Origin of the sequence: Leptolyngbya sp. NK1-12 (assembly GCF_032598965.1) — a bacterium.
Classification (GTDB): domain Bacteria; phylum Cyanobacteriota; class Cyanobacteriia; order Elainellales; family Elainellaceae; genus Elainella.
Genome location: NZ_CP053586.1, coordinates 2,692,948 through 2,750,618 on the forward strand (window position 1 = coordinate 2,692,948; position 57,671 = coordinate 2,750,618).

The 57,671-nt window shown below is 52.0% G+C and carries 44 protein-coding genes (1 of these 44 running past the window's edge); 15 read left to right on the plus strand and 29 right to left on the minus strand.

Annotated elements, in window-relative coordinates:
- The first annotated feature begins 61 nt into the window (after positions 1–61).
- A complete protein-coding gene (locus tag HJG54_RS11325) occupies positions 62–1,789 on the plus strand; it encodes a SpoIID/LytB domain-containing protein (RefSeq protein WP_316435033.1) in 1,728 nt (575 codons plus the stop codon).
- A 264-nt stretch (positions 1,790–2,053) separates the two neighbouring features.
- On the opposite strand, the gene HJG54_RS11330 is transcribed toward HJG54_RS11325, so the two are convergent.
- The 3 genes from HJG54_RS11330 to HJG54_RS11340 all read right to left on the minus strand — a co-directional run bounded on the left by HJG54_RS11330 (position 2,054) and on the right by HJG54_RS11340 (position 5,078).
- On the minus strand, positions 2,054–2,353 hold the full coding sequence (locus HJG54_RS11330; RefSeq protein WP_036004796.1) for a ferredoxin: 300 nt from the start codon (positions 2,351–2,353) through the stop codon (positions 2,054–2,056).
- Positions 2,354–3,179: 826 nt separating this feature from the next.
- On the minus strand, positions 3,180–4,181 hold the full coding sequence (locus HJG54_RS11335; RefSeq protein WP_316435035.1) for a CHAD domain-containing protein: 1,002 nt from the start codon (positions 4,179–4,181) through the stop codon (positions 3,180–3,182).
- A 321-nt stretch (positions 4,182–4,502) separates the two neighbouring features.
- Complete coding sequence (locus HJG54_RS11340) at positions 4,503–5,078, minus strand: hypothetical protein (protein ID WP_316435036.1); 576 nt, start codon at positions 5,076–5,078, stop codon at positions 4,503–4,505.
- Positions 5,079–5,838: 760 nt separating this feature from the next.
- Between HJG54_RS11340 and HJG54_RS11345 the strand changes: the two genes are divergently transcribed.
- Complete coding sequence (locus HJG54_RS11345) at positions 5,839–7,452, plus strand: NAD(P)H-quinone oxidoreductase subunit 4 (RefSeq protein WP_316435037.1); 1,614 nt, start codon at positions 5,839–5,841, stop codon at positions 7,450–7,452.
- 136 nt (positions 7,453–7,588) lie between these two features.
- Here the strand turns inward: HJG54_RS11345 and HJG54_RS11350 are convergent, their stop codons facing one another.
- From HJG54_RS11350 to pds, 4 genes are all read right to left on the minus strand, one after another.
- Positions 7,589–9,679, minus strand: a complete 2,091-nt coding sequence (locus tag HJG54_RS11350; RefSeq protein WP_420717364.1) for a protein kinase domain-containing protein — start codon at positions 9,677–9,679, stop codon at positions 7,589–7,591.
- Between the two features lie 737 nt (positions 9,680–10,416).
- A complete protein-coding gene (locus HJG54_RS11355; RefSeq protein WP_316435040.1) occupies positions 10,417–11,310 on the minus strand; it encodes a S66 peptidase family protein in 894 nt (297 codons plus the stop codon).
- 23 nt (positions 11,311–11,333) lie between these two features.
- Positions 11,334–12,263, minus strand: a complete 930-nt coding sequence (gene crtB / locus HJG54_RS11360; protein ID WP_316435041.1) for a 15-cis-phytoene synthase CrtB — start codon at positions 12,261–12,263, stop codon at positions 11,334–11,336.
- A gap of 314 nt (positions 12,264–12,577) precedes the next feature.
- On the minus strand, positions 12,578–13,996 hold the full coding sequence (pds, locus tag HJG54_RS11365) for a 15-cis-phytoene desaturase (RefSeq protein WP_316435042.1): 1,419 nt from the start codon (positions 13,994–13,996) through the stop codon (positions 12,578–12,580).
- 274 nt (positions 13,997–14,270) lie between these two features.
- Here pds and HJG54_RS11370 point away from each other — a divergent pair, with 274 nt between their 5' ends.
- The gene (locus tag HJG54_RS11370) at positions 14,271–15,374 is read left to right on the plus strand and encodes a SpoIID/LytB domain-containing protein (RefSeq protein ID WP_316435043.1); all 1,104 of its coding nucleotides are present in this window, start codon (positions 14,271–14,273) and stop codon (positions 15,372–15,374) included.
- A 10-nt stretch (positions 15,375–15,384) separates the two neighbouring features.
- On the opposite strand, the gene rsgA is transcribed toward HJG54_RS11370, so the two are convergent.
- From rsgA to grpE, 5 genes are all read right to left on the minus strand, one after another.
- Positions 15,385–16,500 carry a small ribosomal subunit biogenesis GTPase RsgA gene (rsgA, locus tag HJG54_RS11375; RefSeq protein WP_316435046.1) on the minus strand — a complete coding sequence of 372 codons (1,116 nt, stop codon included), beginning with the start codon at positions 16,498–16,500 and terminating at the stop codon, positions 15,385–15,387.
- Between the two features lie 10 nt (positions 16,501–16,510).
- Complete coding sequence (locus HJG54_RS11380) at positions 16,511–16,771, minus strand: sulfurtransferase TusA family protein (RefSeq protein ID WP_316435047.1); 261 nt, start codon at positions 16,769–16,771, stop codon at positions 16,511–16,513.
- Entirely contained in the window at positions 16,768–17,898 is a 1,131-nt protein-coding gene (gene dnaJ, locus HJG54_RS11385) for a molecular chaperone DnaJ (RefSeq protein ID WP_036004827.1), read from the minus strand. The genes HJG54_RS11380 and dnaJ overlap by 4 nt, the downstream gene beginning before the upstream one ends.
- Before the next feature lie 139 nt (positions 17,899–18,037).
- Positions 18,038–20,002 (minus strand): molecular chaperone DnaK, encoded by a 1,965-nt coding sequence (gene dnaK / locus HJG54_RS11390; RefSeq protein WP_316435048.1) that lies wholly within the window; start codon positions 20,000–20,002, stop codon positions 18,038–18,040.
- A gap of 181 nt (positions 20,003–20,183) precedes the next feature.
- The gene (gene grpE / locus HJG54_RS11395; RefSeq protein WP_316435049.1) at positions 20,184–20,954 is read right to left on the minus strand and encodes a nucleotide exchange factor GrpE; all 771 of its coding nucleotides are present in this window, start codon (positions 20,952–20,954) and stop codon (positions 20,184–20,186) included.
- Between the two features lie 216 nt (positions 20,955–21,170).
- Between grpE and HJG54_RS11400 the strand changes: the two genes are divergently transcribed.
- Positions 21,171–22,265 (plus strand): glycosyltransferase family 4 protein, encoded by a 1,095-nt coding sequence (locus HJG54_RS11400; protein ID WP_316435050.1) that lies wholly within the window; start codon positions 21,171–21,173, stop codon positions 22,263–22,265.
- 28 nt (positions 22,266–22,293) lie between these two features.
- Here HJG54_RS11400 and HJG54_RS11405 read toward each other — a convergent pair whose 3' ends face one another.
- The gene (locus tag HJG54_RS11405) at positions 22,294–23,169 is read right to left on the minus strand and encodes an FkbM family methyltransferase (RefSeq protein WP_316435052.1); all 876 of its coding nucleotides are present in this window, start codon (positions 23,167–23,169) and stop codon (positions 22,294–22,296) included.
- 365 nt (positions 23,170–23,534) lie between these two features.
- Between HJG54_RS11405 and HJG54_RS11410 the strand changes: the two genes are divergently transcribed.
- On the plus strand, positions 23,535–24,995 hold the full coding sequence (locus tag HJG54_RS11410; RefSeq protein ID WP_316435054.1) for a RecQ family ATP-dependent DNA helicase: 1,461 nt from the start codon (positions 23,535–23,537) through the stop codon (positions 24,993–24,995).
- Between the two features lie 59 nt (positions 24,996–25,054).
- On the opposite strand, the gene HJG54_RS11415 is transcribed toward HJG54_RS11410, so the two are convergent.
- Together HJG54_RS11415 and bcp are read right to left on the minus strand one after the other, a co-directional pair.
- A complete protein-coding gene (locus tag HJG54_RS11415; RefSeq protein WP_036004842.1) occupies positions 25,055–25,510 on the minus strand; it encodes an NUDIX domain-containing protein in 456 nt (151 codons plus the stop codon).
- A gap of 83 nt (positions 25,511–25,593) precedes the next feature.
- Positions 25,594–26,070 carry a thioredoxin-dependent thiol peroxidase gene (bcp, locus tag HJG54_RS11420; RefSeq protein ID WP_316435059.1) on the minus strand — a complete coding sequence of 159 codons (477 nt, stop codon included), beginning with the start codon at positions 26,068–26,070 and terminating at the stop codon, positions 25,594–25,596.
- A gap of 177 nt (positions 26,071–26,247) precedes the next feature.
- On the opposite strand from bcp, the gene HJG54_RS11425 reads away from it, so the two are divergent.
- Positions 26,248–26,931 (plus strand): 5-formyltetrahydrofolate cyclo-ligase, encoded by a 684-nt coding sequence (locus HJG54_RS11425; RefSeq protein ID WP_316435061.1) that lies wholly within the window; start codon positions 26,248–26,250, stop codon positions 26,929–26,931.
- A gap of 39 nt (positions 26,932–26,970) precedes the next feature.
- Here the strand turns inward: HJG54_RS11425 and HJG54_RS11430 are convergent, their stop codons facing one another.
- From HJG54_RS11430 to HJG54_RS11445, 4 genes are all read right to left on the minus strand, one after another.
- Positions 26,971–27,822, minus strand: coding sequence for an ABC transporter ATP-binding protein (locus tag HJG54_RS11430; RefSeq protein ID WP_316435063.1), 852 nt, complete (start codon positions 27,820–27,822; stop codon positions 26,971–26,973).
- Between the two features lie 213 nt (positions 27,823–28,035).
- Positions 28,036–29,973: a S9 family peptidase gene (locus HJG54_RS11435; protein WP_316435065.1), complete on the minus strand. Its 1,938-nt coding sequence runs from the start codon at positions 29,971–29,973 to the stop codon at positions 28,036–28,038.
- A gap of 29 nt (positions 29,974–30,002) precedes the next feature.
- Entirely contained in the window at positions 30,003–30,587 is a 585-nt protein-coding gene (locus HJG54_RS11440) for a GNAT family N-acetyltransferase (RefSeq protein WP_316435067.1), read from the minus strand.
- Positions 30,588–30,602: 15 nt separating this feature from the next.
- Entirely contained in the window at positions 30,603–31,094 is a 492-nt protein-coding gene (locus HJG54_RS11445; RefSeq protein ID WP_316435069.1) for a redox protein, read from the minus strand.
- 148 nt (positions 31,095–31,242) lie between these two features.
- Between HJG54_RS11445 and HJG54_RS11450 the strand changes: the two genes are divergently transcribed.
- Entirely contained in the window at positions 31,243–32,127 is an 885-nt protein-coding gene (locus HJG54_RS11450) for a LysR family transcriptional regulator (RefSeq protein WP_036004855.1), read from the plus strand.
- Between the two features lie 26 nt (positions 32,128–32,153).
- On the opposite strand, the gene HJG54_RS11455 is transcribed toward HJG54_RS11450, so the two are convergent.
- Positions 32,154–33,167 carry a helix-turn-helix domain-containing protein gene (locus HJG54_RS11455; protein WP_316435072.1) on the minus strand — a complete coding sequence of 338 codons (1,014 nt, stop codon included), beginning with the start codon at positions 33,165–33,167 and terminating at the stop codon, positions 32,154–32,156.
- A gap of 785 nt (positions 33,168–33,952) precedes the next feature.
- Between HJG54_RS11455 and HJG54_RS11460 the strand changes: the two genes are divergently transcribed.
- On the plus strand, positions 33,953–34,366 hold the full coding sequence (locus tag HJG54_RS11460) for a response regulator (RefSeq protein WP_316435073.1): 414 nt from the start codon (positions 33,953–33,955) through the stop codon (positions 34,364–34,366).
- Between the two features lie 36 nt (positions 34,367–34,402).
- Here the strand turns inward: HJG54_RS11460 and HJG54_RS11465 are convergent, their stop codons facing one another.
- Both HJG54_RS11465 and HJG54_RS11470 read right to left on the minus strand, forming a co-directional pair.
- Positions 34,403–34,771, minus strand: coding sequence for a Na-translocating system protein MpsC family protein (locus tag HJG54_RS11465; protein WP_316435075.1), 369 nt, complete (start codon positions 34,769–34,771; stop codon positions 34,403–34,405).
- A gap of 130 nt (positions 34,772–34,901) precedes the next feature.
- Complete coding sequence (locus tag HJG54_RS11470; RefSeq protein WP_316435076.1) at positions 34,902–35,336, minus strand: DUF2294 domain-containing protein; 435 nt, start codon at positions 35,334–35,336, stop codon at positions 34,902–34,904.
- Between the two features lie 728 nt (positions 35,337–36,064).
- On the opposite strand from HJG54_RS11470, the gene HJG54_RS11475 reads away from it, so the two are divergent.
- Complete coding sequence (locus tag HJG54_RS11475) at positions 36,065–38,728, plus strand: ELWxxDGT repeat protein (RefSeq protein ID WP_316435077.1); 2,664 nt, start codon at positions 36,065–36,067, stop codon at positions 38,726–38,728.
- Between the two features lie 357 nt (positions 38,729–39,085).
- Positions 39,086–39,871, plus strand: a complete 786-nt coding sequence (locus HJG54_RS11480; protein WP_316435078.1) for a CAP domain-containing protein — start codon at positions 39,086–39,088, stop codon at positions 39,869–39,871.
- 114 nt (positions 39,872–39,985) lie between these two features.
- Here the strand turns inward: HJG54_RS11480 and HJG54_RS11485 are convergent, their stop codons facing one another.
- Together HJG54_RS11485 and csaB are read right to left on the minus strand one after the other, a co-directional pair.
- On the minus strand, positions 39,986–41,932 hold the full coding sequence (locus tag HJG54_RS11485; protein ID WP_316435079.1) for a hypothetical protein: 1,947 nt from the start codon (positions 41,930–41,932) through the stop codon (positions 39,986–39,988).
- Positions 41,933–42,392: 460 nt separating this feature from the next.
- Positions 42,393–43,430: a polysaccharide pyruvyl transferase CsaB gene (gene csaB / locus HJG54_RS11490; protein WP_316435080.1), complete on the minus strand. Its 1,038-nt coding sequence runs from the start codon at positions 43,428–43,430 to the stop codon at positions 42,393–42,395.
- A gap of 160 nt (positions 43,431–43,590) precedes the next feature.
- Here csaB and HJG54_RS11495 point away from each other — a divergent pair, with 160 nt between their 5' ends.
- Both HJG54_RS11495 and HJG54_RS11500 read left to right on the plus strand, forming a co-directional pair.
- Positions 43,591–43,896: a DUF2499 domain-containing protein gene (locus tag HJG54_RS11495; protein ID WP_316435081.1), complete on the plus strand. Its 306-nt coding sequence runs from the start codon at positions 43,591–43,593 to the stop codon at positions 43,894–43,896.
- Positions 43,897–43,992: 96 nt separating this feature from the next.
- Entirely contained in the window at positions 43,993–44,322 is a 330-nt protein-coding gene (locus tag HJG54_RS11500; protein WP_316435083.1) for a DUF3593 domain-containing protein, read from the plus strand.
- On the opposite strand, the gene HJG54_RS11505 is transcribed toward HJG54_RS11500, so the two are convergent.
- Both HJG54_RS11505 and HJG54_RS11510 read right to left on the minus strand, forming a co-directional pair.
- Positions 44,319–45,014: a HEAT repeat domain-containing protein gene (locus tag HJG54_RS11505; protein ID WP_316435084.1), complete on the minus strand. Its 696-nt coding sequence runs from the start codon at positions 45,012–45,014 to the stop codon at positions 44,319–44,321. The genes HJG54_RS11500 and HJG54_RS11505 overlap by 4 nt on opposite strands.
- A gap of 93 nt (positions 45,015–45,107) precedes the next feature.
- Entirely contained in the window at positions 45,108–47,660 is a 2,553-nt protein-coding gene (locus HJG54_RS11510) for an endonuclease MutS2 (protein ID WP_316435085.1), read from the minus strand.
- Between the two features lie 276 nt (positions 47,661–47,936).
- Between HJG54_RS11510 and HJG54_RS11515 the strand changes: the two genes are divergently transcribed.
- Together HJG54_RS11515 and HJG54_RS35455 are read left to right on the plus strand one after the other, a co-directional pair.
- Positions 47,937–50,510: a 5'-nucleotidase C-terminal domain-containing protein gene (locus HJG54_RS11515; RefSeq protein WP_316435086.1), complete on the plus strand. Its 2,574-nt coding sequence runs from the start codon at positions 47,937–47,939 to the stop codon at positions 50,508–50,510.
- Positions 50,511–50,699: 189 nt separating this feature from the next.
- Positions 50,700–50,789, plus strand: coding sequence for a DUF1622 domain-containing protein (locus HJG54_RS35455; protein WP_420717365.1), 90 nt, complete (start codon positions 50,700–50,702; stop codon positions 50,787–50,789).
- A gap of 252 nt (positions 50,790–51,041) precedes the next feature.
- On the opposite strand, the gene HJG54_RS11520 is transcribed toward HJG54_RS35455, so the two are convergent.
- From HJG54_RS11520 to HJG54_RS11530, 3 genes are all read right to left on the minus strand, one after another.
- Positions 51,042–55,664, minus strand: coding sequence for a caspase family protein (locus HJG54_RS11520; protein WP_316435087.1), 4,623 nt, complete (start codon positions 55,662–55,664; stop codon positions 51,042–51,044).
- Positions 55,665–55,906: 242 nt separating this feature from the next.
- On the minus strand, positions 55,907–56,500 hold the full coding sequence (locus HJG54_RS11525; RefSeq protein ID WP_316435088.1) for a nuclear transport factor 2 family protein: 594 nt from the start codon (positions 56,498–56,500) through the stop codon (positions 55,907–55,909).
- 143 nt (positions 56,501–56,643) lie between these two features.
- On the minus strand, positions 56,644–57,153 hold the full coding sequence (locus HJG54_RS11530; protein ID WP_036004895.1) for a hypothetical protein: 510 nt from the start codon (positions 57,151–57,153) through the stop codon (positions 56,644–56,646).
- A 131-nt stretch (positions 57,154–57,284) separates the two neighbouring features.
- Between HJG54_RS11530 and HJG54_RS11535 the strand changes: the two genes are divergently transcribed.
- Positions 57,285–57,671, plus strand: partial view of a histone deacetylase gene (locus HJG54_RS11535; RefSeq protein ID WP_316435089.1) — the 5' end (the start) only. The gene runs 546 nt beyond the window's last position; 387 of the gene's 933 nt are visible here — the first part of the coding sequence; it begins with the start codon at positions 57,285–57,287; the stop codon falls past the right edge of the window.

Below are 57,671 nucleotides of genomic sequence, written 5' to 3' on the forward strand. Positions count from 1 at the left end.
CCATTGGTTTAGTTGCTCAACTGTTCCTCTAGTTCTGTTTGATCCCCCACTCACAAAGCGAATGACTAAATCTCAACCGTGGTTGCCCTGGCTAGGCGCAGTGCTAGTTGCTGCTGGTTGGACGGTTACTATCAAGTCCAGCTACGCCCAAGATGCTCCTCCGAACCCCTCCCTGGATGTGGGAGTGGTGCAGCGGTTTGGCTCAGAACCAAGCGACGAAATGGTGATCAAACCCAAATCGGGCGACAGCGTGACGTTAAAGTTCAAAGTAAACGAGCAGCCACAGGCGGTCACGACTACCGGTAACGTTACGGTAAAGGTAGAGATGCAGCCGTTGCCTAAGCCGAAGGTAACCGAACGGGTGGTGCTCAGTACGCACCGCAGTTTTGAGAGTGCTGAGGACAGTGCCACCCAGTGGAAATCTCAAGGTGTTGAGGTAGAAGTAGCGCAGCCGCGTCAGTGGCAGGTGTGGGCCAAGCGCGAAACCTACAAAACTCCCCTATTGCGTCGGTTATTGATGCAAAATCTGCGGGCCAACGGCTCCAAAACAGCCTTCATTGACACTCAGGTGCAGCAGCAAGAGCCAAAGGCCACTATTGCCGTCAATGGCACGCGCTATCAGCAGGATGAGATGGAGTTTGCCGCTTCAACGCAGCAGTTTGAGGTGACGTTTAATCGTAACGACCATGGCACTCGCCTCTATGCCGGAACCTTGAAGCTCCAGCCCAATGCTTACGGTACTTACACGCTAGTCAATCAGGTGCCGATCGAGACCTATCTACGCGGTGTAGTGCCCCACGAAATTGGTTTAGGTGCTCCGCCAACTGCAATTGAAGCTCAGGCAGTTTTGGCGCGGACCTATGCTTTACGAAATCTGCGTCGTTTTGCGGTTGATAATTACCAGCTCTGTGCCGATACTCAGTGTCAGGTGTATTGGGGTTTGATGGGGGCTGCTCCTGAATCCGACCGAGCAATTGCGGCCACGCGAGGGATGGTATTGACCTACAATAACGAGCTAGTGGACGCACTCTATTCCTCTACAACGGGTGGTGTTACGGCTCCCTTCAGCAATGTTTGGAATGGACCGGATCGCCCTTATTTACAAGCGGTAGTGGATTCGGTACAAAACTTGTGGGATCTGTCTCAGCGTAGCTTAGCCGATGAAGCCAACTTCCGCTCATTCATTAACCTGAAGCAAGGTTTTAATGAAGCGGGCTGGGATATGTTCCGCTGGCGAGTCGAAAGTCCGCTAACTGAGATTGCTCAAGATCTGCGCTCCTACTTACAAAGCAAGCAGCATCCCTTAGCAAACTTCACGCAAATCAAAGAATTGCAGGTAGTAGAACGCTCTCCGGCTGGGCGAGTTCAGCGCATGGAAGTCTCAACCGATCGCGGCTTGATCGAGTTAGAAAAGGATGAGATTCTGCGAGCACTCTACGCGCCCAACAGCACACTGTTCTATCTAGATCCTATCTACGAAACCCCTCGGCCCCAGCCCAGCCCACAGGCTTCTGCCAATCCCCAACCATCTCCAAATGGGCAGCCCAGCCCTACGGCTTCGGTGCCTGCTCCTAGTCCTGCAGCCAAGGTGTTGAAAGGCTATGCCTTTATTGGTGGAGGTTTAGGTCATGGAGTTGGCATGAGCCAAACGGGTGCCTATCGACTCGGTGAACTAGGCTGGTCTAATGAACGCATTCTGCGCTTCTACTATCCAGGCACTCAGCTGCAACCGTTAAACCCCAGTATTGCCTTTTGGCGTGAACCGGAAGTTGTCAGCAGCCAGAAATAGGGTACGCTCCTCTGGATATCCAGAAAGCGACAGACTCAAGCTCGATACAACAAGGCAGAAGCACAAATCGTACTTCTGCCGAAAAAATCTTTGCTAGTACCATTAGCCCTGAATAGCACTAAGTTGAAATAGTACTAAATAGCTGAATTAATCAGAAGGCGACGAATCGCCCTCCTGATTGTAAGTACCGTTTGTTTAGAGCCTATCTGAAAACCCCTTTGGGGTTTTGGAATTCAAAAGCTCTGACAAGTTTTCGGAAAGTAGTTAGTACAGCTCTTCTTCTTGGTGGGTGATGATGGTGCAATCAGAAGTCGGATAGGCCACACAAGTCAAGACATAACCTGCTTCAATTTGATCGTCATCCAGAAAGGATTGATCTGACTGGTCAACTGTACCGGCGGTAATTTTACCAGCACAAGTGGAGCAGGCACCGGCACGGCAGGAATAGGGCAGATCCAACCCCTGCTCTTCGGCAGCATCCAGGATGTACTCATCGTCGGGTACTTCGATCGTGGTATTCAACCCTTCAGCGTCGTTAATCAATGTAACTTTGTACGTAGCCATGTATATCCTCTCAGTGTTCGAAACGGCAGTCAAAGTTTACCTATCGCCCAGCCAGCAATGATTATCAAAGAATCAAAGCTCATTCTGGACAAACTCTAATTCTGATACTACGGGAAAACCTTATATCTGTAACCAAAATTCAGCTGACTTGATGAATGGGATTCGTAATGAAACTAGCTATGTTTAGCCTGAATTACTTATACTTTAGAATTATTTTAGGATCCCATAAGGTTAGCTTAAATACTGGCACAGAGCTAAAGTTTTGCTTAATCAACCGCCACTGCTAACATAATTAAGCTGAAGCTTTTTGCTGTTGGTAATTTGACCTTTGATCCCACAGGAAAGGCGTTTGTTCAACTGAGTAATATATAGCTTTCACTAGGGCTAAAACCTGCAATGAATTAGCGGTAATTATTGTTTTAGTTATCATAATCATTCAATAGAATTTAATAGAGCATACTTATCAGTTCGCTAAAATTGCTGCTTTTGAATTGCTGTCGGATTTGATTGTATAAGGGGTTGCTTGAGGCAGGTTTTTGAGTAGGTTTGTACACGATTTTGCAGATACTGAATTCAGCTCCAGGGTCTGTAAATTTTTTGTGTTTGTAGCATCGCCTACCCTTGCTGAAGCACGGGCTAATCCAGCCAGTCCACTCATACGCTTGCGTTCCCGCAGGGTAGTGGACTAGAACCCCTGTCTAGTCTGCGTGAGCAGACTTCCACCACTAGCCCGCGCCCCCTACTAACCTGTTATTGATGCGCGGGTGGGAGATGACGAAGCCAGACAATCGGATTGCACAAAATTCTGTACAGACTCTCAGTCGGCCTACTTAGACGTTGATAGACTGGATAAACTGGGCGACAAAATCATCTGATAGAGGGACCGGCGGAATTTTGTGTCTAGATATTTAAGTCGCATCGCGTCCCAATCGGTCATCGCATTTGTCTGTTGCTGCTGAATAGCGTGGTTTAATTTCGGCATTTTATCTGCGAGCGCCGAATCCAAGACATCATCCGCCAGGATTCCTAGAAGCACATGGGTATCTTGGACAATGCCCAAATTTTCTTGAATTTGCTTCAGTTCATTCACCCATGCTTCAAACGACTTAGTGTAAACCTCGGTGAAAAACTCTGCCTGATAACGGGCATGTTTACAGGTTTTGCGGAGGTCATGCAGGGTTTCGCCACCGTCACCAGATTGGTCTGCAGCTGCGATTAGCCAAGCCGGGTGCAGCAGCAGTTCAGACAATAGTGGACTCAGTAACTCGGGTAAAACAGCCTCTAGAGGCAGTTGGGCCAGCGGGGTATACTCTGGTTGATCGAGCCAGGTTTTGTAAGCTGCCTTGAGATCGCCATACCGTTTTTCTGTAAGAGCAGATTTCACCTCAGCAAAGGCATCGTTGCGCTGTTTGTGTAGGTGTTTAATTGCCTGTTCAATCAATTTCTGCTCCGCTGCAGGAACCTGAGGATGGTATTCGTTCTGCAAAGCAGCGATCTGCACATCGAGGTCGCGCAGGGTTCCCAATACTTTCGTCAATGCCTGTACATGTTTGGCTTGAGCTGGCTTGGGCAGTTTAACGGCAACACCAACTACCTGCAAAGCGGTCCGTAGCCGTCGAGTTGCAACCCGCATTTGATGCAGATGTTCGGGATCCTTATCCTGCAATACACCTTCTTCTTGCTTCACCAAACGGTGATATTGCTTAGCAATTATTCTGTGAGCATACTCACCCAACGACAGGAATTCACCAGAGGCAGTCTTTTGTTTCGACTGCTTCGACTGCTTAGCGGTTGCTTTTCGATCTACTTTCGTTGTCGCTTTTGCCATAAAACCAACCCCCACGAATGCCAACAGGCAATCCTGACCCCCTTCAGTGGTCGCAAAAGACTGCTGCTGCATTCTTAATCAAGTACCAGCCTAAGCTGATTGTTGAGGTCACCCCCGAACTACCATCTTAAACAAAAACCTCTACCCTGGATGTCTTACCGATTAGCTAGATGTAGACGTAAAGCAGTATTTCTGCTTGCAGCGTAGCTGATATTTGGCCAATTGCTATCTTGCAGTTCAAATTGCCCAACCAGTTCAACTATGAGGTCTACCTGCATTAGTCAGCAACCAGCCATCAACTAGTTACCAACTAGTTACCAACTAGTTACCAAAAGGACTGGTCACCTCTGGAAATTCAACTGCAGGAATTGCTGTGGGCGGAATTTGGGTTTCCTCTTCGGGGGCAGTGATGAACGTGACGGTAGGTGCACTGAGGGTTGGTGAAGCTAGGTTGGGGGCCGCAAACGCAGGAGCATTGGACTGGGGTGAATTAAATTGCGGTGGATTTGCAGCCAAAGGATTAAAGGTTGGTCCGGTTAACCCAGGACCACTCAGAGCAGGGGCACTTAAACTAGGGCCAACTAGTTGAGGAGCGTTGAACTGGGGCGCACTAAACGGAATTGGACTGAGGGGTGGTGAATTTAGGGGTGAAGTTTCGACAACCGTATCAGGAAATTCAGTTACAGGCACTTCTGGAGTCGGAACTTCTGGGGTAATGATAGTCGTGACCTCAGGCAATGCTGGTGGCTCTAGAGCTGGTGGGCTAGGAATGCTTGGAAACAGTTGCTCGGTTTCAACGGTTGGAACCGTGACTTGCGGGATTTCTTGAGCAATTGCGCTGGTAGAAAACCCAACCGAAATGGCCAGCACTAGAGAGAGGTGGATGCGGCTAATCATAGCTTGCTTGAGGAAAATTCTCTGATAGTAGTAATTATAGTGTCTCAAGCGAAATTGGTTGAGGCAGCACAAGCAAACAGCATAAGCAAACAGTATAAGCAAACAGAACTAGTCGAGTTGAATCGCCGCATCGACTCAGCACTATCAACTCAGCAATTTGGCTGGAACGCGGCTCAAATAGATCTCAAGAGTGGCAGATCAAAACTCGACTGAGCTAAAGTGGGTCAAGAATTGTAAAGGAATGTTTACAAATGCGGATTCACGACTTTGATGCGACTGGATGAGCTTGCGGCCTGAAAGCTCAATCTAACTTCTTAGGGCTTACTTCTTCTTCATGTTTCGTGGTATCCCTTAAAGAATTTTAGGGATTCGGTCACAAATAAGTTTACTTAACTTAACAATAGGGTATCTTAGAAACAGGACTGATAAGTACAAATTCTCATTTGCCTGTTTCCCTGCTTGGTTCACTGATTGGTTCGTTTGACCTAATTGTTTGATTGACTAGTCGTCTTGGCGATTGCTTGGTCTGCTGAGAGAAGGTTATGGGAGAGGTGCAGGGTCACAGCTTCTTATTCCTAGGGTTAACAGCCTTGATTTGTGTTGCTCGCACCTTGTCTTCAAGTACGAGAGTACTCAGCATCTAGCTCCCACGGTTTGGATTTGATTGTTCTTTGCAGACTGAGCACAGGTTGCCCCAACGTCGCTTACTCAGCAACCTGAATACCCTCTCTCTCTACATTTATTTGGGTAGGCTCTCATCATGAGTACGCAATTTCCTTGGCTAACTGTTTTGACCCTGCTGCCGCTAGTGGCGGCCCTTCCGATCCCATTCCTGCCTGATAAAACTGGCAAGACGGTTCGTTCTTACGCCCTCAGTGTGGGGCTAATCGAATTTATGCTGCTGGTTTATGCTTTTTGGCAGCATTACGACCTCAGTGACCCCCAGTTTCAGCTAGTTGAAACCTACCCTTGGTTGCCTCAAATTGGCTTGAATTGGTCATTGGCGGTAGATGGCCTATCAATGCCGCTGGTGTTGCTGTCGGGACTGGTGACAACTCTGGCGATTCTGGCCTCCTGGAAAATTACCCACAAGCCACGTCTGTTTTATTTTCTGATGCTGGTAATGTACAGCGCTCAGATTGGCGTTTTTGTGGCTCAGGATCTGCTGCTGTTCTTCCTAATGTGGGAACTGGAGCTAGTGCCAGTTTACCTGCTGATTGCGACTTGGGGCGGACAGCGACGGCTCTATGCCGCGACTAAGTTTATTCTCTACACCGCGATTGCCTCTGTCTTCATCCTGGTAGCGGCCCTGGCAATGGCCTTCTACGGTGATACGGTAACGTTCGACATGCAGGCCCTGGGGCTGAAGCAGTACTCGGTTGGCTTTGAGATCGCCATGTATGCTGCGTTTTTGATTGCCTTTGGCGTCAAGCTGCCGATTTTCCCGCTCCATACCTGGTTGCCCGATGCCCACAGCGAAGCTCCGGCACCTGTTTCGATGATTTTGGCTGGCGTGCTTCTGAAGATGGCTGGTTATGCCCTAATCCGCATCAATATCGAAATGCTGCCTAACGCGCATGCCTACTTTGCGCCAGTGCTAGCCGTGCTTGGTGCAGTCGGGATCATCTACGCCTCTCTGACTGCCTTTGCTCAGGTGAATCTGAAGCGACGGTTGGCCTATTCTTCGATTGCCCATATGGGCTTTGTGCTGATTGGGGTAGCCTCCTTCACAGATTTGGGCCTCAGCGGTGCCGTGCTGCAAATGGTGTCGCATGGCTTGATCGCCGCCAGCCTGTTCTTCTTGTCGGGTGTGGCTTATGAGCGGACCCACACGCTAATGATGAACCAAATGGGTGGAATGGCAAAACAAATGCCAACCTTATTTGCCTTGTTTACTGCCGGAGCAATGGCCTCGCTAGCCCTGCCAGGAATGAGTGGGTTTGTGGGTGAGCTGTCGGTTTTCCTCGGTTTTGCCACCAGCGATGCCTACAGTACACCCTTCAAAGTCGTGATTGTGACTCTGGCGGCAGTAGGTGTGATTCTGTCTCCGATTTATCTGCTGTCGATGTTGCGGACGGTGTTTTATGGGGCTGAGCAGGGAGAGCTAGTCAACGTTAGCCTCACGGATGCTAAGCCACGGGAAGCCTTCATTGCCCTTTGCTTACTCGTTCCCATCATTGGAATTGGCATTTACCCCAAGCTAGCGACCCAAACCTATGATGTGAAAACTGTTGAAGTGGCTCAGCAAGTCCGTCAAGTGTTGCCTCTGATTGCTGAGCAACCCGTGCATCTGAGCAACCCGCTTAACCCTCACCTCAGTGCTCCGGCTATTCTGGGAGCCGAGGCCAAAGAGTTGGTGCAGATGTTTAAGTAATGCTGAACCACTGTTGAATCATGCAACCCGCTTAGACCGCAGTGAGCGGTCTTTTTGCTTTTTTGTCAGTGTTTGTTAGTGGGTTGAGAATGGTGCTGGGAGACTGCTCGCAATCATTCTGGCTGTATGGAACGCCTCACACTGGCATCTGCCAAAGCTTCACGGTTTTGTCCGAACTGCCGCTGATCAGAAATTTAGCATCAGGGCTGATAGCAATGGAGTTTACCGTGTCCGTATGGTCAGACCAGGTGGTTAATACTTTGCCCGATGGCAGATCCCAAAGCTTGATTGTGCTGTCGCTGCTGCCGCTGATCAGGAGCCTGCCGTTTGGAGTGATTGCCAGTGTGTTGACGTCGCGGATATGTTCGCTGAAGGTGCGGATCAGTTCACCGGTTTGCACATTCCACAGTCGGATGGTTTTGTCTTTGCTGCCGGTGATCAAGGTTTGACCATCGGGAGTAAATACAATTGCATGGACCGGGTTTAGATGGCCAATGAAAGTTTGCAGGTATTCGCCAGTCCGTAAGCTCCAGAGCTTTACCTTGTTATCTAGCCCGCCACTGGCTAGGAGCTTACCGTCCGGGCTGATAGCAATAGCTTTGATCATGCCGGCTACTTCGGCCAAGGTTTTCAGTAGTGCGCCGGTGTTGGTGCTCCAGAGGCGAATTGTTCGGTCTTCACCTCCGCTGACGAGCAGCTTTCCATCGGGGCTAATGGCTACCGCATTCACATCCCGACTGTGACCAGTAAGTGCCCCTAGCAGCGCTCCATTTAGATAGCTCCAAACTCTTACTGTGTAGTCATCGCTGCCGCTGACAAGCGTGCGACCATCGGGACTAATGGCAATCGTATTGACACCCCGGTTATGCCCGGTCATGTTAAATAACAGTTCGCCTGTGTTGATGTTCCAGACTTTAATCGTGTCATCCAAACTGCTGCTGGCAAAAGTGGGTGTATTGGGGCTGGCAACTACGCAGGTTACCCAAGAAGAATGGGCGTTGAGGGTATAGAGGCAGCGCGAGCCACGAGACGCCGGAGGACGGATTGGATTGATTGGAGGGACGGCAGGGGGAACAGAGACATTGGCAGCGGGTGGGGCCGTAGGCGGCTTAGAAATGGGTGGAGTTGAAGTGGGCGGTTTAGAGGCCGGTGGCCTAGAGATCGGCGGCTGAGAAATCGGCGACTGGGAAATGGGCGGCCTAGATGTTATGGGTCTAGAAACGGGTTGACGAAGTGGTGAACTAGATGGTGTGGAGCCTCGCTGGGCTGTCGATATCGCCGAGGGAGAAACTGGAGGAGGCGAGGCAGGCGTTGGTTTAGGGGTTGGCAGAAACGAATCAGCATTCAGGTCGCGCATCACTTCATCTGCAGTCTGATAGCGCTCGTTAACCAGATCGCGGAGCATATTGTCCAGAATGTGGGCTAGCTGGTCACTGACAACTACACCTTTTTCGTGCTGCAAGTAATCGCGCCAAATCCAACGCCCATTTAGCGGATCGTAGAGGTTATCAGGGCGAGTTTCTGTCATCAAATGTAAGCAAGTGGCACCCAAACTATACAAATCGCTGGCTGGATATGCCTTGCCGCCACGAAATTGTTCCATTGGCGCATAGCCTTCTGTGCCAATCCGAGTCCCTACTTCCCCAGCCGCCTCTTCCCGAATTTGCTTAGCAACACCGAAATCGATCAGCATCAACCGATCATCGGTCTGACGGCGCAGAATGTTCATTGGCGTGATGTCTCGGTGGATCACCTGATGTCGATGCACAAACCTGAGAATTGGCAGCACATCGGCCAGCACATCGCGAATTTGACGTTCATTAAACGCGCCATGCTGTTTCATCTCTTGCAGCAGACTCTGGCCTTCAATGAATTGCTGCACTAGATAGAGGTAGCCATCCTGCTCAAAATAGGCCAACAGGGCTGGGATTTGGGCATGCTCTCCCAATTCATGCAGCCGCACCGCTTCCTGGTTAAACAGGCGCACCGCTTTTTCCAGTGACTTTGTGCCTTGGACCTGAGGTGAAAACTGCTTGATCACGCAGCGAGATTTTAGCCGGTCTTCATCCAACGCCAAGTAGGTTCTGCCAAATCCCCCTTGCCCCAGCAACTGTACAGCCTGATAGCGGCCTCTCAACAGGCTCAAGGGTGTACCGCAGTTCTGGCAAACCTTTGTATTATCTGAATTGAGAGGTTTCTGGCATTGGGGATTGAGACAGCAGATCATAGCAGGTAGCGCACTATGGCATTAGATGAATGATTCACCCTGCGGCGGGTTTGATCAGAGGGTAAGGCAATGAAACGAAGCCAAGCAAGCAAAATTGAGGGCTGAATCGCACAGTCAGTGGATGAAGTTTACTATATTGCAGGTTCAATGGAATGCATAAGGAAGACAATGACAATCTCCACTAGCTTGCCATCTCAGGCTGAAGCAGGCTCTGAAATCCGTCCCTGTAGGGTTGTCATTGTCCTTTCTGTGAGCCAGCACACCCCTGTGAGCCAGCACACCGATGAAGATGAATCTGCACTGTATGTTAGCCACACGCCTACCAATAAATTTCCCTCGTCAACTTCCAGACCCAACAGCCCATAATTCAAATCTTAATCGGGATTAGATGCAGGACAAAATTGAATTTTTGAGCTGTAGGAATCATCAATAGTGACTAAAAGTGATTAAAGTGATAAACAGTTTAATTGTGTTTCTAATTGTATGAGCAATGGCGGGAACAGAATTCATGGCATTGTTTCAGTTCCATGCTATGAGTGGCAGCTATCTGAGTCACAGGGGTGGCAGGATATAAATCACTGTGAAAAGTCAACGTTAATGGTGCTAGCACTTCAGATTTGGCAACGCAGAATCGCAGTTTTAGCAAGTTACAAACGGCTTTTCAGTAAAGGGTGATGGTTAGACGCTTGGCTTAAGTTGACAGACCATCGTTAAACCCGCAAGCAACGTTTTGTCTCTCAATTCAAGATGCTCAAGCTGCCTTGATCGCCATCCAACTCGACTGGAACACCGACCGGCAGAGCTGCATTGACGCCTTCATGGCCAAAGGGTAATTCGGCAACGACCGGTATTCCTAAATCCGAGAGGCGCTCGCGCAGCACCTCAGGGGTTGTAAAGCTAGGAATTCCAGGGGTAGGGTCACACTGACTGAACCGTCCTAGCGCAATTCCCTTAACGCCATTGAAAGCGCCCATCATGCGCCACTGCGTCAACATTCGATCGATGCGGTAGGGAGCCTCGGAAACATCTTCAAATGCCAAAATTGCTCCGGTCAAATCCGGTTGAACCGGGGTACCCAGCAGGTGAGTTGCAACGGTGAGGTTGGCGGGTAGCAGGATCCCACGAGCTTGTCCACCGCCCCAGCCTTTTCCTTGTAGCGGAGCGATATCTCGCCCTTCAACCCAATCAAACAAGCGCTGCACTGACCAATCCGGCTCGGCGTAGAGCGTGGTCAATAAAGGTGCATGCACACCGGCAACCCCTTCAAGCGCCAAACTCCACAGCAAGCTGGTAATATCCGAAAAGCCGATCAGCCACTTGGGTTCAGACAAATTCCACTGCCAGTTTTCCAGCAGTCTTGCCCCCCCATAGCCACCCCGCAGGCATAGCAAACCGCGACAGTCTGGATCCTGTAGCGCTTGACGCAGCTGATGGCGACGGTCCGCATCGGTTCCAGCTAAGTAACCCCAGCGGGCATCATAGCCAGGGGCAAGCTTCAGTTGATAGCCGCGAGCCTCCCAGATCTGAATTCCTTTTTCAAATGCAGCTCGCTCTCGCAAAGCACCGCTGGGAGCAATTACATTCAGCCAATCACCTGGTTTGAGAGGTAGCGGCAGCCGACAAATCTGCATCCTGCATCACCAATAACCGCTGACTACAGCACCTCAGCCCGCAATTTAGCCAGCGGCAAATATAGCAATTTGCGCCAGCCTGGAACATAAGCCCGCTTGCAAAACACGTCGTACTGGTTTTGTTCAATCACATCTAGAATGCCGCGATAGAGCATCAGAGCTGCCCAAACCGGGAATCGAGCATCCGGACTCAGCAAACTAATGCCGCTTTCAGCCTCGCTAAAAAAACGACGAGCACGAGCGATCTGAAACTGCATTAAGGCCCGCCAGCGCTCATCAACCACGCCATTCAGCAACTCCTTCTCGCTGTACTTGAAACGCTCCAAGTCTTCAAGCGGAATATAAATGCGGCCACGGCGAGCGTCTTCTCCAACATCGCGCAGAATATTGGTGAGTTGATTGGCAATTCCTAGCGCAACGGCCTCTGGTTCAGGATTTCTAGCGGTTTGTGACTGGCTCCAGGGGGTTGAGCGGTGGCTATCATCTACTCCCATTACCGGAGTGGTCATCAGGCCAACGGTTCCGGCCACGCGGTAGCAGTAGAGCTTTAGCTCTTCAAAGGTTTCGTAACGACTGCGGTACAAATCCATGCGCTGCCCAGCAATCATGTCCCGAAAGGGTTGGATGTTGATTGGAAACCGTTGCAGTGTGTCTACCAGAGCAACGTCCACATCCTCGATTGGCTGTCCGGCAAAGACCGATTCCAAATGCTGTTCCCATTCGTCTAGGGTGGCATTGGTCGTCAGCTCGGAACGAGGGCCATCGACTAGCTCATCCGTGCGGCGACACCAGACGTAAATTGCCCAGATCGCTCGACGCTTTGCTTCGGGCATCAGGAGAGTGCCTAAATAAAACGTCTTGGAATACTCTGCCGTGATTTGGCGACAAAGTTCGTAGGCCTCCTCCAGAGGAGCCAGAGTCGTTATACGGGGAGATTCAGGCAGTTGCAGCATTACATCGCAAGCTGAGGGTTGACGAAAGATTTTAGAGTTTGGACTTTTGAACTTGAAATAGAGGGTATTGAGGCAATTCGTACATACTTTAACCTCTGGATGGACAGAAAAAACGTTCCAGCTAAAAGAGTCGTAGCAGCCCTCAATGAAACTCAATTCAAAATCAAAATCTCAAATCCAAAATCGATTGGCGGGCAAACTGACTTCGGTCAGAAAAATCGGCTATCAGCTATTCTCCTATGAAGGTGCAATCAAAAGCAGCAACTCAGGGTGATTTGCGCTGTCCAATTGCGAATTTACCCTCTTAGGCCAACTCAGGACGCCGTTGCCAAGTCTTTGACGGTTGCGTGGCTGAGCTGCGTTTCCCGACTGTCAATCGCTGCTGCTGCCAGTTTTCCGGATAGCACGGCTCCTTCCATGCTGCCTAAATAGCGCTGCATCGTGTAACTCCCCGCTAGGAAGAAATTCGAGATGGGCGTCACTTGATCCGGACGATAGGCTTGGCTGCCGGGAGCGGCCGTGTAAACCGACCGGGGTGTTTTCACTACCTTGTATTTGCGCAGCTGGGCTGGGTTTTCGGTCCCAAAGTGCTGCGGGAACAGTTTCTCGAGTTCCTTCATTGTGGCGGCAATAATTTCTTCGTCCGATTTGTCGATCCAGTCTTTTGCAGGAGCCAACACAAGTTCCAGCATCGAGCGGTCAGGATCGGCGTACTCTTTGCAGGTGATGCTCATATCGGCATAGACGCTGAGCAGATCAGAGCGCGAGAACAGGAGCTGATCGACATCGGTCAGCTTACGGTCAAACCAGAGATGCAGATTAATTACCGGCACACCTTCTAGGCCATCCAGCTTCTGGAAAAACTCAATCGACCGCCATTCTGAAGGCAACAACGCTTTAACCACATCTACTGACATAGCCGAGACATAGGCGTCGGCGGCAATCACCTCATCCGGGGCACCATCTAGGCCGCGAATCGAGAAACCGCGCACGCTGCCGTCTTCATTCAGCAAAATTTGCTTTAAGGGTTTCTTCAGGTGCACTTGGCCGCCACGTGCTTCGATGTAGTCTACAATCGGCTGGCAGAGGCGCTCGGTAGGAGACCCATCTAAAAACGCGATTTTGGACCCGTATCGTTCCTGCAAAAAACGGTTCAGAGCCGTTAGCGGTACCGTGGCCGAAACATCTTCGGGGTTGATGAACGTCAACGCTTTAGAAGCAGCAATAAAAATATCGCTGTTGACCCGCTCATCGATGCCCTGCCGTCTCAGCCACTCCAGCAAGCTGTACTGATCCATGTCCTCAACATACTTTTGTCCCCGCACAATCGCAGGTAGCAACCCAACCGCAAAGCGAATCTTCTGCTCCCAGGTCAGCATGTCGTTGTTGCGCAGAATTGACACGATCACATTCAAGGGAGAGGGAATATCGGGCACATCAAACCGGGATAGAACGCCGGGTTTGTCGGGTTGATTAAAAATCAGGGTGTGCTGCTTCCACTGCAAGCGGTCCTCGATGCCTAGCTCTTTCAGCAGTTGCAACATGTTGGGATAGGCCCCAAAAAAAGCATGTAATCCCGTTTCGTACCAGTCTCCGTCTGCGTCTTTCCAAGCTGCCACTAAACCGCCCAAGACATCACGACTCTCTAAAACAATGGGGGTATGTCCGGCATCTGTAAGATATTTGGCACAAGCTAGACCCGCTAGTCCTGCTCCGGCGATTGCAACTCGCATGTATTGCTTTTACCTTCAGTGATGGGTGTCAGTGATTTGCGTCGTATTGACTCTCATATTATATGTTGCAAACTGTTACATTTCGACCCGATTCCCGTGAGAATCTAAAGGAAAGATAAAAAGGTAAAAGTGGATCCGGATGTAAGATACAAGATTTGAGGGCTATATGCATTGACTCCTAAGCTACGGTCCTAAGGCGGTCCTGTAGCTGGAATGCTGGATCAGGGCATTGAGTGGGTCAAGGCAATCAGCCGTGTTGTGCTGGGTGAATTTTATGGCGAAACCGCAATTTGTTCAGTTTTTCAAACGTTATCCTTGGCTGTTGCTGCTTCTACTAGCTGTGCTGCAATTAGCCGGAGTGCTGATCTTTCTAAATTTGCAGCGCCAATCCTCGTCCTCAGCCCCCAGCCTCTCTGGTTCACCTGCGTCAACACCTTCTCCAGTCTCGTCTTTAGCAGCCCCAGTCCAGCCAACTTCCACACCCGGTAAGCGAGCTACCAAAACCCAAGCTCCGCCATCGGCCACTGCCCCAGGGTCAGAACAATCAACGCAACCGGCTTCTCCTCAGCCCAAACCCTCCTTGACCGCAGAGCAAAAAGCGATCAATGAGCGGTACAAGCAATCTTTTGTCAGTCCGGCGACGGCAGTAGATACTTTGATTGAAATGCGGGTGGCGATTGCAGAAGGAGTGCCGGCCTTGTCGCTTGGCAGTTCCACCTCAGCCACATTGATGGACCAGAACCGTAAACCTCTATTAACTCTTTCTGCTGAGACTCGGTACACTGCTCAACCAAGTGGAAATGGTACTGCCCTAGATGGATCGCAACTCCCTGCGGTCGTGCTGGTGGAACCGAGTCAGAATGGCCTGCTCTATTTGGGCGATCGAGCCTATCGCGGGCGGTTGCTGTTGGTGAATGATGCGGGCAAACTTTGGGCGGTGAATTTGGTCAACTTGCGCAACTACTTGCACAGCGTGGTGGCGAGTGAAGTGTCACCCAGTTGGCATCCGGAAGCACTGAAAGCTCAGGCAGTGGCGGCTCGCTCCTACGCGCTGACCTATTATTTCAAGCCTATGAGTTCGTTGTTCCACCTGGGTGCTACCGAATACTATCAGGTCTATAGCGGCATCAACCGGGAAGCACCCGAAACCAACCAAGCGGTAGATGCAACGTCAGGACAGTTTGTCAGCTACCGGGGTGGGATTGTCGAGTCTCTCTATGCGGCATCGGATGACATTGTGGCAGAAGCCTTTCAGGGGCACGGCATGAGTCAACTTGGGGCGCTGAATTTAGCTGAAGAAGGGTATAACTATCAGCAAATTCTAGCTAACTACTATCCCGGTACCGGACTTGGTCAGATTGTTCAGGATTATGAATGAGGCGACTCGATTAATCCGGCTCCGAGGCCATTACCTCATCTATGTCCTGATAGAGGTAGCGCAGGGTTTGTTTTTCGGTGCGGCGGGAGGGGCGGCGATATTTTTTGGCTGCTAGCTTTGGTTCGCTGATAATTTGACCTTCGCCTTTGGTTTTTAGCTTGGTGGTAGCTTCGGCATCACTGGAGCGATCGAGAGCCTGTTGATAGGCCATTACTTCGTCGAGAAACATCAGGTAATGGTCGTAGCGTTCCCAATCACCACGAACCCCACAGTTTGGCTCATCTCGGTGCAGACAGTCGCTGAACTGGCAGTTTGCTTTTCCTAACCGCTGACGGGCTTCAGGGAAGTAATCGGCTAGCTCTGCCGGGGCGCAGGTGAGGTCGGGTTGGTTAAAGCCCGGTGTATCGGCCAGTAAGCCACCCGACGGCAGCTCAAACAATTCCACATGCCGAGTCGTATGACGACCGCGCCCCAGTTTGCCAGACACAGCTCCAGTGCGCAGCTCCACTTTGGGAATCAGGCGATTAATTAGACTCGACTTACCCACGCCCGAAGGACCAGAAATCACTGTGATTTTGTTCGCTAGGACTGTTTCTATAGCTGTTAACCCCTGGCGTTGACGCAGACTGATCAAGATTGGCTGGTAGCCCCACTGGTTGAGGCGATCAATCCACTGCTGCTGGTCTTCCTGAGAAACTAAATCGCGCTTGTTGAGGCAGAGCGTAATTTCTAGGTCAGTGGATTCGGCTTTGACCAAAAACCGGCTGAGCTGGATCGGGTCTAGCGTCGGTTCGGAAAGGGCAAATACCAGCAGAATCTGATCCACATTGGCGATCGGTGGACGATCGAGTTCGGTTTGGCGGGGAAAGACCTGAGCGATGGCACCCCGTTGAGCTAGCCAATCAGGTTCTTCTACCTCGACGCGGTCTCCTACCATCACCTGCTGACCGATTTTTTTCAGGCGAGTGCGGCGTGTACAGAGCAGCAGGTTCGACTGGGCTGCCTCCGGTAAGGGAGGTGTTAATTGAACCCAGTAAAAGTTAGCCTGAGCGGCTACTACCGTTCCAATCAGAGAGTCAGCGGCGGCTGGTTCCGACCATTGGTCAGTAGTTTCGGCCTCGCTCATACCGCAGTTTTCATCCTCTTACGTTCTGCTCTACTGGACGACGCACCTGCAAAGCGAAAAATTGCTGGCGGTCCTCGATCTGCTCGATGCCGTAGCCTTCCATCCGCAAGCTATCAGGCACCTGCTCAATCGGTTCACCCGGATCTAGCCACACTTCTAGCAGCGAACCGGGCGGCATTTTTTCCAATCGCAGTTTGGTACGCACAAAATTGAGCGGACAGGGCGTGCCCCGCAGATCAAGCTGAGCATCGGGCTGTTGCAATCCGGTCATCCTCGGAATAGCCCTCCTAGGAAGCCTTCAATGCCGCCGCTTTTACTGAGTCGCTCACCGCGAATTTTTACCAGCTTATCCAGCAGTTCTCGCTCCTCTGGGCTAACCCGCGTGGGAATATCGACCAGAATGGTCAGCAGATGGTCGCCCCGGCTAGCGGAGTTACCCAAGCGCGGCACCCCTCGATGTTCTAGCGTCAGCACCGTATTGGGCTGGGTACCCGGATTGATCGTGACTTCTACCGGGCCGTCTACGGTTTCCACCTCGATGCGGTCGCCCAAAATCGCCTGGAGGTAGCTAATCTTGACCTCAGACAGAATGTTGATGCCGTCGCGGTGGAACTTGGGATCGTCATTCACAAACAGATAGACATACAGATCTCCTGGCGGACCGCTTCGCTGACCGGCATCCCCTTCACCGGATACGCGCAGACGAGTGCCGTTATCCACACCAGCCGGAATCGTAATCTTCAGCTTCTTCGCTTCTTGCTTTTGACCGCTGCCATTACAGGATTCGCACTTGTCTTCGATCACTTGGCCGTTGCCATTACAGGTCGGGCAGACCGAAACTTGCGTGAAGCTGCCAAAGGGGGTACGAGTGGCTCGACGCACCTGCCCTGCTCCACTACAGGTGGGACAAACGCGCGGTTGCGTTCCCGGCTTGGCTCCCGAACCCTTACAGACTGTACAGGTCTCCAAATGGCTGATACGAATTTCCTTTTCGCCGCCAAAAACGGCTTCTCGGAAGTCCAGCTTCAGATCAAGGCGCAGGTCATCGCCCCGCATTGGCCCGGCCCGGCGTCGGGCTTGCTGACCCATGCCGGTTGAGAACCCGCTGAAAAAGCTTTCAAAAATATCGGCAAAGCCGCCCAAATCACTAAAGTCTTGGAAGCCAGCTCCAGCCGCTGACCCAACCCCTGCTTCTCCAAACCGGTCGTAGCGCGCCTTCATCTCCGGATCGGAGAGCACCTCATACGCTCGATTGATTTCCTTGAATCGTTCCTCAGCGCCTGCTTCTTTATTAACATCAGGATGGTATTTGCGGGCTAGCCGCCGATACGCACGCTTAATTTCCTCCTTGTCGGCATTGCGCGAAACACCGAGGATTTCGTAGTAATCACCTGCCATAGAGTGCTATTTCAGATAGGGGGAGTTGTGGGAGAAACGCAAAAGCGGAGTAGGCGAGGTAAGAATTGGCTCAGGGTTATCATACCTGATTGCCAAACTGCTCGACTCACTACTCCATCCTAAACCAATCATCCAAGATTCAATCGACTGCCTCGTAGTCTGCGGTAATCGTGGCATCATCAACAAACTCTTCGTAATCCTCAGCTGGTGGTTCTGGTGGCATATGACCGTTAGCCCAAGGCGCGGTTTGGGTCGTGGCATCGTAATCATAGAATTCTTCGGATGCCTCGGCCTGAGCCTGCTGATACACTGCCTCACCGATCGTGAGTAAGGTTTGCTGCAGGGCGTCAATGCAAGAGCGCATCTCTTCCAGAGCAGTATTGCGGTCGGCAATTGCAGCTCGCAGTTCAGCAACTTTCTCGGTCGCCAAGGCTCTCAGGTCATCGGTGATGAAATCGGCATTATCGCGCAGGGTTGTTTCATAGCTGTAGAGCAAGGTGTCTGCCTGGTTGCGGAGAGCCACCATTTGTCTACGCCGCTCATCGTCTTCGGCGTACACCTCGGCTTCTTTCCGCATCCGCTCGACTTCGGCCTCACTCAAGCCACCCGTGTTGCTGATTTGGATGCTCTGCTCACGTCCAGTGCCTTTGTCGCGGGCTGAAACGCGCAGAATACCATTGGCGTCGATCTCAAACGAGACTTCGATTTGGGGCACGCCTCTAGGCGCAGGGGGAATGCCGGTGAGTTGGAACTTACCCAAGCTCTTGTTGTCTCGTACCATCGCCCGTTCGCCCTGCAGCACATGGATTTCAACAGATGTTTGGCCGTCGGTAGCGGTGGAGAAAACCTGGGATTTGCTGGTGGGAATGGTCGTATTGCGCTCGATAATTTTAGTGAAGACTTCGCCCAGGGTCTCAATCCCAAGCGACAGCGGCGTCACATCCAGCAGCAGCAAATCTTTAACCTCGCCTCCCAAAACGCCCGCCTGAATTGCCGCTCCCAGCGCCACGGCTTCGTCTGGGTTAACCGAGCGGTCGGGAGTTTTGCCGCTAAAGTAGTCTTGAATTGCTTCTTGCACGGCGGGAATTCGTGTTGACCCACCCACCAAAATAATTCGATCAATCTGATCGGGTGTGAGGTCGCAATCTTTGAGGGCATGGGTGACTGGCTCGATAGTGGCCTGGACCAGATAACCCACCAGCTCCTCAAATTTGGCGCGGGTTAACTCCATCTCCAGGTGTTTTGGACCTGTGGCATCTGCCGTAATAAAGGGGAGGTTGATGCTGGTGGTCAACATACTGGAAAGCTCAATCTTGGCTTTCTCTGCAGCTTCCCGCAGGCGTTGCAGCGCCATCTTATCGACAGATAAGTCAATGCCTTCCTGCTGCTGGAAGTTATCCATCATCCAGCGCACCAGGACATTGTCAAAATCATCACCGCCCAAGTGGTTGTTGCCGGAGGTGGCTTTCACCTCAAACACGCCATCACCCAATTGCAGCACCGACACGTCAAACGTACCGCCACCCAGGTCAAACACCAGCACGCACTGATCCTGATCTTGCTTATCGAGACCATAGGACAGGGCAGCAGCAGTTGGCTCGTTGATAATCCGCAGGACTTCTAGACCGGCAATGGTGCCCGCATCTTTGGTAGCCTGCCGCTGGGCATCAGTAAAATAGGCGGGAACGGTAATCACTGCTTGCGTCACTGGCTCGCCCAGGTAGTTTTCAGCATCTTGCTTCAGCTTTTGCAAGATCATGGCTGAAACCTCTTGAGGTGTGTAGGTCTTGCCGCGAATCTGGACATCGACGGTATCATCCTTGCCGCGCACACAGGCGTAGGGAACTCTAGTCCGCTCGTCTTCAGTATCGTTCCAGCGCCGACCAATGAATCGCTTGATGCTAAAAACGGTGTTTTCGGCATTGGTGACAGCCTGCCGCTTTGCAAGCTGCCCAATCAGACGTTCTCCTGTTTTGCCAAACCCAACAATGCTAGGAGTGGTGCGCCCCCCTTCAGAGTTGGAAATCACAACCGGCTTGCCGCCTTCTAACACGGCTACACAGCTATTTGTTGTGCCCAGGTCGATGCCAATGACTTTTCCCATAACTAGCGGTTACGTACATTTTTTGAGTGATTGATTGCAACTTCTCACTTCTAGCTCAGTATTCCGCAATTCCTCGGCAATGTGATCAGTTGCACACAAAATGTTTGTGAGGATATCTGTATTCAACGCAAGCGATGCATCCTGGGGTAGCACCTGCGCCCTGTTTTGATTCCTGCACCCGTTAGTTGGAAGCCTCTTCGGATGAAGCTGCATCTGGTTCTGGTGCTGCAGCAACCTTTACCATCGCGTGACGCAACACCCGTTCTCCCAGCAGGTATCCCCGCACCAGTTCCTCTAAAACAGTCCCTTCAGGATGTTCAGTTGTAGACTCCCGCATCACGGCTTCATGCAGATTGGGGTCAAACGGCTTTCCTTCTGACCGCATGGGAGAGACGCCGATGCGCTTCAGCGATTCTACGAGCTGTTTATAAACGCTTTGATAACTCTTGTGAATGTTCATCTCAGCGTCGGTTTGCGGCTTGATTTGAGAGCGAGCGCGTTCAAAGTTGTCTACCACCGGCAGCAATTCTTTCAGGGTGGTGCACTTGATCTGCTGCTCCTGCTCTTCCTTTTCCTTTTGAGTGCGTTTGCGGAAATTTTCAAAGTCTGCCGCAATCCGCATATATTGATTGGTCCGGTCTTCCAGTTGGGCTTTGAGCGCTTCAATATCCTGCGTCAGAGCGCTGACCGTTGCTTGTAGGTCCACGGGTGTGTCGGCTGCGGTCTCTGCATCAGCAGAATTTTCGGGACTGAGGTCAAACGGTTCCACATCTGGAGCCAGGGTAAATTCTTCGGATTCTCCATTTACGTCCACGGTGGCATCAGTGATTTTTGCCTCCGGATCAGTTGGTAGATTGGTTTCAGCAGACATTGGCTCACTTTCCACTTGCTCAACTTCAAAAATGCCAGCTCCTGCCACTTGTATAGGCGTTGGCTGGTTTCTTGCATCCATAACTCACTATTCTGCCCTAAGTTCAGGCTATTCCAATCAAAATCGCCAGCTTTGTCAATGGCACCTAGATGACTGTGTGAAAGCTAACTGTGGTAAAAAAGGTAGCGGCATGATTCTGCCTGGACCTCGGGTGCATGAGTGGCGTATCAATGCCAATCACATAAACAACCTTGATTGTAGCTTTCCAAATCCGGTTAGTCAGGTAGGAAACAAATCATGCTAAGTACAGGAAACCGAACCTTACTGAAGGTGCTATTTATCTCTACTCCAGTGGGGCCAATCGGTTCAGGGCTGGGTGGCGGTGTTGAGCTAACCCTACGCAACATAGCTCAGGCAATGCAGCAGCGTGGTCATCAGGTTAGCGTTTTGGCTCCAGCTAGCTCGGTGCTAGAAGGCATTGAAGTCATTTCGGTTTCAGGGGTGCCTCAGCCCACAGCCCAAACCCAGGAGCGGCAATCACCGATTAGTTTTCCTGGTAATTCGGTGCTGGCGAACCTGTGGGACTATGCTCGCCAGATCCAGCATCGCTACGATCTGCTGCTCAATTTTGCCTATGATTGGCTGCCGTTTTACTTGACTCCTTTTTTTGAGCGTCCGATTGCTCATTTAGTCAGTATGGGATCGCTCACCGATGCAATGGATCAAATGATTGCGCAAACCGTCGAGCGGTTTCCCGGCACGATTGGGGTTCATAGCCGAGCGCAGGCAGCTACCTTCTCCTTCGAGGAGCGCTGTCGCTGTTTGAGCAATGGCCTGGATTTATCGCTGTACCAATTTAAGGCGGAAGCAGAAAACTGCTTAGGTTGGGTTGGCCGGATTGCGCCAGAAAAAGGAATTGAGGATGCGATTTTGGCTGCTCAGCAGGCTGGAGTTGGCCTAAAAATTTGGGGAGCTATGCCGGATCAGCGTTATTGGCAAACCGTTTGTCAGCGTTACCCAGAGGCTAACTTCAGCTACGAAGGATTTTGTCCTACCGAGCAACTTCAAGCTGGTTTGGGGCGTTGTCGCGCCCTATTGATGACACCCAAGTGGGTAGAAGCCTTTGGCAATGTGGCCATCGAAGCTCTGGCGTGCGGTGTGCCGGTGATTGCCTATCGACGTGGTGGCCCCGCCGAGATTGTGGAGCATGGCAAAACTGGCTGGCTGATTGAACCCGACTGCATTGCTGAATTAGTAGAGGCGATTGCCCAGCTAGACCAAATCGATCGCCACACCTGTCGGCAACAAGCAGAAGCTCGGTTCTCCATGCAGGCAATGGGCGATCGGGTTGAAGCTTGGTTAGCGCAAATTTTGCGAATGTCCAGTGAATAGATTTCAGCGAATAGATTTTACGACTGCTTTACCAGTTGGATACTGACCAATGGCGGGTAGGAGCATGGAGGTAGGCAATCGTGTCCACTGCTACTTTGGCCAAACTGTAGCCTTGTTGAGCTAAAAACTGAAAGCAGGCTTGCTGGTCGGCAGGGCTGAGAAAACTGTGCTCAAAGTGAATAATTGCTGGCTTGATGTAGTCAAATGGCATCATCTTGAGAATCTCGAAATCAAATCCCATTGTGTCGAGGACCAGCAAATCCACCTGTGCGACCTGGTGTTTGGCCAGCAGCGATTGAATGGTCAGAGCTGGTAGGGGAGTCTCTTGAATCATGGAATCAAGGTCTTCTGGAATGGTGTCCAATTGCTTGACATTGCGCCAGTAGTAGAGGGCACCCCACACAGCCTCTCTGCTCAAGCTGGCCGACTGAGACAGCCAAAATGGTAGGTCGGCTATACCCTGTCGAATTGTGTAAAACGCTGCCGTACCATCGTGGTCGCTGATTACCGCATTTTCAAAAATTAGCTGCGGCTGGTCCTGATAATTGGCTTGCAGGGTTTTGAAGGTATAAGGCTGCGGTTCGACTAGAATGCCGCGCCAGTGGTACTTACGAATCAGTTGAGAGACGGGATCAGCGGAGGAGCCATCATGGGCACCAATTTGGACGACGAAAAGGTCGGGTTGGTGCTGGCGATAATCCTGCACGATCAGGTGCAGCAGGTCGATAAAGGGGAGTTCAATAGCAGGAAAATCGGGAGCCGAGGAGGACTGTTTAGTAATTTGGTAGCCCAACCGATGAGCAATCTCTGAGATGAATCGTAACGGCATGAGGAACGTTGTGAAGGTAAAGGGGTAGGCGCGACGGGTTTGATTAGCCGCAATAGGTTGCCAGAGTGGAAACATTGAACTTGGCTAAATTGGCAACTCTAGATCGCAAGATTGCAAAATCTGATCGCAAAAGTGGGAGAGAGGCGCACGTCTCATCTCGCTCACCTTCTATAGCTATGATGCTTCCTTCCTAAAGCGGTTGGGTGAATTTTCAATAAAACAGTGCTGGTCATTGGTGATTATTAGGAAAACCTTAATTTCTTTCGGTTTATTCAGCTTTATGGAGACATTTCTCGCTGTATCTGTTTGAGGTATTCCAAATTTTGGTATTTGAACGACATACGAACAACATACAGGGTTTCCATCGCAGTGCTAGTTCTCTATGGCAATGGGAAATCTGAGGGCAGTTGTTTTGAACTCCCTTGCTTCGAAATACAGCCATGCAGCAGTTGGATCAGGACCAGTGGCAACGAATTTGCGCTGAGCTACAGCGGATTTGGGGCTATGCGGCGTTTCGGCCTCCCCAAGGTGAAATTGTCCGTGCCCTACTTGCCAAACAGGATGCCCTAGTGGTGATGCCGACTGGCGGCGGCAAGTCGATTTGTTTTCAGTTGCCGGCTCTGCTAGAAACGGGCTTAACTCTCGTGGTTTCTCCCTTGGTGGCGCTGATGGAGAATCAGGTTCACGAATTACAAAAGCGCCATTTGCCGGCGGCCTTGCTGCACAGCGAATTGCCAACTCACCAGCGCCGTAAAATTCTGGGGTCGCTAGAACGGCAGCAACTGCGGCTTTTATACCTCTCTCCAGAAACCTTGTTGAGTTTGCCGGTGTGGCAGCGCTTGAGTCAGCCCGATTTAGCGATCAATGGGTTGATTCTGGATGAAGCGCATTGCTTAGTGCAGTGGGGGGACATGTTTCGGCCTGCCTATCGGCGCTTGGGAGCGGTCCGCTCTGCTCTCCTGCAAACCAAACCCATGGGTGCAAAAATGGCGCTTGCCGCGTTTACCGCCACTGCCGATCCCCAGGCTCAACAAATTATTTGTAACGTGCTGGCACTACAACAGCCCCAAGTTTTTCTCAACAGCCCCTATCGGCCCAATCTCCACCTCTCAGTCCAAATGGTTTGGACTCCCAGAGGCCGACGGCAGCAGCTCAGGCAATTCATTCAGCAGGCGGGTGGGGCCGGATTGGTCTATGTGCGAACGCGGCGCGACAGTGAAACCTTAGCAATCTGGTTGGCTCAACAGGGGTGGGCAACGGCAGCCTATCATGCTGGACTCAGTCCTGACCAGCGGCGGCAGATTGAAACGGCTTGGCTGAACGGTTCACTGGCATTTGTGGTCTGTACCTCGGCATTTGGCATGGGCATTAACAAACCCGATGTGCGCTGGGTGGTGCACTTCCACGCGCCGCTGTTGCTTTCCGAGTATGTGCAAGAAGTAGGCCGCGCCGGACGGGATGGTAAGCCAGCTAAAGCTCTGTCGATCATCAGTGAACCCAGCGGCTGGCTCGATCCTACCGATCAACAGCGACTGCAATTTTTCCGCAACCAGGAACGCCAGCAGCGACAGATGGCCCAACAGTTAATCCAACGGCTGCCAGCCCAAGGAGAAGTTGAGGTGGTGACGCGCCAGTTTAGCAATGGAGCGATTGCGTTATCGTTGCTCCACAGTATGGGACAGCTCGAATGGTTGGACCCATTTCACTATGTCATTCGCCGCTCTACTGTTTCGCATGGCTTGCAGCAGAACAAAGGAACAGAAGAGATGAGTCACTATCTCAGGACAACCCAATGCCGCTGGAGATTTATTTTGAGGGCTTTTGGGTTTGCTGAGCAGGCTGATGCGCTAAAGCAGTGTGGGCATTGCGATCGCTGCCAGTCGCGTAGTTTTCGCAAGTGATCGCAGTAAAGTGATCGCAATCGGACTTCTGGCCTATCGCTCAGCCATGTTGACCGAGTTTAAGCCAAAACCGTGGCCCCACTCAAATAGTCCTGAAGCTGGCGGTCGTGATCGTGCGAGAGTTCGCCCTGCGGAATTTCAGATAGGGAAAAGGCTCGGATGTTCATGATTTCTAAGGTGTCTTGCACCTGCATTTCTCCTTCAACCAAGGCTTCGATCACCACACAAATAGAATGAAAGCGCGGATCGCGGTTGGGATCGGAGTAGATACCAACGAGGCGGTTAATTTTGATTAGCTTAAGGCCCGTTTCTTCGGCTAGTTCGCGTTTAGCAGAGGTAGAAATATCTTCCCCCCATTCGACTAAGCCACCGGGTAAACTCCAGCGCCCGTTGTCTCGCCGCTGCACTAGCACGATTCTTCCATCGGGTAGGACCGGAATAATGCTTGTGCCGGTAATCGGATGGCGAAAAATAACGCCTATTGCTGCCTGTAAAAGTCGCCAGAACTGAAGCATTGGATGCAGTTAACCTAAAGCACTAAAAAGCATAAACCCCTCGCCACTGATCCAAACGGTTGTATCGAATCGTGATCGCTGAACTAAGTTCCTGAAGCGGCTGAAGCCAAATCGTTCAGAATTTCGGCGGCATGCTGATCGGGTTTGACCTTGAGATAAATTTTCTCGATTCTGCCATCCGGCCCAATCACAAAAGTATTGCGGCTGACTCCCATATACTCCTTGCCCATGAATTTTTTCAATCCGTAACTATCATAGGCGCTGGCTACCCGACCTTCTGCATCGGACAGCAGCGGAAAGGGAAGATTAAACTTTTGAATGAATTTTGTGTGAGCTTTAGCGTCGTCGGTACTGATGCCTAAGATGACTACATCTTGTGCTTGGTAGTCTGGATAGGCGTCTCGAAAGCCGCAGGCTTCTTTAGTGCATCCTGGTGTGTTATCACGCGGATAGAAATAGAGAATTACCCGCTTGCCGCGAAAGTCTGCGAGGTTGACAAGCTGCCCGTTTGCATCCGGCAAACTAAAGTCGGGCGCTAAATCGCCTGGTTTTAATGCCATTGCGCATTGCCTTTAACGAGTCAATCTTATTGATTCTAGGGTGGATTAGCCCATTTACCCAAGCTGGGTAGCGAAATGAAGTTCTATATAAAAGCGATTTTCTAGCAATCCGGTTTTGCTTCAGACGCGCTACACTTTAACCGCACAGGTTTCAGTATATGGGCATTCACACAGCGTATGAGCAGTGGGGTCGATTCTGATCAAGGGGCAAAGACTGATTCAGACGCCAATTCAGACACCAAGCCAGACACCAAATCAACTGCGCTAGCCGGTCGTCAGCCTGAGCACCAGCGCGCCAGTCAAAAAGCTCAGTTGCGGCGTTCGATTTTGAAAGCGCGCCAGTCGATGCCGCAGGAAATCTGGCAGCAGAAAAGCAATCGCCTCTGTGGCCATTTGCAGCAAATGGCTTGGTTCGCTGAGGCCCGAACGATTTTGGCCTATATCAGCTTTCGGCAGGAGCCGGACCTGAACGCTCTGTTTCTGAACCATTTGCATGATCGGCGCTGGGGATTGCCCCGCTGTGTTGGTAAATCCCTCGCTTGGCATCTTTGGTCGCCTGAGGCGCTGCCGCTGCAAACCGGAATCTACGGCATTCCCGAACCCCACCCTGATTCGCCGATGCTGAATGCCAGCGAAGTGGATCTGATTTTGGTACCGGCGGTAGCTTGCGATGTGCGGGGCTATCGGTTGGGCTATGGCGGCGGATTCTATGACCGGCTGCTCAGCGCTCCGGCTTGGCGACAGATTCCCACCATTGGGATTGTGTTTGAATTTGCTCGACTGCCGCGTCTGCCGATTGAACCCTGGGACCGTCCGCTACAGGCAATTTGCACTGAGGTGGGGCTGTTTGAGCCGCGATAAAGGCTGGACTAAATTCAAGAGTTATTAGTCTAGGTTTTGTTAGTCTAGGTTCCGTCCGGTCAGCTCAACGAAGATATCTTCTAGGTTAGAAGGCCGCAGCATCATGCCGGTTTTGTCGGGCTGTTGCTCTAGGAAGGCTTTAGCATCCTGCATTGTCGGGAAAAAAGTGTAATCCCAGCGGTCGCCATTTTGTTTCATCACTAAGCCTTCGCCATGTTGCCGCCTCAGTTCTGCTAGTGTGCCCAAGGCGATCAGCTTGCCGCTGTCCATAATGCCGATGCGGTTGCACAGGTATTCCACTTCTTCCATATAGTGAGTGGTGAGCAAAATCGTCATGCCTTGCTGGTTTAAGCCTTTGATGATTTCCCAGAGGCGGCGGCGCGTTTGCGGATCGAGTCCTACCGTGGGTTCGTCAAGAAACAAAATCTGTGGTTGGTGCAGCAGCGCTCTGGCGATCTGTAACCGGCGTTTCATGCCGCCCGACAGGGTTTTAACCAGGTCGTTACGACGGTCGAGCAGCTCCACATACTCTAGCCAACGGTCGATTTCTTTCTGCCGGCGTGAGTTGGCAATGTGATGCATCCGGCCATGAAATTCCATGTTCTCCCAAACGGTCAGATCCATATCCACACTGGTTTGCTGCAAGACAACGCCGATCTGTTGCTTGACACCAAACGGTTGCCGCAGCACATCATATCCAGCCACAACAATGTCCCCCTGAGTGGGACGAGTCAGAGTTGTGACCATGCGAATCGTGGTGGATTTGCCAGCCCCGTTGGGTCCCAGCAAGCCAAAGATTTCGCCCGGTTCAATGGTTAACGACAAATCATCCACAACCGAGACGTTGTTGTAGACCTTGTGGACATTTTGGAGACAAACCGCAGCAGGCATAGGGGTTGGGAGGGTTGTAAGGGAGGGGTAGGGGGTAGGGAGAAAACCAGTTTGGTAGAGAGGTTCGTTGTTAAGCAACTGGCTCAATTAGCCTTACAGGAGTCAAGCAATATTCTGACTTCTGACTTCTGACTCCTGTCTTCTGTATTCCCAGCTATTCATGGCCCTAGATCTAACTTAACCCTAATGGGTACTGCCCCTAGAAAAATCGGCTTAGGCGGGTAGATTTTCGATCAGCAGCGGTTCGATGGCGTCTGCTAGCTGAAAGCCAAATACTCGCGCATAGAAATACAGTTCACCATCGAGGGCGCGTTTGATATTTTCGGCTTTACGGAAACCATGCTGCTCTCCGGTAAACAAGACATAGGTGACCGGCAATCCCTTTTGACGCAGTATCTCGACCATCATTTCGGCTTGATTAGGCGGCACAATTTTGTCTTCATCGCCTTGGAAGAAGATTAGTGGGCAGTTGAGTTGATCGGCGTGGTGAATTGGTGAGCGCTGTTGATAAATCGGCAGTTCTTCTGGATATTGACCAATCAGGCCATCCAGATATTTGGATTCAAATTTGTGCGTATCCCGCGCCAGAGCTTCTAAATCACTGACGCCATAGTAGCTGGCGCCCGCTCGAAATACATCTCGAAACGTGAGTGCTGCTAACGTGGTGTATCCGCCCGCACTGCCGCCATCAATGCAGAGCCGATTGCTATCTACTAGCCCTTGTTCTACCAGATATTTAGCGCCATTCACGCAGTCATCCACGTCAACGATACCCCATTGTCGCTTCAACCGTTCACGATAGGTGCGTCCGTAACCCGTGCTGCCGCCATAATTCACATCCAACACGGCAATGCCACGACTGGTCCAGTACTGAATGCTGGGGCTGAAGTTGGCCGAAGTCGCTGCGGTGGGTCCACCGTGACTTTTGACGAGTAGGGGAGGGCGTTCGTCGGTGGGTGCGGTGTAGTCTTGGTTTTTAGGCGCGTAGTAGAAGCCGTAGGCTGTTAGGCCGTTTTCAGTCGGGAACTCGATGGATTCAGGAACCGAGATGTAGCCGCTGTCAATTTCTAGGTGACTAGAGCGCCGCAACTCTTGGGTTTCTCTGGTCTGCAAATCGAAGCGAACAATGGCACTGGGGCGAGTTGTTGAACCGCCAATGAATACCGCATATCCGGGGGCAACCTTTAAGCCGCCAATGGCCGAATAGGGTGTTGCAATTTCGCTCAGTTGTAGCGTCTTGGTATGAAGCCGAGCCAAATGCTGGACGCCATTTTCCATATAGGTGCAGATCAAACTCTCTGCCGACTCAAAGCCGTAGGTGGTCATGTCGAACACCCACTGAGGTAAGCCAAACTCGGCTGCCTTGGGGCAAACTGGCTCAATTTCAGACTGGGATGGACTCCAGCGGTACAGATTCCACCAGTCGGTGCGGTCGCTGACAAAGTACAGCACGCCATCGGGTGACCATTCTGGCTGAAAGACTGATTCAGTGGAGCCGCCAGCAATTTTGACGGCACTGCCCAAGGTGCCATCAGCCAGAATTGAAGCCACCCAAAGCTCGGTCCCGTCCCAAGGCATGTTGGGGTGATTCCAGCTCAACCAGCAGAGGTGGCGCCCATCCGGACTAAGGCGAGGCGAGGCGTAAAAGTCGCTGCCCGAAACGAGAATTTGTCCCGCATCCAATTGGGAACCCAACCCGACTGCTACGACTGTATTGATTGGCTCATGGCCGCCTGCTGTATGGTCTTCCCGAATGCAGATCAGGCGCTGGCGCGGTTGATCGACAACAGCATCGGCATAGCGAAACTCGGCTTCCGGCGTCAGGGGGACCGGCTCGCTGCCAATGGGCTGACGATACAGACGCTGATCGGCAAAGTTGCTGAAGTAGACGACGCGATCCGCGACTTGATAGGCTCCGCCGCCATACTCGTGTACGCGGGTCCGCACATTCAGGGGTGCAGGCGTCACGTCGATGGTTTGGCCCTGGCTGTATTGCACCACTACACTGCGGCCCGATTCGGTCGGTCGGCCTTCGCTCCAGTAGATATCGGTCCCATCGAGACGGATCTCTCCCAAGCGAACGCTGCCGGCCACAATCAGGTCCGAAGTGATGGGAGATTTCCAGGAGCCGTAGGGAGTGACTTGGGGCATAGCGGTTTCTAGCTCAGCAATTCCCCAGTCTACCGCAGACGCTTGGCCATCAAAATATCGGGTTTGCCCCAGCCATTCGCGTCGGGAATCACACCCACAATTACAAATCCCAGCTTCTGGTAAAACTCATAGGGATGGTGGCCCAGGTTTTGAATCTTGGCAATCTGCTCGTACAAATCGGGATAGAGATCCACGCCAGCCAGACTCGTACGATGCTCCTCATCATCGGTACCGAGGTAAAGCGTTCTACCACCCCGCTGCCGCACCTGTGTCTCTAAATCCTTGACTAAGGCGTGACCAATCCCGTGCCCTCGCCAAGCGGCATGTACCACCAGCGGATGTAATTCCCAAGTGTGGCCTCTGTATTGCTCGATAGCACCAATCCAGCCGACCACCTGCTGCGCGGCCTGTGCCGATGTGTGCACTGCGACACGACTAATTCGGTCTGCCCCAAACGATTCTTCGACTTCGGCGATGGCGTCGGCTAGAGTTTGCCAACCACTTTCCAGATGTCCGAAGGCATCCACAAGCAGAGTCGCTACCTGCTGAATCGCTGTTGAATCATCTGGCCATAGATCTCGAATATGCAGATCTGCAATTTGTTGGTGAGCCAAGGATCAAATTCCAACTCAAGCCGCTCTCAGTCTAGCGGATTGAATGCCGTGCAGGCGCGGGGGGGGAGCTGCCTGAGAAGTGACATGGAATAAACGCGGAATTTCGAAGCTGTTGTAAACGCGGAATTCGCTTTCTACGCTGGCTTTGGCCGTGCGCACGGCTTGATTCAGCACCAGCGAGCCATTTGGATCGGATACCGACCGATGAAACGTGCCGGGAGGAATGCGTAAGATATCGCCGTTGGCTTCTAAACGCACGATATGAAACGGTGTTTCCCAGGAAAAATTAACTAGATAGAACGTGCGTCCGCCAGAAAGGGCCAGCAAATTGTCTTCCTGGTTGGGATGCAAATAGAACTGCCAGTAACCTTCTGAACTGTTGTTGGGGCTAACGGCAGGCCCATCGTGGAAGACGAGATCGCGGGCGTTAGAATCGGAGATTGTAATGTCGAAGAAGCGGACGTTGGGCGTATCGCGGAATTTTTCGTAGGGTATCAGTTCAAACATGGTGCTTACGGTTGTCTAAAACTAGACAGTTTGGTTCGTAAAATTTTGCAAAACTTAATCGCTGTCTCTTTAGGCTAACGGCAGCAACTTGCCAGGATCAAAATCCATACCGACTCACATCTATGCAAAAACCAGATGGATCTATCAAATGAACATTGAGCATCTGCAAATTTTACGGATGGTAGTAGAATGCGGCAGTTTTTCCACAGCTGCCTTGAAGCTGGATATCTCTCAATCGGCGGTGAGTCGTGCCATTGCTGCTCTGGAAGAGGAACTGGGTGTCTCGCTGCTGACAAGAGGCCGCTTTGGAGCGCATCCTACCCTGGTAGGAGAACGGGTACTGCATCACGCTCGTATCATGTTAGAAGCCCGAGAAAATATCGACTATGAGATCAATATCGCCAAAGGTTTGCAAGGCGGGCGAGTGCGGGTGGCCTCGTTTCGCAGTGCCGCGACTCATCTGCTGCCGCCTCTGATTGCTCGCTTTTGTCAGCGCTTTCCGGCAATTGATGTGGCGATTACGGAAGATGATCCGATTGGGGTGGAGCAGGCGTTGCGCGAAGGCCGGGTTGATCTTGGTTTGGTGCCCCTACCGCGCTCATCCGAAGATTTTGATACCTGGGAAATTGCTAGAGATGAATTTGTGGTGCTGTTGCCGCGTTCTGCCCAACCCATCCCAGCCCAATTGACCTGGGCCGCCTTATCTCAGTACTCATTCATTCTCTACAACTATGCCGAATGCACCTCTGCCGTGCGCAACCACTGGGCCAAATGGGGCCAGTCGCCCAAAGTTGCCTACGAAGTCAAAGAGGATTCCACCATTGTCAGTATGGTAGCCCAGGGTTTGGGAGCTGCCGTTTTGCCCAGACTAGCTGCCCTGCCGATTCCTGCTGGGGTAGAGGTGCGTTCGCTGCCGGTGCCGCTAGAGCGCATCATTGGAGCTGCCACCGTTGCCAATATTTTGCAGCCCCCTGCCGTTTTTGCCTTTCTCGATCTGCTGCGAGGCACTGGGCTGTTTGCCGATACGCATTAATTCAGTAGCTCAGATAGCTCAGTTTTTCAATTGGTCGAAGTTGTTGAATTCGTGGATGGAGCAGAACCTGATGTTGGTGATTTTGCAGTAAATGTTTTTTCGGTTACATCGCCCAAGGCGCCCATTTTCTGGGCCGTTCCCCCATTGTGGGAGACGGAAACAGCGCCAGCATTGCCAGCCAAAATCACAATCTCGCGGTTGCCAGACCAACTCTGCTGCGTGCCTCTGGGAAGCACGGCTTCAGCTTTCACCTCGCCATCTACAATCACCTGTACCCAAGACTCATCTGTTAAATTCAGCTTGACGTTGACTGGGGCATTGGTACTGCTGGGATTCGATGAGCTACCAGCCCTTGGAGAACTAGAAGTGGTAAGACTTGAGCTGTTGGGGCTTGGTGAGGCTGTGGGCAAAGACTGCGCCTGTGGTGAGGTTGGGGCAGGCGAGACTGCTGTAGGTGAGGTGGGTGAAGGCGATGCTGCTGGGGTCGGTGTCTCAGGCGAGGCGTTGACCGGTGGCTGGGATGGCAAAACAACAGCTGAGCGCGTTGGAGCATCGGGCTGGCGCGAAGAAATAGCCCGCACAACTGCCAAAGCGATACCGCCTAACCCTAACAGAGCTGCCGCTGCAATGTAGGGCAAAAAGTTGGTTGAACGGGGTGAGTGGCGAGTCGAACGAACTGAGCGAAATTCATCCTCGCTCTGAGTATGGCTATAGCTGGCTTCAGAGACGCTTTGTAGCTCTTGATTGGAGCTGACCGCAGTCACGACTGGTAAGGGCGTCACATGGACTGGAAATCGTTGCGATAGGTCCGTTCCATCTAACCCTAGGGCATCGGCGTAGCGACGAATAAACCCTTGAATGAAGACGGGTTCTGGCAACGGTCGGTCTTGCCCTGCTTCTATTGCTTTCAGAAGTCGCAGAGGAATGTAGGTTTTAGCAGCGATGTCTTCGAGAGAGCGTTCTTGCTCCTGGCGAACTTGGCTCAAATAGCTGCCAATCGCCCGTAGCTGCTCCTGTTGTACAGTGTCTAAAGTACCCACCTGATTCTCCCTGTACTGCCTACGAAACTCGACGTGCCCTTTAAATTAACTGTTGGAGCGCTCCTTTTCAAGCTGTGTTTGTTGGGTTGCTTCCGCCAACTGTAGTAACTTAATTCCTAAAGATTCTAGTAGCCTACCTTTACTTTAGAAGCTGTTGACAAAGTATCGAAGTATCCCTTTCTGAAGTGCTCACCGGACTATATCCCCTTCAACAATCCGCTCAACGCCAGGGAATAAAGATTCTTTAGGTGTTGCGTGTAATTGCATTAAGTTAAATGAGTTCAGCCACCTAAAAGAAAAATGGCAGACTAGAATGGAAAGTCAAGTTAGATAACACTTAACCCGATTGTCTAGCATTGACAGAGTAGGGTTAAATAATTAAATTATTATTAAATTCTCTCAACAATTCCCTGCAGACAGTCAATGGGTTAAGGGTTCTGATTAGTAGGTGAGTGAGAGATCTGGTTAGGCTGTTTTAAAGAGGTTTTGAATTTAAGTAATTTGACTTAGTCCAGTTAAGCATCCTGGCTTAGATAGGTCAGGGTTAGGATGAATTTACGCTCTATCGATTTGGATCCATAGTTGGTGATGATTTGAATTTGATTGGCGATTCACTTTTTCCTTACTGCTTCTGTTGAGGGAGTTCTACAGAACTAGTGAGCAGAAGGTTGAACGCTTCAAAGTTGATACGAGCCAATCTATTTCAGGCGTCATTGGCCGCCCGGAGAATGCCTCGTTTGATGAAGCCACGGAATTAGGTGTTCTAGTTTTTTGGAGTTTCGGCAATGACTACTCATCCGATGCCTTTGAGCAGCCCGGAAGAGCAATTGACTGCTAAGCGATCGCTGGTCCTAGCAGTCGATGACGATGACGACAATCTTTTTCTACTAAGCTATGCTCTAGAACTCCTAGATTGCGAGTTTGTTGGAAAAACGAGTGGACAAAGTGCTGTAGCCTTTGTGAAGGAGCGACAGCCTGACCTAATTTTACTGGATGTGATTCTGCCCGATATGCACGGCACTGAACTGCTCCAACTCCTGAAGCAAACTGCCCAGACTCGATCAATTCCTGTGATTGCGGTTACGGGATTGGCGTCCTGCGAAGACCGAACTGAGCTGCTCAATCAAGGATTTTCAGCTTATTTGAGTAAGCCCTACATGGTTGAGGATCTAGAAGCCTTGGTGCGTCAGTATTTGTGAGTGATTCATTTCGAGCCACCTGCTCAGCTGCTTGGCTCAGGGTTGTTCAACCTGCTCTAGAGGTTGGGTCAAGATAGCGCTGATGCTAACCAATCCGGTTTCAAGTTGGGTGGTCATTAAAACCTCTGCAACTCCAACTTTGCTGATCTGCTCAATCAAGCTTTGCAGCTTTGGCTGGAGAATTGCACTTAAACCCGCTCGGATTTGCTGTACCAGCTCGACTCGACCCGCCGTCAGCAGCAATTGCTCTGGATAAGTGAGGCCATCTTCTAGAAAAATGACCAACTTATTAGCAAAAACCCGGCAGGTCACCTGACGAGGTTGCCGTTCCAATTGAGCGGCATAGAATGCTTGGATTTGTTCTGCTAAAGAGCGTTCAAGCTGCTGATACCTCGCTCCTGTCATGAACCTTTACCCTGCAATAGACAACCTCTAACAAATTTGCCTAGGGCGTTGATGGAGTTGGTGAGAACTGGGCTGCCAATGGCAAAAGTTAAATCAGAGAACTGGGATAGTCTTGCCTTTACTCTGCTTTCTACTCTTCCTTCTCACTGAATTTTGGGTCATTCTGCCCCCCTTTCTTAGCAGCTTTTCGGCTCGTGGAGGGTCTAACCGGAGGAGGCTCTTCTAGTACGACAATCATGCCGGTTCGTCCTGTCTCCAGCGTGGCATCGCTGAGTAAATCCAGCACATTGACCTGTAAAACCGTTTCGATTAGAGATTTTAGGCGAGGGCGAATGGCGCTATCCAGGTCTTCCCGGACCTGCTCGGCTAGCTCGATGTTGCCATCTTCGGCGAGTAGTTGCTCTGGTTGTGTCACCGAATCTTCGATCACAATCGCTAATTTCTCGTCGAATAGTTGACAGGTAATTTTTCCAGGGCGGTGTCCTAACTGGTCACGGTAGAGGGCTTGAATCTGCTGTGACAAAGCACGTTCGGCTTGTCCACGGGTGGCAATTTGAGTTGACATAGGCGTAGTAATCGGTGAAGGTAGATCTCTACCAACAAGCGAACTGCTCAGCCAATCAGTTTTGTGCTTTCCCTCAAGCTTGGGACATTTCTAAACAGAGCCAGTTCGCAATACCAGCTTGCAGTCCTAATTTGCAATACTAGCGGCAACAAACGATCGCTCTGTGGATTCTGCTACTATAATTCTTTCAGCAACAGAAAACCTAAGAAATCAGCAGTATTCGGTTGTTGATAGAGATGTGATTTCAACAGTAATAATGGCGTAACTCGTTAAAAAATCAATCGCGATTTCTTCATCAAGATATCGATCACACAATAGTCGTGGCGGCCCTCTGGCGATGGATATTTCTTGGGTTTGAAATCTGTCTTCAGGCAGAATTCGATAGCTCGTTCAATGGCTCGTTCCATCGAGTTAAAACCGTGAGTTGAGTAATCATCTGGTGCAATCCTCTAATTGCCCAAGTTGTTTGTTCGTGAACCTACGGATAAGATCAACCTCTTTTTTAACTTCAGATGAACTTGTGAACTTACAGCGTTTTTCACTCATGTGAGGTATAGGGGGTGTGGGGGCGTCGCCCCCACGCAGGGGCACTGCTCCTGCACCCCGTTTTTCGTACTTCCCTAGCCTGAAAAAGGCTGTATCAATTTGTCATCTGTTCATTGGTGATTTATTCACAGTTAGAAGGGGGAAGACTAAACCATGTCGGAAACCTATGGGGTAATACAGTTATGGCGAGAGCGGCAGGAGGCGACAGAGATAGCCGGCTAAATGGAGCCAGCGTCATTGATCTGAACACAGTCGTAAGCGGTCGATTTCCGCGTAAAGATCTAGACGATTTAGTTCGCTTGAATGTTAGCCAGCGCAGTAGTTTCAGCCTCACACTGACTGGCATTGCCAAGAGAAATAATGTAGATGTCGAGCTATATCGGTTGATTCGCCCAGTTGGCGATGTGCTAAAAAGTATCGGCAAAATCGATTTTCGGCGACTGAAGGCTAGAGAACGCAATGCGAATTTTCAGCTTGTTGCCGCTTCTAGAAGGGGTGGCAATCGTGCCGAAAGTATTACAACCGAGCTAGATGCCAGCGAGTATTTTATTCGGTTTCTCAAGCGGCAGGGCAACAACACTCGCTATGTTGCCACTCTGGCAGGCAGCCCAATTGCTGGTCCGAACCCTGGCCCCAATCCCGGTCCGATTCCTGGTCCCAATCCCGGCCCCAATCCCGGTCCGATTCCTGGTCCGAACCCCGGTCCGATTCCTGGTCCGAACCCTGGCCCAATTCCTGGTCCTAGCCCAGTTCCGGTAGTTCCGATTCCAGGCACCAGTACCAGCGGGCAGCTCAGCAGCAATGAATTTGAGAAGCGCTACTCGATCGATGTCGGACGCGGCGATTACCAGTTCACCTTATCTGGCTTGAGCGGCGATGCTGATCTGGAAATCCTTTCGGCAGATGGAAAAACCAAGTTTAAGTCGTCGCTGAATTCGGGTACCGAAGCAGAGCGATTGATTCAACCGCTAGAGCAAGGAAAATACATTGCGCGTGTATTTCGTAAAACAGCGGGTACAACGCCAATTAGCTTTAGACTGAACTACGCCAAGCAAACCGATACGGTTAGAAACACTGAAGCAACGGCCACTGACCTGGGCACCCTAGGTACAACAAACACACCACCCAAAATCGATCGGCTGAATTATGTAGTCGCTAATGGCAAAGATTCGCCGGTGGACTACTTCAAATTCAAAGTGCCTTCCCGGGGTACGCTTAGACTTGAACTGTCCGGAAAACCGATTGATGGGGGGCTGTTTGGCGATTTGGATGTCGATGTTTATGCCCCAGGAGAGCCGAATACTTCTGCCGATCGCGGTAAGAATCCGGGACGGGCGGCTGAGATATTCAATGGAACCTACGACCCCAACATCACGTACTTCATTCGCATTCAACCCAAGGCAGGCACTACGGACGGCTCTACCTATAAACTGAATCTTGCGTTTACTCCCGGCAATGGCAATCCCACTCCTGTGCGGGATATTCTGGTCGGCAATGCCAGCTCTGGTGCGAACAACTTCACGGACGTTAACGGGTTAGCTTACTTCACAGCCGATTCCATTAATGCGCAAGGTCAGCGCAGAACCTCACTTTGGGCCTCGGCAGGAACCCTCACTCGCACCACCAAACTGTTTGACTTCCCGCAGAGAGCAGAATTGAGAGACTTCACGAGAGTAGGTGGTCTGCTCTACTTTGTGGCGAATGATGGCGTCAGCGGAACCGAACTATGGGTGAGCGATGGCACAGCCCAAGGCACCAAACGAGTCGCCGATTTGCAACCAGGAGCCGGTGGTTCGAACCCAAGCGATTTAACGGCGGTCGGCAATACACTGTATTTCTATACCAATGTTGTAGTGGGTGGCACAGGTAATAACCAACAGCGGCTGTATCGTCTCCAGGCTGGCTCCACTGCGCCTCAACAACTCTTTGATGCGGCACTCACCAACAATCCCGAATTTGGTAATCTAACGGCGGTTGATGGTGTGCTCTACTTCACGGCTAACTTTGATGTCGGGGGCGGTTTTGTTGAGAGCAACCTCTGGCGCGTTGGTAGCAACAATCAGCTCCAGCGGATGCGACTGCGGCAGGCCGACGGCGAAGGTGGCGCAAACCCAGATAACTTGATCGCAGTTGGCAACAGACTCTTCCTCACGGCTGATGTTGAAATCAATCCCACCACCACCAACCGAGAGTTGGTCCGGATCAATACGTTTAGTAGCGGTGCTTTCAATTCAGCGAACTTCACGGTTTACAACCTGAATGGCACCAACGAGGGCAATCCGCAAAACTTGCTTTACAATGCTGGTACCAAAACGCTCTACTTCACGGCAGCTGACGCCGGCACAGGGATCGAGTTGCGCAAGCTGCAATTTACTAATGGCCCTGCCGATAATGTTACGCCAACGCTAGTGAGAGACATTCGCTCTGGTAATGCCAGCTCGAACCCAGCTCAACTGCTTAATTTTGGCAACCAACTCATCTTCTCAGCCGATGATGGATCGGGAGCTAATGCAGGAGCTGGTAGTGCACTGTGGATTACGGACGGTACAGAAGCCAATACCCGCAAACTCTCAGAATTGACCGGATTGAGTGGCCTCACTAACCTGACCAACCTGAAGCAATTCACGGGTATTAACAACAATCTCTTCTTTGTGGCAACAGCACCGGCATCGGGAGAGGAATTGTGGAAATTAACGCTGAACAACAATCAGGGAACATTGAAGCAATACGACATCAATCCGACGGGTAGCTCGTCGCCTAACTCACTGGCAGCGGTTGGTGGGCAGCTCTTCTTTGTTGCCAACAACGGCACCGATGGTAACGAACCATGGAGCATCCTGGCTTAAGCCTGCAACACCGATGTTATTTTAGCTACCTAAGTCTAAATACTATAAACCTCTCGCTTCGGCTGGGAGGTTTTTTTGTTTACCGATTTGCTGATGTGATTTGCTCACGCCAAAAACTCGGCTAAATTCTTAAATCTTCCTGTAATTACTTGGCAGGTTTGCTTTGCTCGCTCCTGAAATCCGGTGATTTTCTACAGCCAGAGGGACATCAGGGTAGCAATTCGTCTGGTTAGTGTCATAAGTAATATTACTTAAACTTTATAAAAACTTGTCTTTATTTAGACAGAGTTACTGAACAGTTTGAGGTGCGCTCAGGCCACACTAGCCCTGCTGAATTATCGAGCGGGAAATTGACCTATGCGTTCTGTAACTCACCTCAGATCGGCGACGACGATTAAACCTCGATCTGGGCCGGGTAACTACCGTGGCTTGGTTGGAGCCACAAATCCAACGCGCTACTACCGCCTTCAGTTAAACCAGCGCAGTAGTCTGAATCTTTCCTTGTCGGGTCTTCAAGCCAATGCTGATTTGGCTCTAGTGAATCAGCGTGGTAAGGTGATTGGCCGTTCAGCTGGGGCTGGTCAAAACAGCGAAACTATTAACCAAACCGTGGCTCCGGGCACCTATTATGTGCGTGTTAGGCGTCAACAGGGGACAACACGCTATCAGCTCACAATCAATGTCAATGCTGCACAGCAGGCTGCAATTGCCTCTCAATTTAGTGCTTCGTCGGGCAACGCGCTCGTAGATCAGGTGGTGGCCTTGGTCAATGTCCAACGCCAGCAGATCGGACTAAAACCGTTACGGCTCAATCCTTTCCTGACAGCTTCAGCTCAAGCTCACAGCCAAGATATGGCGCTGAATGATTTCTTTGGTCACCAAGGTTCCAACGGTTCAACCGCAGATCAACGCATTTTGGCAGCGGGTTATAACTACGCCACGCTAGGAGAAAACATTGGGGCTGGATTTTCGACACCGGAAGGAGTGATGCGAGCTTGGATGGAAAGCCCTCCCCATCGTGGCAACATCCTTCATCCAGCCCTAGAAGAGATCGGGGTTGGCTTCTATTTCTTGGAAAACGATCCAGGCGATGCTAATTTCCGCTATTACTGGACTCAGAATTTTGGTAAACCGCTGCGCTAAGGCAAAGCGTGCCCTAATTGCTGGGGTCTGATTACTGAGATCTGATTACTGAGATCTGATTACCGAGATCTGATTACCGAGATCTGATTACTGAATTTGATTGCCCAGATTCACTTAACTGCGAGGAAAAGAAGGCAGATCGACCATAGCTAGCGACTGGCGCTTTTTGCCAGGGCGCAGTGGATAAACCACTGGGGAGGGCCAACTGGAGCTAGCAAAAGCCGGAATTTGATCTGCTTCTGGTGGTGCTTCTGTTTCTACGGGTGGGCTGGCAGGAGGGGCCACGGTTCCGATCTGAGGGGGAGCCGTTTGCCCAATCCGGCGAATCAGGGGCGCTATAGCAGCAGCATCACCACCCAATTCAGGTGCAGTTGTTTCAGCAGCAGGTAATGGGTCAACTGCGTTCAGGGGTGCAGTTGCTTGATCCGCTTGGTGAGAAGGAGATTGGCGAGTAAACTCCAGGGATTCAAATGCTGCTAGATCGCCCGAAAGGCTGGCTTTAACAACATCTTCGGTTGAGACATCGATTAGGCGGGCCAAATCTTGCCAGAGGGCGTCTTCTGCATCGGCCATTGTGGCTGCCAATAGCTCATCTGCACTGGTAGGCTGTGAGCTAGGCTCAGCGGAAGGGAGAGGCGCAACGTGGGTAGGGCTGGTCTCTGGAAGCTGGGATGCTGGAGCAGGAGATGACTCGGCTAACAAGGCTTCTGCCAACAGATCTGCCAAGGGCTGCACGACTTGATCAAGCTGCTGCTGCAAAGCCGGATCGTTGACCAACTGATGGACCTGTTCCTCCAAACTGTAGTCCTCTAAAGCCTGTTCTTCTCTATGCCCCAGCGCTGGATTCATAGGAGCTTCAGGTGCCGGAACCGGCTGCTCTGGTAGCTGCTCGGGTAAGTGATCAGACGATTGATGGGCCGTAATATGCAGCAGCGGCAGGTCAAACGATGGCAGATTGAGGTGGGTAGTTTGAGTGGGGTTAGCCGAAGCTGAAGCTGGCGTTTCTGATGGAGGAGACTGCTCCTCCGATAAATCGAGCTGGTGCAGCTTCATCCAAGGAGTTTGAATCGACGTTTGAGCCGACCAGGGCTTAATTCGCTGGGCTTTGGGTAGGAAGGGTGCTTCGGTTACAGGCGCAGGAGGTTCCACACTGGCTGCTGGCTCATAGGGAGTTTCATAATGGGGAGTCGGCACCTCTAGGGATTTCTCTAAGGCAGCTTTGAATTGCAGCGTATAGCGCTGTTGCCGCTGCAGTCGGGACTGCAAATCCCGGCAGGTGCTTTCCGATTTTGTCAATAGCTGGGTTTGCTCGTTGTAGCGCTGCTGAATCAAAGCGGCTTCGCGTTCGAGTTGGGCTACGCGCTCTTGGCTAGTTTCGAGCTGCCCGGTGAGGGTTTCAATCAAAATCTGCTGCCGCTGGTTGGTTTGGTGGGCAAACTCTAGTTGGTTAAAGAGAGTTGTGACCTGCTCCTGCACAATTGCCCAGTCCTGAGCATTGTAAGAATGCACATCCTGAGTCCGTCCTACCTCGGCTTGCAGAGCGCTCTGGCTATCTTCTAGCGCTTCTTCGAGCTGGGAGACCCGCTCCATCAACACGCTGTTGCATTGATTCAATTCCTGAATCAGGGAAATTAACTCAGACAAATTTGGCACTGCGGCTGGGTCGATTCCTTGCTGTGACCAACCTTCTTGTGACCAACCTTCTTGTGACCAAGCTGCGATCGAAGACAAATTGGCTGCAACGGAAGCAGGCAAGGTCTGGCTCTGGGGCATCATGTCAGTCTCTTCAGCCGCCAGCATTTCTAGGTCTAGGTCTTCAAACGCAATGTTATCTAACTCACTGGCGTCAAAAATTGCATTTCCATCCAATAGCGCTGTTGATTGCTCAGATTGTTCAGCTACTTGCTCAGCTGCTTGTTTATCTGCTTGATCAGCAGCATCTGCCCCTCTCACTGACTCCGGCATTGACTCTGGCAACCCGTGTTGGGTGACTGATGAGTCAGACAAATCAACTGACTCTGACTGACCTTGAGGGTTGAAAGGGGCATTGGGTTCACTCATAGCTCTAACTAACTCAAAGGCTACAAAAAGACAGAATGCACGATGCGGTTGGAACTTGTTCGGAACTTGTAACGATAGGAACTGGAGACTTGAGACCGAAGCTTGGAGCTGGCAGGATGGAACTTCTGACTGATGAGAACCTAGCTTAGAAAATTTCGCTTTTCCGGAACAGGCACCAACGCAATTATTTTTGAGATGATACCACCGCCGCTACGGAATTTTCATTGCCAATTCTAAACAACGTCCTAATTAGCGATTGGAGGCAAGACAAACTAAGGTCGGTTGCTGCTAGTGCACCGATCGAATGTCTGTCTATTGAACACCTAACTTAGTAACACAGAAAATCAAATTGGCATCAACTTTTTGCCTGATTCGCTTTTAAGATGCTTGAACAAATCTCCTTAAAAAGAATTTTATAACCTGCAGGCAAATTTGGCAGATGCAATCAGCAATCAGGTGATTAGCCCAAGACAGTGTACAGCAGCTCTTGATGCGTCTGGGCGCGATCAACGAGGGCCTGCACTTGCACATTGGAAAGGGAATCGCCATTGACATACTGCTCCAACCAACGCTGGCAAAGTGAGGCAGAGTCCAGCGGCAAGTCTTCTAAGCTAACGCCAGGGAGATCCAACTCCTGCATCAGATAGGTGACTTTTGGATCGTAGCTGAGGCCAAAACAGCGACACTCAGAGGCCGCCGCCATAATCAGGGCATGGAGCCGCATGGCGATGGTCATTTCCACCCCGTGAAAAATTCCTTTGAGCTGCTGGGGATCAGTGAGCTTAATGATCTGACTAGGACCGGAAAGTTGAGCCTGAATCGTTTCGGCAATGGCCAGATCTTGAGCAGGCTGAAATGGAAGCAATAACATGCAGGTCTGGGTGGCGGTTTGAAAATTCACCAGAGCGGTTGTGAGAGTTTGCAGGCGGTCTGGTGTCAGATAACGATGGGATCGCAGCGCTACAGCAATTCTCGGTGCCGGTAAGTCCCATAGGCCAGGAACGGATTTGGCTTGTAGTGCCCAGACCGGATCGGGAGCCAGCGTAAAGGGGATGTCCCATGCGGTAAGCTGCTTCGCCGAGGCAATATCTCGGACGCTGATAGCTGTACAGCGAGCAAATACCTGCCGAGTCAACCACTGCACCCAATTCCGTTGCAGCGGGCCGATGCCCTGTGCCCAGGCAATTGTCTTTAGGCCCATCCGTTGCGCCAATCCCATCAACCCACCGTAGTAGAGAGGACTGATGGCACCCGTAGTGTCTTGCATCAAACTACCGCCGCCCCAGATAAAGGCATCTGCACCGCGCAACGCTTGGAGGATGGCTGGCAGTGACATGCGGTCGTAAGCTTCTACTCCATAGCGGCGCTCTGTTTCGGCTGGATTTCCCGACAGCACTACGGGTGTGACCTGAGATGGCAACATCTGTAATAAAGTTGCGAGTAGAGCCTCATCGCCGCCGTTACCTTTGCCGTAATAGCCACACAAAACTGCTCGCATTGCTCTTTCCTCGTTCCTTACCCCTAATCCTTCCCGGAGTCGATGTTGGCCTGCTGGATAGCCGTGTTTCAGCCAACAGTTTATGATGATCTAGCGATCATTCCAGTAATCATAGGGTGAGCGGTAGCTTTGCAGCGAGTTTGGACTAAACGAGTTTTTTATGCATGCCCTTTCAATTCCTACTTGGGTTATTCACATTTCCAGCGTGATTGAGTGGATCGTGGCCATTTGGCTAATTTGGATCTACAGCGAGGTCAGGGGCAATCCGGCTTGGCGCATGCTGTCACTGGCGATGCTGCCAGCTTTGATTAGCGCCATGTGTGCCTGTACCTGGCATTTGTTTGACAATGCGCCTGAGTTGGAGTGGCTAGTCACCCTACAGGCCGCGATGACGCTGGTGGGCAACATCACCCTCTGCGCAGCCGGCTGGTGGATCTGGCGCAGCACGCAAACGGCGCGACCTTAGACATCTCTTCGTTCGCCTGTGCAGCCCAAAGATTTGGCAGCGAGCAGGATGCCCGCACTCTAATGGCGTAATTGGATGACTCAAATCTAGAGAACAATGATGAATCTCTTATCAGCAAACCTCTTGCTTCCTGGACTACTGCCTGCCCTCTCGAAAGAAAGTCTGTTTGCCTTGTCACTGTTTCCCTATCTTGGCTTTCTCTGGTTTCTGACCCGGTCGCGGCAAACCCCTAAATTGGCGTTGATTGGGTTTTATATGACGTTGCTATTTGTGGCGATCACCATCCCAGCCGGAATCTATGCCCAGCGGGTTTACGGCGAGGCATTGGCGAATGTGGATGCTCTGCATGGTGGGGCCGAGCTGTTTTTGACGCTAGCCAATATTTTGGTTGTACTGGGCTTTCGGCAAGCCGTGATGGAACGCTAGTTGGACTCAGAAGCGGGGGATTGGGTTTGTTCCGCTAACCGGCGCAGCGAAATCGAGGCAGCGGCTGAAACGTTGGGATGACTGTCTTTCTCCAGATATTGCAGCGCAGATACGCTTTTGGGAGTGGGAAGATGGCCCAGCGCTTCGGCTAGGCGTTGCCGCACCAGCCAATCCTCGGATTGGGCAAAGCGAAGAATATGATCTACGGATTCGAGGTCTTTGATTTCACCCAGAGCGGCAATTGCTGCCTGCTGCACCACAACTTCCGGACTGTCTAGGGCTTGAATCAATACATCATGCGCTCGCGGGTCCTTCAGATTCCCCAGGGATACAGCAGCACTAAACCGCACCAGCCAATCGGTATCTTCGTAAAAAGCGCGAGAAAGGGGTTCAAAGGCGCGGGGGTCTTCTAGATAGCCCAGTGCACCTGCCGCATCGGCCCGAATACCATAATCTGGATCGCTCTCCAAAAGCCGAACCAGAATTGGGTAGCAATCGGCAGTCGGTTTTACGCCCAAAGCAAAGATTGCCATCGAGCGAATTTGGATATTGTCATCGTCCAGCACTTTTTTGATCAAAGGCACTGCCGCTTCGGGTGAAACATGACGCAGAGCCGCTAGCGCCAGCATCCGATCCTTGGTGTTGTGGCTCTCTAGCTGTATGGAAATCTGCTCTAAACTCAGTTGACTCATAGTTCCACCCAGTTTACGAAGTGTAACATTAGGCTCATTATAGGACGTTTAGGTCGTGGGATTGGGCAGCGGGGATCAAGCTGAGGTTAGGGATTACCGAATATGGGCCACCGTGACACCCGTGCCACCATCGCTCTGTTCCGCAAACTCAAACCGTTCCACCTGCGGGTGCTGCTTGAGAAATTCATGCACGCCCTGCCGCAGTTTTCCAGTGCCGTGACCGTGGATGATCCAGATCGGTCCCGCATCGGCTTCGGCAATTCGGCGCTCTAGGGTAACTTCCGCATCGGCGACTCGGTTGCCGCGTAGGTCGATGGTGTTGCGGGAGGTGCGGACGGCGGGAGCGGGTGGGGGAGGTGGGGATGATGGGGGAGGTGGGGGAGTGGGTTTAGTTGGGAGGTCGGCTTTTTCGCCCTGGAGGGATTCGACATCGGCGAGGGAGACGGTCATTTTCATCAGGCCGAATCGAACGCTGAGTTCGCCGTCTTCGTCTGGGTTGGTGAGCACTTCAGCGGTTTGACCGAGGCGGGGGATGCGGACCCGATCACCCACTTGGGGACGAAAGCCGGGTTTGGGTTTGGGGGACTGGCGCGAGGGTAGGCGCTGTCCGGCAATTTGGTTCAGGACGTCGGTGGCCTGTTGGGCAGCTTGAGCGGTGGGAGTGCCCTGCTGCAAACGGCGAATCACCTGGGCAATTTCGCCCTTCGCCTCGCTGATCGCCCGCTGGATGGCTTGTTCTTGCTGCTGCTGCAATTCTCGCTCTCGCTGTTTCAAGGATTCAGCTTTACGCGAAACCTCTTGATGCAAGCGTTCGGCCTGCTGCACAAGTTGGGCTGCTGCCTTGGCTTTTTCCTCCTGCTGACGGCGCTGGGCCTCCAGTCCGGCGATCACCTGATTCACGTCCTGCGACTGGCTGACGCCCACCTGCTGCTGAGCCTGTTCAATGATCTCTGGCTTCAGCCCTAACCGTCGCGCAATCAGCAACGCATTCGAGCGTCCGGGAATCCCCCAGAGCAGACGATAGGTCGGCGATAGCGTCACATCATCGAACTCCACCGAGGCATTCTCGAACCGTTCATCCTGGTACTTCAGGGCCTTCAATTCGCCAAAATGAGTTGTGGCAATCGTCAGAGCGGCATGATCGGCCAGATACTTTAGCAGCGCTGTTGCCAAGGCACTGCCTTCCGAGGGATCGGTCCCGGCTCCCACCTCATCCAGCAACACCAGCAGATTCGCTTTGCCCCGATGCGCCGCTGCATCCATCGCTTCTAGAATCCGGCTGATGCGCCGAATATGGCCCGAAAAGGTGGAAAGGCTTTGCTGCAACGACTGTTCATCGCCAATATCCGCCAGCACCTGATCAAACCAGCAGAGTTCAACTGGCTCCTTGGCCGGCACAAACAGCCCTACTTTTGCCATCAGCACCGCCAGACCCAGGGTTTTCAGCGTCACCGTCTTACCGCCCGTGTTCGGTCCCGTAATTGCCACTACCCGAATCTGCGGCTGAATCACCAAATCAATCGGCACCACCGGCGTTCCCTGTTCATGCTGCTGCTGCCAAACCAACAACGGATGGCGCAACTGGCGCAGAACGATTGACTCAACAGAAGAAGTTTTGAGTTCTAAGTTTTGAGTTTTAAGTTGTGGATTTAAGGTCGCTGCTTTCTCTTCCCCATCTTCCTCATCTTCCCTATCTTCCCTCGTTCGGCGAGGCTCACGAGCCGCATCTCCCTCGTCTTCCTCATCTTCCCCATCCTCATAAAACTGAATAAACCGAGGCGGATTTGCATTTAGCCAAAGCGAATAGCGGGCGCGGGCGGTCGCCAGATCCAGCGTCGTAGCAATCACCAGCAAGCGCTCTAGGTCAGATTTGACAGCAGCAACCTGTTCGGTGAGTTGGCGGCGCACCTCTTCTTCTTCGCGTTGCTCTTGTCGCAGGAGTTGGCGGAGCTGGTTGCCGGAATTGACAATCGCGTGAGGTTCAATATAGAGAGTGACGCCGCTAGTGGAGGTGTCGTGCACAACTCCGGGAATGGCGTCTTTGTGGGAAGCTTTCACCGGAATCACGAAACGGTCGCCGCGCTGGGTGATCAGCGGTTCTTGGACGGCGTTGCTGTGGCGTTGCATGAGCCGCTGAAGCTGCTCGTAAATCCGGTCCCGGACTTGGCGAATCTGCTCGCGGATGCCTTCCAGTTTGGGATTGGCTCGGTCGGTGACGCGGCCCCGGTCGTCAATACAGCGGTGGATTTCTTGCTCTAGTTCGGGATAGGTGCGCAGATCGGCCACTAGCTCGTTGAGTACCGTCAGGTCAGGATGGTTGTCAATCACACGCCGCAATTGACGAGCGCCTGCTAGCGTAGTGGCAATTTCTAGCAGCTGATCGCCGCTGAGGATGCCCTGAAGTTCGGCCCGTTCTAATGCTTCGCCGATATCGTGAACCCCCTCAAACGACAAACCGCCCGCTAAGCGACTTTCGAGCTGATAGGCTTCTTGGGTTTGGGCTAGCAGATGCTGGCTGACTTCAATCGCGGTGGGTATTGGCAGTTGGCTCGCGGCAGTCTTTCCGAGCTTAGTGGCAGCAAACGTAGAGAGATGCTGACACAGACGGGACCATTCTAAGAGTTCGAGGGTTTCGGTTTGAATCAATGGTATTGAGGGCTTTACAAATCAATACAGCTTTTTTATTGTAGCGGCTGGAGCTGGGGCAGGCGGGCCGGTTTGCCGCTCTGTCTTGCGATAGAAAATTTGCCTCACTGCACCCGAGTGACCTTAGCTCTTAATCGGAACTTAATTCCTCTTAATTTGAGGATCACTAGGTGATTAAAAGCACTTAACGTGTTTATGCGATTTTGGTGGGGGTCAAGCATTAATCCTGGCCTGAAACTCGTTCACCCAATTGTTTAAGTCGATTAGGTATCCGTTATGCCCACCACCCTGCAACTCCTGCATGCCTCCGATTTCGAGGCTGGCATTCCTGCGCTTGAGGATGCGATTCGGTTTTCGGCGCTGGTTAATTTTTTCCGAGATCCGGCTACTGGCACCACTGGTCCCTACGGCACAACTCCAACCGCCGTTGCCAATACGCTGCTGCTATCGTCAGGAGACAATTACCTGCCCGGTCCCTTCTTCAATGCCTCTAGCGATCCAAGCCTGAATGGAGTGGGGGGCTTGACATCGAGTTCAGCTCCGACAATTGGGCGAGCCGATATCGGGATTTTGAATGCGATTGGCATTCAGGCATCGGCTCTGGGCAATCACGAATTTGACTTGGGTACCCGCCAACTGCGGGATCTGATTCGTTCTGGTAGCGGCAATCCCGGCACCACCTTTCCCTACCTCAGCACCAATTTAGACTTTGCACCCGATGAGAACCTAGCGAGCCTAGTGGCCACCGATCCGATCACCTCAGAAGCCAGCACGCTCAACAGCAAAATTGCCAAAAGTACGGTGATTACGCTGCCCGATGGCGAAAAGGTGGGAATCGTCGGCGCAACCACCCCGACACTGCGCACCATTTCTTCGCCCGGACAGGTGGGAATTCTACCGGCCAACCCAACCGACTATGCCGCCCTCGCTGCCGAGATTCAAAAAACCGTTGATGCCTTGAAAGCGGCTGGGATTAACAAGATTATTCTGCTGGCCCACATGCAGCAGCTCAATATCGAACGGGATGAATTAGCGCCGCGCCTCAGGGATGTAGACATTATCATTGCCGGGGGTTCCCATACGCCGCTGTTAGATGACAACGATGTGGCTCGTACCGATGGCGGTAATTCGGTGGTGCGGGGATATCCAATCGTAAAAACCGACGCGAACGGTCAGCCGGTCCTGGTATTGAACACCGACGCCAACTATCGCTATCTGGGGCGGGTAGTGGTCGAGTTTAACGATCAGGGAATTTTGGATACCTCAAAGCTGAACGATGTAATCAACGGCGCATTTGCGGCAGATGAAGCAGGCGTCGATCGCGTCTATAGTAGTGATGTGAATCCAAGAGAGAAAGCCAACTCAAACGTAGTGGCAATCTCGGATGGATTAAGGCAGGTAATTGCCAGCAAAGACAATACAATCACCGGCAAAACCGAGTTTTTTCTCAACGGTACACGCAGCGATGTCCGCACCCAGGAGACCAATCTGGGCAACCTGACTGCCGATGCCAATATCGACTATGTCAGGCAAGTGGATCCGTCTGTGATCATCTCGCTCAAAAACGGCGGCGGCATTCGAGACAATATCGGCTCGATCTCAGCCTCTGGCGGTGGTACCAGTGCAGACGATTTCCAGACCTTACCGCCCCAGCCCAACCCTTTGGCTCCCAATAAGCAGGCCGGCGATGTTTCCCAACTCGATATCGAAAACTCTCTCCGTTTCAATAACGGGCTGTCGCTAATTACTGTAACAGCCTCCCAACTCAAGGAACTGCTGGAGCATGGCGTGGCGGGGGTCAGACCGGGTGCAACACCGGGAGCATTTCCTCAAGTCGGCGGGATGCGCTTTAGTTTTGATGCCACTCAAACGGCTCAGGTATTGGCCGAAGATGGCACAGTCACAACCCCCGGAGCGCGAATTCGGTCGCTGGTGATTGTGAATGATAAGGGTCAAATTCTTGATACAGTGGTGCAAAATGGCGCTTTGGTGGGCAATCCCAACCGCACCTTCCGCATGGTGACGCTGGACTTTTTGGCAGGCAGCACCACCGAGAGCGGCGATGGCTATCCGTTCTTCCGCTTCGTCCGCGAAAATCCGACGCTGGCGAATCGCATTGATTTAGTGGGAGAAGAACCGGATGCGGATGTGAACCGCAATAGTCGGATCGATGGTCCGGTGGCGCTACCAGCCGGCAAGTTCACTTTTGCCGACACGGGCAGCGAGCAGGACGCCTTAGCGGAATATCTGGCAGAAATCGGCAGATTTAATCAGCAAGATACGCCTCCAGAGCAGGATACCCGCATCCAAAATCTGGCGGTACGAACCGATACGGTGACCCAAGGTGGACGCCAAATTGAAGGCACACGCGGCAGAGATACGATTACTGGCACGATCGATGGAGATACGTTGCTAGGATTTGGCGGTGATGACAGCGTCAGAGGCTTGGGCAGCGATGATGAGATTCATGGCGGTGTCGGTCGGGATACCCTCTCTGGCGGCAAGGGTGATGACCTGCTAATGGGTGGCAAGGGCATTGATACGCTCCGAGGCTTTGAGGGTGATGATATCCTCATGAGTGGGGCAGGCAGCGATATCGTCATCGGCGGTGAGGGTGAAGACCTGTTTGTCTTAGAAATCGGCAAGGGGGTTGATCAAATCCGTGGCTTCCGCCAGGGTGAAGACAAACTGGGGTTGATGGAAGGCATGAGATTTAATCGTCTGACGATCGAGCAAGTCAATGGCGGCATGCGGATTAGCTTGGGCGATGATGCATTAGCCTTTTTGCGGGGCGTGAGCGTGAGCCTGCGTCAGCGCGACTTCACCACGGTTGACCCCACAATGTTCTGAATCCTTCAACCGTCTATTCAGCCATTCTGACTCACCTTCTCCATCTTCACGCTCAGGGGGCACGCTTAAGTGCCTCTTTTCTTATCGAGTGACCTTCCCCTGAAAAAATGTACACACAAGTCGAAGATCCCCCCTAACCCCCCTTAAATAAAGGGGGGAACCTCAATACAACTGTAGCTCCATCCTTTGATGGCTCTAGCCAAACTAGGAGCAATTGCCCTGATTCGGACATTTCTCAACTACTTTCTGGGCAAAGAACTAAAAAATCTACGAACTTGAGGAAGAAGCTCAACGCCAGCCGCATCTTTCCTCAATTCTATAAAACGAGACAACTGAACTCGCCAAACTGCGCAATCGCCTAGCTGCCAATCGCACGCTCGCCAGTTGGATTCAAAATTCTTTAGGATGAATTGGATTTGGCGCAGGCTTCCAGAGCATCTTTGAGTCTGCTTGCTGTTTGATTTGTTCATATTCGGGGATAGGCAACACCGAGTTGATAACCTATCTGTTGATAACCTATCTGTTGATAACCTATCTATCGTTGATACAGAGATCGCGATCATCATCATCCAACGTTTGAGCATTCTCTCTGAGATGATTCAGATAGTCGTTCATCAGAGCACATCCTCTAGTGAGTAATTCATCAAACACTTCTAGTCGCCATAACTTCGTTGTACCATCATCTGCTGTCGTTGCCAGCAACTTACCATCGGGGCTAAACCTGACGCTGCGCACACTCGATTTGGGATGGGCGCTCCAGGCGGTAACCTGTTGCTGAATCAGCAAATTCCACAATTGTACATCGCCATTATTGTCACTGCTGATGAGATAGGTGCCATCTGGGCTGAAGGTCACGGAGTTAACCGCCGTATCATAGACCTGGAAGAGTTTCTGTTGGCGGTTAGTTTGCAAATCCCATAATCGGATAGTGCCATCCTGACCTGAACTGACCAGAGACCTGCCATCGGGACTGAACCCAACGCTGTAAACAGGGCCGAGATGCCCTTCAAAAGATACTAGGAGCTGTCCCTGCAAGTCCCAAACCTGGACTGTTTCATTCTCTCCTGCACTTGCCAGCCGTTGCCCGTCGGGACTGAAGGCGACTTGCCAGACTCGCCGTTGATTCGCTCTCCAGGCTGCCAACGGTTGTCCCTGTAGATTCCACAGGCGCATCGCATCGTCATCCCCTGCACTCACCAGTTGTTGCCCATCCGGACTAAATTGGACACTTCTGACCAAGCCTTGATGTTCTGGAAATTCGAGCCAGCGCTGATTTAAACTCGTCCATAGACGAACTGTTTGCCCTTGAGCGCTAGCTAGTTGCTGCCCGCTAGGGCTAAAGGCAATGGATTGGACGGCCAGATCTCCCACAAGCGTTGCCAGCGGTTGCCCTTGCAGATTCCACAGGCGAATTGTCGCATCCGCTCCAGCGGTCGCCAGTTGGGATCCAGCCTCTAGAGCCGCCGCCCCGCCAGTGGGAGTAAATTGAACTGCTGCGACGGCTCCTTGATGGCCGCTCAAGCTCGCCTGCTGTTGTCCCTGCATTGTCCACAAGCGCACCGTGCTATCATCTCCACTGCTGACCAAGCGCTGCCCATCGGGACTAAAACTGACCTGCCGGACGGGTCCTTGATGGCCTCGCAAGACGGTGATCGGTTGACCGCCACTACTCCAGAGGCGAACGGTGCCATCCGAGGAGGCACTGGCTAGTCGAGTTCCGTCGGCGCTGAATACGACGCTCCACACATGGCCTTGATGTCCTGGTAAGTCTGCTAACGGTTGTCCCTGCAAATCCCACAGCCGTAAGCGGCCATCCCTCCCTGCCGTGACCAGCCGTTGGCCATCGGGACTAAATTGCAAGGCGTGGAGTTCGGATTGCTCCGCTTTGAATGCCTGCAATGGGCTGCCCTGCAAATTCCAGAACCGGAACGTATCATCATCCGATGCGCTGGCCAGCATTTGACCATCGGGGCTGAAGACCACCTGCCAAACATCCTTCTGATGGCCTGTGAGCACCGCTAGAGGCTGGCCCTGGAGATTCCACAAGCGCACGGTTAGATCCCGGCCTGACGTGGCAAGGAGCTGCCCATCAGGACTGAAGCTCAACCCTTTGACCATATCGGTATGCCCTGCGAAAAGGGCCAACGGTTGTCCCTGCAGGGTCCACAGGCGCACAGTGTTGCCTCCGGCCACTGCGAGTTGTTGACTATCGGGGCTGAAGCTGAGGTTGGCGATGCGGCCTTGTCCTGTATCCCATTCCGCCTGTTTCTGCCCCTGCCAGTTCCACACCGCAACCATGCCATCTTCTCCGGCGCTGGCAATCCACTGTCCGTTGGGGCTAATCATGCTTCTGGCGATGCCCTGATGGCCACCCAGACGATTGCGCTCTGGAACAGAAAAAACGGCCTGTTGCAGTAACCCCTGGACCTGTTGTTCTAATTGCGGATCGGGTTGAAAGACTTGCAACAACGGCTGCTGGAGGGAATGGGCGGCCCGCAGGCTATCGAGAAATGCATTTAAGGTTTGGCCCGCCCGAAAGTTGGCGACCGCCGATTCTCTAGAAGCTTGCACCTGACCGATCAGAGCGTTGCGCTGACCGATCAGAGCCAGCGTGGTTAACCCGCTTAGGCCCGCAATCACTCCAATCACAATCCGCCAGCGCCAGCTCAAATTGCGGCGTTTTTGCAAGACGCTTTCCCGCACAAATTCGCCTTCGGTCTGGTTAAACCAATCGTCGTTGGCCTGGAGTTCTTGGTCTAACACGCTCAAATAGGGATGACTATCCCAGAGGAACTGGATCGGTTTTTCCCTGGTTTGGTTGGTCTGAGGGCGCGATCGGCGGAACCACCGCAGCACTTGAGTTGGAATTTGTATCGCTGCGGTTTCGACCCTGAACAGTTGCTGATCAACCCAATTCCCGACCGGAGCCGCTTTCTCTAGAACCCCTTTGGGCTGGTGATTGTGCTGCGTTCGGACCTCCTCCCACTCCACCGCCGCCGCAGTTAGCCGGCGTTGCAGGATCAGATTTTCTTCCTGCTCGGCTTTCCAGGTCAGCAGTTTTTCCCATCCCCGCACCAGCGCATCATGGGCCGGTTCAATGTAGGGAATATTGTCGGCATCTGTGCCCCGCACCAATAGGCGAGCTGTAGCAAACTGCTCAATCACAGTTTGGACTCTGGTATTCTCTGGCTCTGGATACTTCAGTTCAGACTCTGGCACTCGTCGCCTCGCCAGTTCCCCACCCACGGCCACCATTCGCAACATCACATGACGAATGGTGCGCTGATAGGCTGGATCGGTTTTGACGAGAGCATCGTAGACTTCATCGGCTCGGCGAGTCAGGGATTTGGTGACGCCTCCCAGGTCGTCATAATCGGCCCAGGTCATGGCTCGCTCTACCGTAGCACCCGTTGTCTCAGCCTCCCGGTAACGTCGGGCCAATTTGAGATACAGCTCACTCAACGTGAACGAGAGCAGCGGCAACGCTCCCGGCATACCGGCTACTTCCTCGATCAACTGATCGACCAGATATCCCCGCTGGGCAGACGACTCAAAATACACGACCTTTGCCGCAGCCGGTTCCTCAATCACTGCCTGCAATTCATCACGACTCATGGCAGGAATCACAAACCGCGCTGCTTGCCACAGCCGGTCGAGAGGCGTGCTGCTAAATTGGGGTTCAAAATCTGCTCGCAGCGTCGCCACCAGCCGCAACACCTGGGGATGAGCTTCCAGCAACGTTGCCAGGAACTGCAAAAATTGCTGTCTCTCTGACTCCTGACGGCAGAGGGTAATTAGCTCTTCCAACTGATCCACGACCAGGAGTAATTTCACTTGCGGGTGGGTGCGGCTCCAGGCGGTGAGCGCTGCGGTGAGGGCAGTTGAGTTCTGGGGTTCGTTCAATGCTCCGGCGATTCCCAATTCCTGCCAGAGCGGGTTCAAGCTAGTCAGCGGCGATTCTCCCGGACGAATGGGAGTCAGGATCTTCCAGGCTCGGTGATGGCATTGATGCGGATGCTCCTGGGGTTTGAGGCTGGGATAGTTCGACCGCTCTATCAGAGCAGAACCATCGAGATGGGGCAGCAATCCCGCTTTGACTAAACTCGACTTGCCGGAACCAGACGCCCCCAAAACCACTGTAAACAGGCGATTGCTGACGGCATCACAGAGCGTTTCAACCACAGCCCTTCTGCCAAAGAAGAGGGCGCTATCTTGAACATCGTAGGATTTTAAGCCGCGATAGGGGTTGTTGGCTTCTAACTCATCCAGGGAAGGGGCCGGCGGCAAATTGAGTGGGTGACCAGGAGGCAGAAAAATAAATTCCCCCTTATCGTGCTGCTTCAAACACCAGATCTGGGGAGTTTGGCGCTGATGGTGCGTATCGGTGGGAATCTCAACCGAGTCCCGCAGGTAGAGATAGAGTTCTGTTGCCGTGATCACTCCATCGCCAGCTGGTTTGCCTGCACGGGAGGGGGGATAGATATCTGCCGCACCCCGCAGGGCATCGATCAGGGCAACTGCAAAAGGAGAATGCTGGGTGTTGTGCTGGGAAATTCCTCGATCGCCACTGAGGTCCAGGTTATCCAGAGCATACTGATCAGACGCCGCCGAGGTAATCACCTGCCAAGCTGGATCTTGGATGAAGCGATCGTAGCGTTCTTTATAAATCACTTCGGTGATCGGAACCAGTTTGCGGGTGCTCGACCAGCGGAATGCACCCGCGAAACAGCAGTCCAGAATCACCAGACAGTGACGACAGGCCAGTTTGCTCAGGGCAGCTTCAATCTGTTGCATCGGCAGGTAGGTCGATACGTCTCCCAATCTGGCATCTTGAGGGATCAGATAGCCTTGAGGGCCGTCATCTCCATTCAGGGCGATTCCATGACCCGCGAAGTAAAACAAAAGTCGGCTGGGAGTAACCGTTGCCACCGCTTTGGGTAAGTCGATTTCTAACCACTGCTGCAAATGCTGCCGGCTGGCCTCAGGCTCAGTCCCATCCGTGATCAGGGTAACTTCATACCGATATTCTGCCTTCAGGATTTGGGCAATCGCCTCTGCATCCTGTCTAGCGGTGCTCAACCGAGGGATACCGTTCTGATAATTATTAATGCCAATGACGACTGCAAGGTTGAGTCGGAATTCTGAAGTACCCATAGGCAACAGTCCTAGCCCGTTGATTGGTAGTTATAGGGTTTATACCAGATTCCTCCATGCTTGTAGTATGAGCCGAGAGGGGAATTGCTGGGGCAATGCAGTAGCTGAGTGCGATCGGCGTAATCTAAACGCATGGGCAGGCGATTAGGATAAAGACCTGCGGATTTACCCGACCTGAAGGTTGGAAGCAGCGGTCGTTGGCGTAGCCTGTTGGCATAGCCGTCCCTGTGCCTATAGCTCGCCTAGCCCAACGAGCTACTGGTGGCATCGATATATTCCCGCCAGCGTTTAATCAAGTCTGCTTCAAAATCAACCACAATGGCATCATCAGCAACAGTCCGTTTTCCGCTAGCAATGTCTGTATCTTGCCACTGCCATTCCACCACGGCTTGACTGCCTTCGCTAATGATACGATGGATATCGATTTGCACATTGTTGTGAGTTTGAGAAAACTCAGCTGTAACGTCACGAATTGCATCCCGACCTCGATAGACGTGACCGGGCACAACGAATTCACCAGTTTCTGTAAATAAATCAGCAAATTCATCTGCATTACCGTTAACCCAAGCCTGTTGAGCAGTATAAATAGCCGCATAAATTGGATTCGATGGATTAGATTCTGGTTCAACCATAGGTTCTTGTGTGAGTGTGATGAGTGAATGATCTCGTGAATACAATAATGAATTAGAAGCTGGATATAGGATAGGAACCAGGTTGGGTAGCAGGTTCAAAGCTAGCAGCGTCAGTGTCAGAATCGCCAGACTGATCACAAAAACTACTCCTGCTAGAGCAATGGTGCGTCCAAACCGAAATTGATCGGGTTGTTCTTCGGGCATAGTTTTTTCCTTATTTGTGAAATTGATTGACAGGGTAGGAGACAGGAGACAGGAGTCCGAAGATTCACTCCATTCTCTTCCCCATCTTCCCTCGTTCGGCGACGCTCACGAGCCGCATCTCCCGCATCTTCCCACCCGCTCTACTACCCCAACTGTTGCTTCAGCTCGGCCAACTTCTCCGGACTGAGGCTAACCTGCACCTCTAGCCGCTGCGCTTCATCTCGGATGGTTAACAGCGCCTGGCCGCCGGTTTGAGTCACGCCCAACTGCGGCTGCTTGATTTTCACCTGCTGATACACCACCTGGGGCAACGCTACCCGAATCACGACGCCCCGCTGGGATTGGGGATAGATGAAAAGCTGCTGCTGGAGTGGATCTAGCTCTAGTTTGTAGGGCGTAGTGCTGCGTTCGTCTTGGAAATCGGGTTTGCGCCAGTAGAGCGTGATGCCGCGCACGTTGGGCGTGATGATTTGAAAGGTTTCATCGAAGCGTTTTGGCTCCCAGTCCAGGTCGGCGACGCTGCCGATTTCGGGAATCAACCGCTGCCGCCAGGTAATTTCTTTACCATTAAGGTTGCTCCACCACTGGCTGATCGTCGCGAAATCCTCGGCACGGCTGGGAGTGGGACTATCCTGCTGCCAAACTACGTTCATAGGGCTGATGTCCTTTTCTGTCGTGTGGGGCTATTCTCAATCGAGAGGCTGTTCTCAATCAATGAATTGAATGAACTGATAAGGCCAGCCTAGCGCACTTTATCCTAGGTAAAGATAGACTGAACAATTTCTTGAGAATTCTGCTGCGGATGGATTTGCCGATTGTGTATCACCCGAATTATGTTGCGCCCCTACCGCCAGGACACCGCTTTCCGATGGCAAAATTCAGCCGTTTATACGAAGTGCTGTTGGCCGATGAGGTAGCCCATCCTGCCCAGTTCCATCAGCCGGTCTTGCCACCACTCAACTGGATTGAGCTAGTGCATACGCCCGAATATGTGCGCGACTACTGCGAAGGCACATTAGATGCCAAAGCCCAGCGCCGGATTGGCCTACCTTGGAGTCCTCAGCTCGTCAATCGTACCTGCATTGCTGTGGGCGGTACGATTTTAACGGCACATCTGGCGTTAGAATACGGGCTGGCCTGCAACACGGCAGGAGGCACCCACCACGCCTTT

What these genes read in the sequence shown, in the direction of transcription:
- HJG54_RS11370 (WP_316435043.1), top strand. Translation starts at nt 14,271, where the DNA reads ATGGCGAAACCGCAATTTGTTCAGTTTTTCAAACGTTATCCTTGGCTG.
- HJG54_RS11435 (WP_316435065.1), bottom strand. Translation starts at nt 29,973, where the DNA reads ATGCCCCAAGTCACTCCCTACGGCTCCTGGAAATCTCCCATCACTTCG.
- HJG54_RS11500 (WP_316435083.1), top strand. Translation starts at nt 43,993, where the DNA reads ATGATGAATCTCTTATCAGCAAACCTCTTGCTTCCTGGACTACTGCCT.
- HJG54_RS35455 (WP_420717365.1), top strand. Translation starts at nt 50,700, where the DNA reads ATGGCTCTAGCCAAACTAGGAGCAATTGCCCTGATTCGGACATTTCTC.
- crtB (WP_316435041.1), bottom strand. Translation starts at nt 12,263, where the DNA reads ATGCTGCAACTGCCTGAATCTCCCCGTATAACGACTCTGGCTCCTCTG.
- HJG54_RS11335 (WP_316435035.1), bottom strand. Translation starts at nt 4,181, where the DNA reads ATGGCAAAAGCGACAACGAAAGTAGATCGAAAAGCAACCGCTAAGCAG.
- dnaJ (WP_036004827.1), bottom strand. Translation starts at nt 17,898, where the DNA reads ATGGCAGGTGATTACTACGAAATCCTCGGTGTTTCGCGCAATGCCGAC.
- HJG54_RS11425 (WP_316435061.1), top strand. Translation starts at nt 26,248, where the DNA reads ATGAGCAGTGGGGTCGATTCTGATCAAGGGGCAAAGACTGATTCAGAC.
- HJG54_RS11410 (WP_316435054.1), top strand. Translation starts at nt 23,535, where the DNA reads ATGCAGCAGTTGGATCAGGACCAGTGGCAACGAATTTGCGCTGAGCTA.
- HJG54_RS11515 (WP_316435086.1), top strand. Translation starts at nt 47,937, where the DNA reads ATGCCCACCACCCTGCAACTCCTGCATGCCTCCGATTTCGAGGCTGGC.
- csaB (WP_316435080.1), bottom strand. Translation starts at nt 43,430, where the DNA reads ATGCGAGCAGTTTTGTGTGGCTATTACGGCAAAGGTAACGGCGGCGAT.
- dnaK (WP_316435048.1), bottom strand. Translation starts at nt 20,002, where the DNA reads ATGGGAAAAGTCATTGGCATCGACCTGGGCACAACAAATAGCTGTGTA.
- HJG54_RS11445 (WP_316435069.1), bottom strand. Translation starts at nt 31,094, where the DNA reads ATGTTTGAACTGATACCCTACGAAAAATTCCGCGATACGCCCAACGTC.
- HJG54_RS11340 (WP_316435036.1), bottom strand. Translation starts at nt 5,078, where the DNA reads ATGATTAGCCGCATCCACCTCTCTCTAGTGCTGGCCATTTCGGTTGGG.
- HJG54_RS11495 (WP_316435081.1), top strand. Translation starts at nt 43,591, where the DNA reads ATGCATGCCCTTTCAATTCCTACTTGGGTTATTCACATTTCCAGCGTG.
- HJG54_RS11520 (WP_316435087.1), bottom strand. Translation starts at nt 55,664, where the DNA reads ATGGGTACTTCAGAATTCCGACTCAACCTTGCAGTCGTCATTGGCATT.
- HJG54_RS11350 (WP_420717364.1), bottom strand. Translation starts at nt 9,679, where the DNA reads ATGATCTGCTGTCTCAATCCCCAATGCCAGAAACCTCTCAATTCAGAT.
- HJG54_RS11380 (WP_316435047.1), bottom strand. Translation starts at nt 16,771, where the DNA reads ATGACCGGATTGCAACAGCCCGATGCTCAGCTTGATCTGCGGGGCACG.
- HJG54_RS11475 (WP_316435077.1), top strand. Translation starts at nt 36,065, where the DNA reads ATGGCGAGAGCGGCAGGAGGCGACAGAGATAGCCGGCTAAATGGAGCC.
- grpE (WP_316435049.1), bottom strand. Translation starts at nt 20,954, where the DNA reads ATGGATGCAAGAAACCAGCCAACGCCTATACAAGTGGCAGGAGCTGGC.
- HJG54_RS11450 (WP_036004855.1), top strand. Translation starts at nt 31,243, where the DNA reads ATGAACATTGAGCATCTGCAAATTTTACGGATGGTAGTAGAATGCGGC.
- bcp (WP_316435059.1), bottom strand. Translation starts at nt 26,070, where the DNA reads ATGGCATTAAAACCAGGCGATTTAGCGCCCGACTTTAGTTTGCCGGAT.
- HJG54_RS11405 (WP_316435052.1), bottom strand. Translation starts at nt 23,169, where the DNA reads ATGTTTCCACTCTGGCAACCTATTGCGGCTAATCAAACCCGTCGCGCC.
- pds (WP_316435042.1), bottom strand. Translation starts at nt 13,996, where the DNA reads ATGCGAGTTGCAATCGCCGGAGCAGGACTAGCGGGTCTAGCTTGTGCC.
- HJG54_RS11525 (WP_316435088.1), bottom strand. Translation starts at nt 56,500, where the DNA reads ATGCCCGAAGAACAACCCGATCAATTTCGGTTTGGACGCACCATTGCT.
- HJG54_RS11480 (WP_316435078.1), top strand. Translation starts at nt 39,086, where the DNA reads ATGCGTTCTGTAACTCACCTCAGATCGGCGACGACGATTAAACCTCGA.
- rsgA (WP_316435046.1), bottom strand. Translation starts at nt 16,500, where the DNA reads ATGAGCGAGGCCGAAACTACTGACCAATGGTCGGAACCAGCCGCCGCT.
- HJG54_RS11325 (WP_316435033.1), top strand. Translation starts at nt 62, where the DNA reads ATGACTAAATCTCAACCGTGGTTGCCCTGGCTAGGCGCAGTGCTAGTT.
- HJG54_RS11415 (WP_036004842.1), bottom strand. Translation starts at nt 25,510, where the DNA reads ATGCTTCAGTTCTGGCGACTTTTACAGGCAGCAATAGGCGTTATTTTT.
- HJG54_RS11485 (WP_316435079.1), bottom strand. Translation starts at nt 41,932, where the DNA reads ATGAGTGAACCCAATGCCCCTTTCAACCCTCAAGGTCAGTCAGAGTCA.
- HJG54_RS11460 (WP_316435073.1), top strand. Translation starts at nt 33,953, where the DNA reads ATGACTACTCATCCGATGCCTTTGAGCAGCCCGGAAGAGCAATTGACT.
- HJG54_RS11470 (WP_316435076.1), bottom strand. Translation starts at nt 35,336, where the DNA reads ATGTCAACTCAAATTGCCACCCGTGGACAAGCCGAACGTGCTTTGTCA.
- HJG54_RS11530 (WP_036004895.1), bottom strand. Translation starts at nt 57,153, where the DNA reads ATGAACGTAGTTTGGCAGCAGGATAGTCCCACTCCCAGCCGTGCCGAG.
- HJG54_RS11355 (WP_316435040.1), bottom strand. Translation starts at nt 11,310, where the DNA reads ATGCAGATTTGTCGGCTGCCGCTACCTCTCAAACCAGGTGATTGGCTG.
- HJG54_RS11345 (WP_316435037.1), top strand. Translation starts at nt 5,839, where the DNA reads ATGAGTACGCAATTTCCTTGGCTAACTGTTTTGACCCTGCTGCCGCTA.
- HJG54_RS11400 (WP_316435050.1), top strand. Translation starts at nt 21,171, where the DNA reads ATGCTAAGTACAGGAAACCGAACCTTACTGAAGGTGCTATTTATCTCT.
- HJG54_RS11465 (WP_316435075.1), bottom strand. Translation starts at nt 34,771, where the DNA reads ATGACAGGAGCGAGGTATCAGCAGCTTGAACGCTCTTTAGCAGAACAA.
- HJG54_RS11330 (WP_036004796.1), bottom strand. Translation starts at nt 2,353, where the DNA reads ATGGCTACGTACAAAGTTACATTGATTAACGACGCTGAAGGGTTGAAT.
- HJG54_RS11430 (WP_316435063.1), bottom strand. Translation starts at nt 27,822, where the DNA reads ATGCCTGCTGCGGTTTGTCTCCAAAATGTCCACAAGGTCTACAACAAC.
- HJG54_RS11505 (WP_316435084.1), bottom strand. Translation starts at nt 45,014, where the DNA reads ATGAGTCAACTGAGTTTAGAGCAGATTTCCATACAGCTAGAGAGCCAC.